This window comes from Streptomyces sp. NPDC047061 (genome assembly GCF_040643955.1).
Classification (GTDB): domain Bacteria; phylum Actinomycetota; class Actinomycetes; order Streptomycetales; family Streptomycetaceae; genus Streptomyces.
This window is the reverse complement of the sequence record NZ_JBEYVI010000040.1, coordinates 1-57,671: the sequence shown is the minus strand read 5'-3', so window position 1 is coordinate 57,671 and position 57,671 is coordinate 1. Positions and strand designations below refer to the sequence as shown.

Here is a 57,671-nt window from a genome sequence, read left to right as displayed (position 1 = left end):
GACCGCGCACACGGCGTCCCGGGTGGCCTCGACCTCCATGCCGGGCTCGGGTTCGCTGCCGGCCTCGTGGAGGTTGGCGTGGATGATGCCCGGGGTCGGCGCGACGAAGATCCGGTCGCGGGCGGCCCGGAGGAGGTCGAGGGCCTCCTCGTCGGCGAAGGTGCAGTGGTAGACGGCGCGGATGCCGTGCCGGACCGCCATCTTGACCGACTCGGCGGCGTGGGCGTGGGCGGTGAGCCAGACGCCGTGCTTCTCGGCGGTGTGCGCGGCGGCGGCCACCTCCTCGTCGGTGAACTGCACGACCCGGGAGGTGCCCTGTACGACGGCGCTCTCGCCGGAGAGGGACAACTTGACGATGTCGACGCCGAGTTCGGCCATGTCGGCGACGAACCGGGCGACCGAGCCGGGGTCGGAGGCGCGGCCGTCGACGCCGGGGAAGTCGTAGACGCCCGGCTCGACCATGCCCGCGCTGCCCTCCCAGGACGCGGCCTTGAGGCGCGGTCCTGGCATCCAGCCCTCGGCGAAGGCCTTGCGGGCGGCGACCTCCGTGCCGGGGAGCCGGTTGCCGCCGGAGTAGGCGCTGGTGATGCCGTGGTCGAGGAGGACCCGGCCGGCGTGCGCGACCAACAGGGCCTTCTCCTCGGCGGGTTCGTCGCGGCGCCGGGAGAGGTGCTCGACGGTGGAGCCGAAGCCGAGGTGGGTGTGGGCGTCGACGAGTCCGGGGAGCAGGGTGCCGCCGCCTCCGTCGATCACCCGGGCCCCGGCGGTCCGGTCGCGTGGGATGCGCTCGGCGACCGCGGTGACGCGGTTGCCCTCGACCAGGACCTGCGCGGGGAACGGGTCGCGGCCGGTGCCGTCGAAGACGTGGACGTCGGTGAAGAGCGTGCTGGTCATGGGGTCCTGGGCCTCCAGAAGCGGTGGCGCATCTCGCCGACTCCCCCGATCCTGCTGACCAGTTCGTCCTCGGGGGTGAGGAAGCGCTGCGGGACCCGGCGGTTGCCGACGCCGGCCGGGGTGCCGGTGAAGACGAGGTCGCCGGGGAGCAGGGTGCAGAACCGGCTGAGGTGGGCGATCAGCCGGGGGATCGGGAAGATCATGTTGGCGGTGCGGTCGTGCTGGACGGTCTCGCCGTTGAGCTCGCAGGTCAGTTCCAGGTCGTCCGGGTCGTCGATCTCGTCGAGGCTGACGAGCGCGGGGCCGATCGGGCCGAAGCCCGGGTAGGACTTGCCGAGCGAGAACTGGGCCGGGCGGCCCGCGAGTTGGCTGATCCGCTCGGAGAGGTCCTGGCCGACGGTGAGCGCGACGACCGGGTCCCAGCCCTTCTCCTCCGGCACCTGGTGGGCCTCCCGGCCGATGACGGCGACCAGTTCCAGCTCCCAGTCGACATGGCCGGGCGGGAGGGTGACCGTGGTGTGCGGGCCGGTGAGGCAGGTGGCGAACTTGGTGAAGACAAGAGGGGCTTCGGGCTCCTCGTAGCCCGCCTCGGCGGTGTGCGGGCGGTAGTTGAGGGCGACGGCGAAGATCTGGCGGGGGGCCGGTACCGGGGGCTCCAGGTCGGCCTCGTCGTAAGGGCGGGCGCCGGTCGCGGCCGTGGACCACAGGCGCAGGTCGTCCCAGCGGGCGAAGGGGTCGGCGGCGAGGGCGGCCGGTACGTCGACGGCGCCGTCCGGGGTCAGCAGGACGGTACGGCCGGCGAGGCGTGCGAGGCGCATCCGGCGATCACACCCACTGCCCGGCGGGGGGCTCGTCCTCGCCGTACGCCTCTCTCCAGGAGACCACCGGGTTGCGCAGCACGCCCAGGCCCTCGATCTCGGCCTCGACGACGTCGCCGGGCTTGAGGTAGTTGGCGAACGGGTCCTCGGTGCTCGCGGCCACGCCCGCGACGGTGCCGGTGGTGACGAGGTCGCCGGCGCTGTAGGTCTGCGGGGAGTGGTAGGCGACCAGCTGCGGGAGGGAGACCGACATCCGGCCGGTGTTGGACTTCTGGCGCACGTCGCCGTTGACCCTGAGTTCCATGTCCAGGGCGTGCGGGTCGTCGATCTCGTCGGCGGTGACGATGTACGGCCCGACCGGGCAGAAGGTCTCGATCGCCTTGGAGAAGGAGAAGACTCCCGACTCCATCTCCCTGCGCTGGATGTCCCGCGCGGTGATGTCGTTGAAGACCACGTAGCCGGCGATGTGCTCGACGGCCTGTTCCGCGGAGAAGAAGCGGCCCGGCTTGCCGATGACGACGGCGAGTTCGAGTTCGTAGTCGAGTTCCCGGGTGAGGTTCGCCGGGTACACGATCGGCTCGTCCGGGCCGATGATCGCGTCGACGTTCTGGAAGAAGACGATCCCCTTGTTGACCGGGTGGGACCAGTCCACGCGGGCCAGGTCCTCGTGGTGCTCCCGGAAGTTGCCGGCGGTGTGGAAGAACTTCTTCGGCACGATCGGCGCGCGCAGCCGGACGTCGGCGAGCGCGAACGTCCGCCCCGTCTCGGCGACTTGGCCCTCCCGCTCGAACCAGGCGCGGGTGCAGGGCACCTCCAGCTCCACGACGGTGTCTCCGTCGAGCCGGCCCACCAGTCCGTCGTCCGGCCCGTCGCAGAACGTCACCAGTTTCATCAGACCTCCCTCAACTGTCGACAGACAGCCTGTCCTGAGCCCGTCTGATCGTCAATAGGTGCGCAAAGTGTGGACACCAATCGGTGCGGTGACCTACCGTCCGAAGCATGCGGACGACGTGGGACTTCACGGGGACCCGGGCGCTGGTCGCCGGGGCCGGCGGGATCGGTGCGGTGGTCGCGGGGGAACTCGCGCGGGCGGGAGCGGCGGTGGTCGTCCTGGACGTGGACGAGGGCAGGTTGGACCAGCTGGCGGGGCCCGGCCCCGTCAAGGGGCTGTCCGCCGACCTGACGTCGGCGGACGCCTGCCGGGCCGCTGTCGACAGTGCGGTGCAACTGCTCGACGGCGTCGACGTGTTCGTGCACGCGGTGGGGGTCAACGACCGGCGGCCGGTGCTCGACACCCCGGACGAGGTCTGGGAGCGGATCACCGCGGTCAACCTCGACAGTGCGTTCTGGCTGGGGCGGGCCGTGGGCGCGGTGATGGTGCGCGCCGGACACGGAAGGATCGTGTTCCTGTCGTCGGTGTCCGGGCTGCTCGCCCACGCCAACCACGGGCCGTACGCCGCGACCAAGGGCGGCGTCGACCAGTTGATGCGGGTCATGGCCCGGGAGTGGGCGGCCTGCGGGGTCACCGTCAACGCGGTCGCGCCCGGCTACACCGAGACCGACCTCACGCGCGAGTACCTCGCCGGGCCGGGGGTCCGGGCGTCCCTGGAGTCCCTCGTCCCCGCGGGCCGGCTGGGCCGGCCCGCGGACCTGACCGGGCCGGTCCTCTTCCTCGCGTCCGACGCCGCGGCGTTCGTCACCGGGCAGGTGCTGTACGTCGACGGCGGGCGGACGCTCGTCTGAACTCCCCTCAACGATCGCTTTGGAGGCCTTATGACCGCCGTGTTCGAACGTTTCGCCGGGAAGACCGTGCTCGTCACCGGTGCCGGCACCGGGTTCGGTGCGGAGATCGCCGTGCGGGCGGCGCGGGAGGGGGCCGATGTCGCCGTCCACTACCGCGGTTCCCGCGCGGGGGCCGAGGCCACGGCCGAGCGCGTGACCGCGCTCGGCCGCAAGGCGCTCGTCGTCCAGGCCGACATCTCCGAGCACGCCCAGATCACCCGGCTCGCGGAGGAGGTGTGGGCGCACTTCGGGCGGCTGGACGTGGCGGTCAACAACGTGGGGGACGTCGCGCGTGAGCAGATGTCCTGGCGGGACGTCACGGAGGAGTCGATCGACCATGTGCTCGCCGTGGACATCAAGGGCACGCTGCTGTGCACGCACGAGTTCGGGGGGCGGATGCTGGAGCAGGAGGGGGGCGGGGCGGTCGTGAACATCGGGTCGACGGTGGTGGTGCGGGGCAGCGCCAGGGCGCCGCAGTACGCGGCTGCGAAGTACGGGATCATCGGCCTGACCAAGTCCTATGCGCACGCGTTCGCGCCGCGGGTGCGGGTGAACGTCTTCGCGCCGGGGTTCATCGAGACCGCGGCGACGCTGGGGCGCGAGGACTGGAAGAGCGGGCGGGGGGATGCGCTCAGGGCGGCCACGCCGCTCGGCCGGATACCTGGGCCTGAGGAACTGGCGGGAGCTGCGCTCTTCTTGGCGACCGAGGATGCCGGGCATATCACCGGGGGCTTCTTGGTGGCTGACGGGGGATACAACATGATCGGGGCGTAGGGGGTTGTGTTGCGGGTGCGGGTGAGTGGGGGCTGGTCGCGCCCACGCGGCGGAGCCGCAAATTGACACAGCCCCGCGCCCCTAAAGGCAAAAAGCAGGTAGGGACGCTTCTCCCTCTTTGAGAAGATCTGAAAGCTCCGGCCCCCGGGATTCGGTTCGCATCCATCCCCGGGGGCCGGCTCTCTTCTCCTGGTCTTCTTACGACACCGTCAGGGTGAGGGCGCCCGTGTAGCTCTGGCCGGGCGTGATAGTGGTCTCCGTGCCGTCGACCGTCAGGGTCACCGTCCTGTCGCTCGGCGCCGTTATCGACGCGGTCGAGGCCAGGGTGAGGGCGCTGAGGTACGACGTGCCCGTCACCGTCCAGGTCGACGACTCGCCCAGGGTCACCAGGACGCCGTTGTTGACCACCGCGCTCGGGGTGTTGGTGACCTCGCTGATCTCGCGGTACTCCGTCTTGGTGATGGTGGAGACGCTGTGCTTGGCCGTGCTCGCCGAGATCACGCCCTCGACCGTGGTACGGGTGAAGGAGAGGGTGAGGTTCTGGCCCTGGAGGCTCGCGTTGCCGCCGCCCCAGACCGAGTTGTAGAAGTCGCCGGTCAGGGCGATGTCGGTGAAGGTGCCCTTCGCGTCGGTGGACTGGGAGGTGGTCGGGGACCAGCTGGACGACTTGGTCGGGGAGCCGGTCGGCTCGGTGTAGGTGCCGGTCGTCTCGCTGGACCAGGGCTTGCCGGAGACCGTGACGCTGCTCGGGCGGTCGGTGTCCATCAGCTGGAAGAGGACGCCGTTGCCGGTGGTGATCGTGGCGCCGTCGGAGCCGTCCACGGTGACGGTGCCCGCGACCGCCTTGCACATGAAGGCGGTCTCACCGGTGCTGACCTGGGTGCCGCCGTCGATGGCGACCGACCCCGCCGCGTACCACATGACCATGAAGCGGCCGGCGTCGATGGTGGTCGACTGGACGGGGAGGTCGTCCAGTTCGGCCGAGGTGAGGCCGAGGGAGAGGGAGTCGTTGAGGTCCGAGACCGCGTCCTTGGTGCTGTCGCCGTAGTGCGCCGAGGCACCCCAGTGGATGAGGGCGTAGTCGCCGACGTCGAAGGTGCAGCCGAGGAAGTGCTCGGTGACGTTGCCGATGGCGTAGCTGCCGTAGCCCTGGCCGCCGGTGTTGGCGATGGTGCTGTTGATGGCGGTGAGGGTGCAGTAGCTGCCGCCGTCGACCGAGAGGGCGCCCCACTTCTCGGAGGAGACCGAGGAGTTGATGTACGTCGCCTTGGTGCTCGCGCCGAGCAGGTTGGTGGCGCGGACGTTGCCGGAGATGCCCAGCATCCACGGCACGGTGATCATGTACTTGGTGTCGCCGGTGCCGGCGGCGGGGTACTCGGCGGGGACGACGCCGTCGGCGCACGTGATGGTGGAGTTCTTGACGATCACGTTGGCGGTGGCGTCGGCGATGACGGCCGTACGGACCACGCCCACGTTGCTGATGTTCGCGCCGTCGAGGACGAGGGTGGTGCCCGAGCCGGTGCCGACCACGGCGGCGCCGTAGCCGACGAAGTCGCAGCGGCCGTTGCCGTCGAAGGCGATGGTCGGGTCGGTGAGGGTGTAGCTGCCGCCGGCGACGTAGACGCCGTTGAAGGCCTCGCCGTTGGAGAGCAGGGTGATGTCCGAGGCCTCTGAGTCGGTGACGGTGCCGTCGAGGACGCCGGAGGGGACGGACTTGTCCTCGTCCACGCCGTCGGCGTCGACGTAGATGGCCTGGCGGAAGGGGAAGGTGAGGGTGGAGTAGGCGACGTCGGTGGCCTCGGCGACGTTCAGGACGATGGTGCCGGTGTAGGTGCCGGCCGCGATGGCGGTGGCGACGCCGCCGTATCCGTCGGTGAGCGCGGCGAGTTCGCTGCCGGTCTCCACGCCGTTGACGGTGAGGGTGAGGCTGTAGCCGTCGTCGACGGTGATGACACCGCCCTCCTCGATCGCCAGCTCGGTCGCGGTGGTGGTCTCGGTGAGGGTGAGGGTCTCGTCGGAGCCGACGGTGATCGTGGTCGCCTTGGCCTTCTTGGGCTTCTTGGCACTGGCGGCCTGTGCGGTGGCGGGGGCGAGCAGGGTGGGGGCGAAGGCGGCGGCCACCGCGACGATCAGGGCGCGGGGGCGGGCCCGGTTGGCGACGGGCCGGTCGAGCAGGTCGCTGACGGACGAAGTCTGCTCGTTGTCGGCCTTGTTGGCGGGCCTGTTGGTGGACAGCACTGTGAACTCCTTTGTTCTCCGGTGTTTTCGGGCAGGGGGTATCGCGAGGTGTGGGGGGTGAGGGGGTGCGGGCAGGGGTCAGCCACGCGTGGCGCCGTGGCGCCCGCGCCCCCCTGTTCCCTGCCGCGGTGGGTCAGTTGTGGGCCGGCTCGGCGTCCTGGTCCAGACGCTCGCCCCGGATCCGGGCCAGCACTCTCGTGCGCAGTTCCGCGAAGCGCGGATCGGCACGGGTGGTGAGCTGGTCGCGGTCGGTGCCGAAGGGCACGGTCAGGGTCTCGAGCACGGCCGTGGGGCGGCCGCCGAGGACGATGACGCGGTCGCCGAGGTAGACGGACTCGTCGATGTCGTGGGTGACCACGACGACGGTGATGCCGAGGCGGCGGCGCAGCTGGAGGGTGAGGTCCTCCAGGTCGAAGCGGGACTGGGCGTCGACCGAGCCGAACGGCTCGTCCATGAGCAGTACGGGCGCGTCGTAGGCGAGGCCGCGCGCGATGGCGACGCGCTGCTGCATGCCGCCGGAGAGCTGCCAGGGGTACTTGTCGCCGACGTCCGCGAGGCCGACGGCGTCCAGGCACTCCAGGGCCGTCGCCTTGCGCGGGGCCTTCTTCACGCCCCGCCCCTGGAGCGGGAAGGCCACGTTGTCCCACACCCGCATCCAGGGCAGCAGGGAGCCGCGGTAGTCCTGGGAGACCACGGCGATGTCGGCGTGCGGCCCGGTCAGGTGCTGGTCGCCGTAGCGGACGGTGCCCGAGGTGGGCGGGGTGAGTCCGGCCAGGCAGCGCAGCAGGGTGGTCTTGCCGGCGCCGGAGGGGCCGACGACGCACACGGACTCCCCCGGGTCCACCCGCAGGCTCAGCCCGGCGAGCACCCGGTGCTCCTGCGGGCCGCCCCGGCCGAAGGTCATGCAGAGGTCCTCGACGTGGAGGGCGGATCCGCGGGTCATACGACCACTCCGTTGCTGTTCTCGTCGGCGGGCTCGGGGGACGCGGCGGTCACGGCGGACCGGGGACGGCGCGCCCGGGGCGCCCGCTGGTGGTACCAGCCCAGCAGGGCGTGCTCGCAGAGCAGGAGCAGCACGCTCAGTCCGTAGCCGAGGACGCCGATGAGGAGCGTGCCGGCCCAGGTCTCGGCGACGTGGAAGCTGGATCCGCTCTGCAGGATGAAGTTACCGAGGCCGATCGGCGAGCCGTAGATCTCGCTGACGACCATGAGGACGACGGCGATGGACAGGGCGACCCGGATGCCCGCGAAGATCTGCGGCAGGGCTCCCGGCAGGACCACCCGGCGGAGCTGGAGGTGCCAGGGGACGCGGTAGCCGCGGGCGGTCTCGTGCACGGCGGGGTTGATCTGGCCCACTCCGGCGATGGTGTTGAGCAGGATCGGCCAGAGCGAGCCGAGGAAGATCAGGAACACCTTGGGGCCCGAGCCGATGCCCAGGGTCAGGATGATGACCGGCACGAAGCCGACGGTCGGGGTGGCCCGGGCGAAGTCGAGGAGGGGTCCGAGCGCCAGGCGCAGGGTGCGGACCTCGCCGATCACCAGGCCCGCCGCGACGCCCACGACGGTGGCGAGGGCCAGGCCGAGGACGATGTTGCGGAGGCTGAACCAGAGGTCGTCGAGGAGGCCGCCGCCCGCGAGCTGGTCCCACAGGGTGTGCAGGACCGTGGTCAGGGGCGGGAAGTAGAAGCTGGTGCTGCCCGCGGTCGAGAGCAGCAGGATCACGAACACCAGGGCGGGCAGCCAGAGTTGGCGTATCGCCGCACGGACGGTCATGCCGCCTCACCCGCCCTCGCCGGGGGCCGCCAGCGCAGCAGCCGGCGCTCGGCGTACTGGGCGAGCAGGGTGATCGAGTAGCCGATCGTGCCGGCCGTGAGGATGTAGGCGTAGGCCCGGTCCGAGGCGCCGGCCTGCTGCGACTCCATGATCATGTGGCCGATGCCGGGGAGGGTGGTGAGCACCTCCACGCCGATCGCGACCAGCACGGAGGTGGTCGCGGCGAGCCGCAGTCCGGTCATCACGGAGGGCACGGCGCCGGGCAGGATCACCCGGCGGAAGCGCAGCAGGCGCGGGATGCGGTAGGTCCGTACGGTCTCGTGGACGGACGGGGTCACGCTGCGGGCGCCGTACTGGGACTGGAGGAGGATCGGGAAGACGCAGGCGATGAAGACGACCGTGGCCTTCATGCCCGGGGTCGAGCCGAGGACCAGCAGGAACACCGGGAGCAGGGCGATGACCGGGAAGGAGCGCAGGATCTCCACCAGCAGCCGGGAGGACTCCTCGGCCGCCGCGTACACCCCGGTGACCAGGCCGACCGGGATGCCGACGGCGACGGCCGCCGCGAGGCCGAGGACCGCGCCGTCCAGGGTGTCGCCGACGGCCTGCCAGTAGGTGCCGCTGCCCAGCAGGTCGCCGAGGGCACCGGCGACCGCGGCGGGTCCCGGCAACGCCGTCGCGCTCACCGCGCCGACCGCCGCGACGAGCGCCCACAGCGCCAGCACGCCGAGCAGCGCGCCGAGTTGGAGGAGCCGGACCTTCACGAGGTCCTTCACGAGGTCACCACGGGGGCCTGGTCCCAGTACACGTCGTCGTCCTTGGGCTCGTTGTCGAGCAGGCCGAACTCGTGCATCTTCGTGATCACCGTGCGCATCATCGTCCTGTTCAGGTTCTTGTCGTAGTAGTTGGTGTCGTGCGCGTCGATGAAACTGGCGTCGACCTGCGTGTACTTCTTGTCGATCGCCTTCACGGCGTCGGGGTGCGCATCGGCGTAGGTGATGGCCTTGGCGACGGCGTCGATGAACTTCCTGGCGGTGTCGCCGTTGGCCGACAGGTACTTCTGGCTGGAGAAGAGCAGGCCCTGGACCATGCCGGGCAGGTCGTTCATGCCGTTGCCGATGGCGCGCAGTCCGCTGTCCTTGCCGGCGAAGTAGAACGGGCCGAAGGAGTACACCGCGTCCGTCTTCCCGGACTTGGCGGCATCCGTGAGCGACGTCGTCGGCAGGGCGACGAACTTGATCTTCGAGGGGTCGCCGCCGGCCTGCTGGGTCAGGTACTCGCAGATGAACTGGAGGGTGCCGCCGAGCGCGGAGAGGCCGACGGTCCTGTCCTCCAGGTCCTTGAAGGACGTGATCCCGCTGCCCTTCTTCACCAGCAGTCCGTCGGTGGGGTCGGTCCTCGTCGTCGCGGACTGGAGGCCGGTGACGATCCGGATGCCCATGCCCGAGGCCACGCCCTTGAGGAAGCCGGAGCTGTCCGTCATCGCGAACTGGGCCTCGCCGTTGAGGACGGAGGGCGCGTTCTGCGAGGTGTCCTGGGCGCCGGCCTTGATGGTGACGTCCAGGCCCGCGTCCTTGAAGTAGCCCTGCTGCTCGGCTATGTAGAGCGGCTCGAAGATGGCGCCGTTGGAGCGCAGCACGGTGATCTTCGCCTTGCCGTCGGCGGTCCGGGTGCCGGCCGCCGAGTCGCCGCCGCAGGCGGTGGCCGTCAGGGACGCGGTGGCGGCCAGGGCGGTGAGCAGGACGAGGGCACGGCGCCGCGGGAATCTCGAAGTGTGCATGGAACGGCTCTCCTTGGGATGAAGGTCAATGCGTCCGCGCGGGGCCCGCGGCGGCGTAGGCGGTGGTCGACTCGGCGGGGGTCATGTAGGTGCGGAACAGGCCGTCGGGGTCGTACACGGCGCGGATCTCCTCCAGGCGGGCCGCGTGGGCGGGGCTCAGCCCGTGGTCGAAGCGGTCCGCGACGTTGTTGTCGGAGAACTGCAGCCCCTTCGACAGGTGCTGGAGCGCGGCGAGTTCACCGTGCGCCCACCGCTCGTGGCGGAGGTCCTCGGCGGGGTCCGTCCAGCCCGCGTTGGGCGAGAGGTAGAGCTTGGCCTGGCTGGACCAGCAGGCGTCGGGGCGCTCCGGGAAGCCGCCCCACAGCATCCACAGGACGTGGCTGGTGGTGTCCGGGATCGAGTCGAACAGCGGCCGGGCCGCGTCCAGGACCTTGTCGACCGGCTCGTCGGTCCAGATCCCGTCGAGGGCCCAGCGCATCCCGGCCGGGGTCATCCGGTCGGCGTGCCCGTACAGCTCGGCCATGCTCGTCCCGGCGCCCACGACCGCGCGCAGCGCTTCGGCCCGGAAGGGCGCGGTCTCCAGCAGCGCGAGCGGGTCGGAGTCGTCGTCCTGGGCGAAGGCGGTCGCGGTGACCGACACGGTGTGCCGGTCGAGGCCCTCCACGAAGCCGACCTTGGCCGAGAACTCCACCTCCTTCGGGAGCAGTTCGAGCATGTCGTACGCCCAGGCCAGTACCTCGTCGCGGAGGCGGAGGGGGTAGCTGTGCAGGGTGCGCAGCAGCCGCTTCGGGGCCGGGTGCAGGTCGAGGTGGAAGCGGGTGACGACGCCGAAGAAGCCGGGGCCGCTGCCGCGCGCCGCCCACAGCAGGGCGGGGTGGTTCGCGTCGGTGGCGTGCACCAGGGTGCCGTCGGCGAGGACGACGTCCACGGCCCGGATGCCCAGGCAGGCCGGGCCGAGGTGGCGGGAGTCCCAGCCGTAGCCGCCGCCGAGCAGGAAGCCGCCGAGGCCGACGGTCGGGGCGTGGCCCGTGGGGAAGAACAGGCCGTGCGGGGCGGCGGCTTCGAGCAGGGCGGGGCCGGTGGCCGCCGGCTGTGCGGTCGCCGTGCGGGTGGCCGGGTCGACGGTCACCTCCGTCAGGCGCGAGAGGTCGAGCAGCATCCCGCCGTCGCGGACGCCGTTGCCGACCCAGCTGTGGCCGCCGGAACGGATGCCGATGGGGCGGCCCTCGGCGCGGGCCAGCCGGACGGCCGCGACGACGTCCCGCTCGGTCTCGGCCAGCACGATGACGTCGGGGTGGCGGTCGGGCTTGCGGTCGTTCCAGACGGCGTCGAGACGGGCCCGTTCGTAGGCCGCGTCGCCGCGCCGGATGAGGGTGCCCTGGGGCAGCTGGTGCATGGCCGTCTCCTCACGCGTTTCATCCGGGACCATACTGTCGACACTTTCGGCCTTCAAGACATCTGCAATCGAAATATCTGGCATCTCTGGCGACACTAGGCGCTTCGCTGGGGAGGCCGAAAAGACGGGTTGTCGGGTGGGTGCGGCGCCGTTGGGGCTGGTCGCGCCCACGCGGCGGTAGCCGCACATCAGACACCGCCCCGCGCCCCTTTGGGGCGCGTCACCTGCGGGCGCTTTCATCAGATCGCCTCGAAATCGAAGACCTCAGCGGGGTTGTCCACCAGGAGTCGTTGCAGGTGGGCCGGGTCGGGGGCGATGTGTTCGAGGAGGTCGACCAGGAGGCCGTCGTCCGGGGTGTCGCCCGTGATGTTGACGTGCGGGTAGTCGGTGCCCCACACCACCCGCTCGGGGGCGTACGCGACCAGTTCCGCGGCGAGTTCGACGGCGTCGGTGTACGGCGGCCCCTGGACGGAGACGCGGTCGACCCCGCTGACCTTGACCCACACCTCCCCCGTGTCGAGCAGCCCGCGCAGGCTTCGCACCGCCGGACCGTTCCGGCCCGCCGCGAGGTCGACCCGGCCCATGTGGTCGATCACCACCCGGCCGGGCAGGGCGCGTACGAGGTCCTCCAGGCCCGGCAGGTCCTCGCCCCGCACATGGAGCTGGGCGGCCCAGCCGAGGCCGTCCACGCGTTCCAGCACGGCGTCGATCTCCGCGTTCGTGGGCCGGCTCCGCAGATGCGGCAGGAAGTTGAGCCGGAACGCCCGCACCCCCGCCCGGTGCAGTTCCTCGGCCGCGGCCCGGCCGGTCGCCTCGCCGATCAGGGCCACCCCCCGGACCCTCCCCTCCCCGGCCGCGAGGGCGTCCAGCAGCACCCGGTGGTCGTGGCCGTGACACGACGACTGCACGACCACCGCCCGCGTCAGGCCCAGGTGGGCGTGCAGGGCCCGGAGTTGTTCCTTGGGCGCGTCCGGCGGGGTGAAGGTGCGCTCCGGCGCGTACGGGAAGACGTCGGCGGGCCCGAAGACATGGCAGTGGGCGTCGCAACTGCCCGGCGGCAGGCGGAGCTTCGGCACCCGGGGCGCGGGATGCGGCGGCGGGCAGCCCGGCGAAGGGGTGTGGGCCGAAGGGGGGTGGGGCGAAGGCGTGCGGGGCGGGGCGGTCGCGGCGGGTTCAGTCACAGCGCGCCGTCATTCCGCCGTCGACGACGATCTCGGTGCCGGTGACGAACCGCGCCTCGTCCGAGGCCAGGAACAGCGCCGCGTACGCCGTGTCCCGCCCGTCCCCCATGAAGCCGAGCGGGATCCGGGCCCGGCGCTGGGCGAGCAGCTTCGCCACGTCCCCGCCCGCGCGCTGCCCGGCCAGCCGCGCCTCCACCATCGGGGTGTGCAGCTGGCCCGGGACGACGGTGTTGACGCGGATGCCGTCCGGCGCGTACTGGACGGCCGTCACCCGGGACAGCTGGATCACCGCCGCCTTGGCCGCCGCGTACCCGACCTGCGCGGCCCCGGTCCAGCGCAGCCCGGAGCAGGAGGCGGTGTTGACGATCGCCCCTCCCCCGCCCCGCCGCATGACCGGGATGACGTGCTTGCAGGCGAGGAAGGCACTGGTGAGGTTGGTCCGCAGCTGGCTCTCCCAGTCGGCGGGGCTCAGCTCGGCGGCCCCGCCCGGCCGGGAGCCGCCCACGTTGTTGACGAGGATGTCGATGCGGCCGGCCCGGGCGGCCGTCTCGGCGAAGTAGGCCTGGACGGCGTCGGGTTCGGTGACGTCCAGGAGGTCGGTGCGGACGCTGCCGCCCTCGGCGCGGACCTGGTCCGCGGTCACCTCCAGCGCGTCCTTGTCCCGGTCGGTCAGCAGGACGGTGGCGCCCTCGCGGGCGAAGAGCACGGCGGCGGCACGGCCGTTGCCCCAGCCGGGGCCGACACTTCCGGCGCCGCCGATGACGGCGACCTTGCCGGCGAGCCGCCCGGAACGGGCACTGAGCGGGTGTTCTGGCGTGTCCTGAAGCACAGGAGCCTCCCTGCGTGGGGGTTCGGAGCCTGCCGACAGTCATAGCCAAGTGTCGACACAAAGTAAACATGAGACCTTTGCTACACGGATCCTCGGCATCTTCTTGCCAAGGGTGTCGACAGAGGGCTTGTATGGGGCGTACGCGAGGAACCTGGAGGACCCCTGTGCGGAAACCCCCCGTCTTCACCCCGGAGGAGATCGCCCGCTTCCGCGCCGAGCTCGCCGCCCGGCGCGCGCCCGGTGCCCACGAGCCCGGCCGCTGGTCGGTGAGTCCGCTCAACCGCCGTACGGACGTGGTGGGTTCGCTGCCCGGGACGGTCCGGCTGCGGGACGCGACCCTGCGCTCCCTGGAGACCCTGCCGGGCGTCACGGCCACGGCCGGGGCGAAGCGGGAGTTCCTGCGGCGGGTGGTGGCGACCGGGGTGCCGGAGGTCGTCACCGCGGGACCCGGCGGGCGTGCCGAGGACGTGCTGAAGGCGGAGGTGGACCTGGTCAAGGGCGAGAACCCGGAGTGCCGGGTGATCTGCCCGCTGATGCGTTCGACGGACGACGTCGACCGTGCCGCGCGGGCCGGTTACGACGCCGTGCAGGTGTGGGTGCAGGGCTTCGGCGAGACGGCGCTGCTCTACCGGCCCGACGTGTACGCGGCCGCGTGGCGGGGCGAACAGTGGCGGACGCCGGATCTCCCGCGCGACCGGGCCGCCGTACTGGAGCGGGCGGCCCGCCTCGTCGAGTACGCCCGTGCGGCGGGCCTCGACGTGATCGCGCCGATGCTGATGGTGTCGTACCTGACCGAGGAGGACCACGCCACCACCGTCGCGGCGCTCACCGCGGCCGGGGCCGGCGAGCTGACCCTCTTCGACGGGCCGGGCGCGCTGGGCCCCGAGGCGTACGGCCATCTCGTGCGCCGGACCCGGGAGTTGGCTCCGGAGGTGACGGTGGGCCTGCACCCGCACAACACGTTCGGACTGGCCGTCGGCTGCGCGGTCGCCGCCGTCCGGGCCGGCGCCGGCGCCGTCGAACTGTCGGTCAACGGATACTGCGGCGGCCCCGGCAACGCCGATCTCGCCGCCACCGCGCTGGCCTTCGAGGCCGTCTACGGCGTCCGCACCGGCATCCGCACCGAGACCCTCACCGAACTCGCCCGGCTCGGAGCGGAGCTGACGGGTTACCGCCCTGCCTGGAACCACCCGGTCACCGGCCCGGACGCGTTCTGCTGGGGCGGACTGGACTTCATCACCCAGGAGACGGCCGTCGACCCGCTGCTCCACAACTGCCTGGAGCCGTCCCTGGTCGGCAACGAGCGCCGGATCCCGTTCACCCCGGACAGCGGCCCCTACACCCTGGCCGACCGGACGGCAGCCCTCGGCATCGAGCTGCCGCCCGCCGCCCTGGACCAACTGCTCGATCAGATGCGTCGGTTGATGTCCCGGGAGAACCGCCTCGCCACCGACGAGGACCTCCGGACGCTGGCCCGCGCGCTGGGCTGAGCGGCCGGCCCGGTGGCCGTGACGGGGCGGCCACCGGGCCTGCGGTGCCAGGTGCTCCGGGCCCGTCGGCCTCAGGAGGAGCTGACACCCACGGTGAGCGTCGCCGCATACCCGTCGGAGACGCTGTCACCCAGCGCGGTCAGGGTCAGCAGGCCGGAGGAGGCCCCGCCGCCGTCGTAGATGCCGTCGTCGTCGAGCTGGGTCTCCGTGGTGGTGTTGTCGGAGTACGGCGACAGCGCCTGGACCTCGGAGTTGATGTCCGCGTCGAAGAACAGCTGACCGGTGTGGATGATCGAGCCGCCGGTGTACGAGTCGTCGGTCAGCGTCACGTCGGTGTGCACCCGCATGTGCACGTGGACGCAGCGGCCGGTGTAGTGCCCCGGCCAGATCGAGGTGATGCTCACCAGGCCGTCGGAGTCGGTCATCTGACCGCCCCGCAGGAAGGTGCCGTCGTCGTCCTCGGTGTGGTGGTTGCCGCCGACGTAGCCGGAGTACTCGCCGAGGGCGTCGGCGTGCCAGATCTCGACCAGGGCGTTCTCCAGCGGCGCGCAGTCGTTCGCCTGGTCGACGACGGTGAAGGTGAACTGGACCTCGAAGCCGTCCTTGTCCTCCCGGATGTCCTCGCGGACGAGCGCGCCGGCCAGCCAGTAGGGGCCCTCGGTGACCTCCTCGGTGAGGGTGCAGACGTCGGCCGCGGCCGCGGCGACGGCGGAGGCACCGGTCTTCGTCTCGGCGGTGGCCGTGCCGGCGGAGGCGAGGCCCGCGGCCGCCAGTCCGCCGGCCGCGGCGACGGCGGCGCCGCCGATCAGCACACGCCGCCGCTTCACGGAGTTGTCGACGGAGTCGACGTCGTGGGAGGCGGGTTCAGGAGTCTGCGCGGAGGCAGAAGTGTTGTCTGTCATGTCAGCAGAAGCTAGACACCGACCTGAGGTGACCCATGGCCACGCACTGTGAGGTCTCTGGAGGCAAACCCCTCAACTCCGCCTCTTCAGAGCCGAGTCGGGGCGAATTCCGCGTGTCGCCGAGGCGCTCCGGAACGGCCGGTCCGGTCAGCTGAGCCCGGCGGCCCGCGCCCGCTCCACCACCGGGCCGATCGCCTTCGCGACCGCCTCGACGTCGGCCTGGGTGGAGGTGTGGCCGAGCGAGAAGCGCAGGGTGCCGCGGGCCAGGTCGGGGTCGGTCCCGGTGGCCAGCAGGACATGGCTCGGCTGGGCGACCCCGGCGGTACACGCGGAGCCCGTCGAGCACTCGATGCCCTGGGCGTCGAGCAGCAGGAGCAGCGAGTCGCCCTCGCAGCCGGGGAAGGTGAAGTGCGCGTTGGCCGGGAGCCGGTCCACCGGGTCGCCGCCGAGGATCGCGTCCGGTACGGCCGTACGGACGGCGTCGATCAGCGCGTCGCGCAGGGTGCCGATCTCGTGGGCGAACCACTCGCGGCGCTCGGCGGCGAGGCGGGCGGCGACCGCGAAGGAGGCGATCGCCGGGACGTCGAGGGTGCCGGAGCGGACGTGCCGCTCCTGGCCGCCGCCGTGCAGGACCGGTACGGGGGTGTACGCACGGCCGAGGAGCAGGGCGCCGATGCCGTACGGGCCGCCGACCTTGTGGCCGGAGACGGTCATCGCGGCGAGGCCGGAGGAGCCGAAGTCCACCGGGACCTGGCCGAAGGCCTGGACCGCGTCGGAGTGCAGCGGGATGCCGAACTCGTTGGCGACGGCGGCGAGTTCGCGGATCGGCAGGACCGTGCCGATCTCGTTGTTGGCCCACATGACGGTGGCGAGGGCCACGTCGTCGGGGTTGCGCTCGATCGCCTCGCGCAGCGTCTCGGGGTGGACCCGGCCGTACGTGTCGACGGGGAGGTACTCCACCGTGGCGCCCTCGTGTTCGCCGAGCCAGTGGACGGCGTCCAGGACCGCGTGGTGTTCGACGGGGCTGGAGAGGATCCGGGTGCGGGCCGGGTCGGCGTCGCGGCGGGACCAGTAGAGGCCCTTGACCGCGAGGTTGTCGGCCTCGGTGCCGCCGGAGGTGAGGACGACCTCGCTGGGGCGGGCGCCGAGCGCTTCCGCGAGGGTCTCCCTTGATTCCTCGACCGTGCGGCGGGCCTTGCGGCCGGAGGCGTGCAGGGAGGACGCGTTGCCGGTGACACCGAGCTGCGCGGCGAGGGCAGCGGCTGCCTCCGGGAGCATCGGGGTGGTGGCGGCGTGGTCGAGGTAGGCCATGGTGGGGTCGATTCTACGGGGGGCGGGGTGAGGGTCGCCCAGCGCCGTAGGGGTCGATCGCCGTTTGCGGGTGCCGGTCGGCGGTGGCTGGTCGCGCCCACGCGGCGGAGCCGCAAATTCAAAACAGCCCCGCGCCCCTGACGGGGCGCGCCTGTGGACGGCGCTTCAAAGATCAGGTCTACAGGCTCCAGGAGACCGTGTTCGAGAGCTCCATGGCGACGGCCAGGACCGCGAGGTCGGCGACGCCCAGGGTCAGGCCCAGGTATGCGCGGCCCTTGCGGGCGGTGCCGCGCCACAGGGAGACCAGGGACAGGATGATCGCGATCGGGCCCAGGAACAGGTTCAGGACCAGCAGGCCGAGGAGGCCCAGGATGAAGGACGCCACGGCCATGCCGTCGGCGTCGCGGGTGCCGGTCTGCGGACGGGGCGTGGCGGGGGCGGTGAGTTGCATCATGCTCGGCTCCTCAAGTGAGCGGGGGCGGAAGGTCAGTTGGCCGAGGTGTGACGGCGGCGGGCGAGGCGCTCGCGGAGCGCGAAGACGGCCAGCCAGACGACGATCACAGCGGCCAGTCCTGCGGTGACGTCGAGCGGTGCGTGGGCCACGGTGCCCAGCACCACGCCGAGCAGCATGAGTGCGGCGACGAGGAACAGCATGGGGTCGATCCCCCTCCGTTACATTTGGGTGAACGGTTGTAGTAACAGTTGTTCACTGACTTTGAGTCTAGCAACTCGCCCGGCTTTTCAATTCCGGAGAACAGTTGTTAACTGGATGACATGAGTCACACCCTCGGCATCCGACAGGCCCAGAAGCAGAAGACCCGCCAGGCCTTCCTGGACGCGGCGCTCGCCCTGCTGCAGGAGCAGAGCCTGAGCAGCCTGGGACTGCGCGAGGTCACCCGGGCCGTCGGTGTCGCCCCGACCGCCTTCTACCGGCACTTCCGCTCCACCGCCGACCTCGGCGTGGCCCTGGTCGACGAGGCGCTCGGCAGCCTGCACCCCATGGTCCGCACCACGGTCGCCACCTCCGGCGAGGAGCGCATCACCCGCGCCGTGCAGCTGATCGCCGACTACGTGGCCGCGCATCCGGCGCACATCCGGTTCATCGCCCGGGAGCGGCACGGCGGGGTGCAGCCGGTGCGGGAGGCGATCCGGGACCAGCTCGCCCGGTTCGCCGAGGAGGTCAGGGCCGAGCTGGCCAAGGACCCCGAGGCCGAGGGGTGGAACGAGGAGGACCTGCTGATGCTGGCCCACCTCTACGTGGACCAGATGCTCATCACCGCCTCCCTGTTCCTGGAGACCCTGGAGTCCCCGGAGCCCTCGGAGGCGGAGCGGCAGCGCGTCGCCCAGGTCGCCACCCGGCAGATGCGCCTGATCAGCCTGGGCCGCCAGCACTGGCTGGACTAGGCGCTCCGCTGGAAGTGCCGCGACAGGCCGTGAGTCGGCTGCGGCACGGTTGTGGCTGGTCGCGCAGTTCCCCGCGCCCCTTCGGGGGCGCTGCCGAACCGCAGCGGCAACGCGCAGGGGCGGCACATCCGTTCGCCGGACGCGCCGCCCCTGTCGTAAGGCCCCTGCAATCGTCAGCTCTTCGTCGACTGCGCGGTCGGCGCTCCGCTCGGCGCCGCGCCGCCGGCGCCGGGACCGCCCTGGCCGCCGCCGCAACCACCCATGCCGCCGCCGGGGCCGCCCTGACCGCCGGCGCCCGGGCCGCCGCTGGGCATGCCCGAGGCGCTGCCGGTCGGGGCACCCGTCGGGGCACCGCTCGGAGCGCCCGAGGCGTTGCCGGTCGGGGCGCCGCTCGGCCGGCCCGAGGCGTTGCCGGTGGGCTGCTGACAGCTCTGCTGGCCGGAGTTGCCGCTGCCGGACGACGACGAGTCGCCCGAGCCGCCGCACGCGGTCAGCAGCAGCGGGGACAGCGCGAGCAGAGCCACGGCGGGGACGAGACGTACACGCTTCATGAGAGACAACTCCATTGAGGATGAGGGAGTCCTGAGGAGTGGCACTCAATCAACGTCGCTTAAGGCGTTCTTGGGCCCGGACTGTTCGCCGCCTGTCAAAGAGGTAAAGCGATTCCCAAGAGGCGCCACTGACCTGGCAGTTCACTCAGGAGCGGCGCCTACTCGCTGGTACACGCCCGTGACAGAACGGGGTTCCGGCCGTCGAAACCGGGACGCACCGGTCGGGTTCAGCCGAGGCGGACCCGGGCCAGCTGGCGGGACTGGGCCACCAGACGGTCCGCGCTGTCCCAGACCTCGGCGTCCTCCTCCAGGAAACCGCCGGCCAGGTTGCGGGTGGTGATGGAGACGCGCAGCGGGCCCGGGGCGGGGCGGTGGCGGACGTGGACGGTGAGTTCGACCGTGGGGACCCAGCCCTTGAGGCCGATCTCGAACGCGGTGGGCGGCAGCGCGTCCACCGCCAGGAGGAGGGAGAGCGGGTCGGCGGGTCGGCCGTCCGCGAGGCCGAACCAGGAACGCATCTCGCCCTTGCCGGAGGGGGCGCCGAGGGCCCAGCCGAGGGTGGCCGGGTCCAGCTTGAGCATCAGGCGCTCGGTGATGGCGGAGCTGCCGTCGACCGGGGCCGGGCCGTCTTCCGGGCCGAAGCAGTGCTCCATGGGCGGGAAGGCGGGCGGGGTCGCCGTCGTGCGGACGTCGTCGGGGAGGGCGGTGAGGTCGCCGTAGGAGGCGAGGACGCGGATGCGTTCGACCTCGTTACCCTCGTCGTCGTACTGGAAGAGGGAGGCCTGGCCGGTGGAGAGGGTGCGGCCGGTGCGGACGGTGTCCGTGCGGATCACGGCCGGGCCCGGCTGGGAGGCGGTCAGGTAGTGCGCGGAGACGGTGAACGGGTCCGGGTGCGGCAGCGTGTCCGCGAGCGCCCGGCCGAGCACGGCAAGGAGATAGCCGCCGTTCACGGCGCTGATGATGGTCCAGCCGGCCGAGAGGCCGATGTCGTAGACGCCGGGAGCGCGCCGGGTGACCGCGGTGTCGCGGTCGAACTCGCTGTCGCCGATCACGGCCCGCATGGATGCTGCTTCAGGCATGTCTGAACAGTACAAGAGTCGATTACTAAGCGGTAGCTTTTGTGATCCACGCACCAACTGTCCGGTCGGCGTCCCACCGGTAAGGGATCCCTCCGCCGAGTGAGGTTCCGGCAATTTCTAGGTAAGTGTCCGGACACGTCCGTAACCCGGGGCCCGCGATTCCCCTCTATGGGGACATGAGCCTCACCGGGACTCCGTTCCTCTACACGACCGTCGTGCTGTCCGTGGTCGCCCTCATACTGCCGCTCGTCCTGTGGTCGAGGATGCGCGGGCCCAAGGCCGTGCGTGCCGCGGCCCGGGTCCTGATGCTGCTGTTCGCGCAGGCCACCGCGGTGACGCTGATCTTCGTGCTGGTCAACAACGAGAACAACCTGTACGACAACTGGGCCGACCTCCTCGGTACCGGCGACCACGTCCAGCAGGCCGCCAACCTCGGCCAGGACGGCACCGGCGGCATAGCGCTGAAACGGTTGCCCAAGGTGAAGCAGACCTTCGCGGCGGCCGACGGGCCGGGCATGCGCGCGGCCGGCGGGGTCGAGGTCACCCAGCTCAAGGGCCGGGTCTCGGGCGTCAACGCCGAGGTCTACGTCTGGCTGCCGCCCCAGTACCACGAGGCGAAGTACCGCAACCACCGGTTCCCGGTCGTGGAGCTGCTGCCCGGCTACCCCGGCTCGGCCAAGGCCTGGTTCGGCTCGCTGAAGGTGACCGAGCAGCTGGAGCCGCTGATGAGGAGCGGCAGGGTCGCGCCCTTCATCCTGGTGGCGCCGCGCACCAACCTGCTGGCCGGCGTGGACACCGGCTGCGCCAACATCCCGGGCACGGTCAACGCGGACAGCTGGCTCAGCATCGACGTGCCGAAGATGGTCACCGACAACTTCCGTGCCGCGGCCGTCCCCGCGAACTGGGCGGTGGCCGGCTACTCGGCGGGCGCGCACTGCGCGGTCAAACTGGCGGTCGCCCACCCGGACCGCTACCGGGCCGCGGTGAGCCTGTCCGGCTACAACGACCCGATCGGCGAACGCAACTCGCTCGCCGCGCAGAGCGTGGCCCTGCGCGAGCAGAACAACCCCTACCTGCTGCTGCGGAAGGCGGCCGCCCCGCCCCGGATCGCCCTCTACATGTCCGGCGAGTCCGGTGACGGCTACCAGGCCGGGGTGGCGCTGGAACAGATCGCCAAGGCGCCGACCACCGTGCACGTGGTGTTCCTGCCGCGCAGTGCCGGCGGCCACAACATGGCGCTGTGGCGGCCCCAGGTGCCCACCGTCTTCGAGTGGCTCACGGTCAACATGGGCCAGAGCCACGTCAGGGCCGGGACTACTCCTCCCGAACCGTCGAGCGCCGGTTCCACGCACGCGGCGCTCGCCAGTGGTAGCGCATCGCGAGCAGGCGCAGTACGAAAGCGGTGACGACCGCGAGCCCGGTGGTGAAGGGGTTGAGCGCGTCGTAACGGATGCACAGCACCACCGTCGTCGCCCCGACGATCGCCGGGACCGCGTACAGGTCGCGGTCCCAGCGCAGCAGCGAGGGAACCTCGTTGGCGAGCACGTCCCGGAGCACGCCACCGCCGACCGCGGTGGCGAGCCCGAGGGTGGCGGAGGCGGTGAGGTTGAGGCCGTAGGAGTACGCCTTCGTGGTGCCGCTGACGGCGAACAGGCCGAGGCCGGCCGCGTCGAAGACCAGGACCGCCGACTGGATCCGCTCGACGTGCGGATGCAGGAAGAACACCACCAGGGCGGCGATCAGCGGGGTGATGAAGTACCCCAGGTCCGTGAAGGCGGCCGGGGGGACGGCCCCGATGATCACGTCCCGGAAGATCCCCCCGCCCAGCGCGGTGACCTCGGCCATCACTGCGATGCCGAAGACGTCGAAGTTCTTGCGGACGGCCAGCAGGGCGCCGGAGATGGCGAACACGAAGATGCCGATGACATCGAGGGTGTGCTGGACGGAGGGGGAGAAGAGTTGCTGGAGCTGCACCCTGACATTGTGTCCTGTCAGGGTGCATGAACCTTACAAACACAGGCCTACAGGGCAGGTTTCCCTGTGGTGAACAGCCAGGTCTGGAACAGGTCGTCCAGCTGCTGCCCGCTGGTCTTCTCCGCGAGGCGGATGAAGTCGGCGGTGTCGGCGTTGCCGTAGCGGTGCAGCTTCGTCCAGGCCGGGAGCAGCTTGAAGAAGGCCGTGTCGCCGATGCGTTCGCGCAGCATCTGCAGGGTCATCGCGCCGCGCTGGTAGACGGCGGAGGCGAACATGGTGTCGCGCTGCGGGTCGGCGACGGTGATCTGCCAGAAGGGGTTGTCGGCGGCGCGGGCGTTGTAGCCGGCCAGGAAGGAGTCGTGCGCGGAGCGGGTCCCCTGGTGCTCCGCCCACAGCCACTGGGCGTAGGTGGCGAAGCCCTCGTTGAGCCAGATGTCCTTCCACTGCGCCACGCTCACCGAGTCGCCGAACCACTGGTGGGCGAGCTCGTGCACGATCGTCGTCTCGCTGCGCACCGCCGAGTAGGCCGGCTTGCTCTGCACCTCCAGCGAGAACCCGGCCTCCGGCATGTCGTCGACGATGGCCCCGGTCTCCTCGAAGGGGTACGGCCCGAAGACCTGCGACCAGTAGTCGGTGGCCGCGGCGGTGACGGCGTACACGTCGACGTTGTTGCTGTTCGCGAGGACCGGGTCGATGGCGACGTAGATGGGGATCCCGGAGGGGGTCTTCCCGGTCTGCACGTCGAACTTCCCGATGGTGGCGGTGGCGAGGTAGGTCGCCATCGGCTTCGACTCGCGCCAGTGCGTGTACGTCGAGCCGCCCTTGTCGTACGTCGAGACCAGCCGGCCGTTGGAGACGCCGGTCAGGCCCTCGGGCGCCTTGATCCGGATGTCGTAGGTGGCCTTGTCGGCGGGGTGGTCGCTGGACGGGAACCAGGTGGAGGCGGCGTTGGGCTCGCAGGCGACGAAGACGCCGTCGGCGGTCTTCATCCAGCCGTAGTCGGAGCCGAACACGATGGGGCCGTTGAGCGGCTCGGGTATTCCGCCGTAGGTGACGGCGACGGTGAAGTCGCGGCCCTTGCGCAGCGCGTCCATCGGGGTGACGGTGATCTCGTCTCCGGTGCGGGTGAACTGGGCACGTCTGCCGTTCACTTCGACCTTCGTGACCTCCAGCTTCTGCAGGTCGAGGTCGAAGGCGGAGAGGTTCTGGGTGGCCCGGGCGGTCAGGGTGGTACGGCCGTCCAGGCGGCCGGTGTCCGGGGCGTAGGCCACGTCGAGGTCGTAGTGGCGGGCGTCGAAGCCGCCGTTGCCGAGCTGGGGGAAGTAGGGGTCGCCGATGCCGTCGGCGCCCGGGGTGGGGGCGGGGGCGGCCGCGATGACGAAGGAGGCGGCCGCCGCGGTTGCGACGGCCGCCAGACGTGCCGAACGGGAGAGGCGCATGAGTCGTCCCTTTCGAGCGTGCCGGTCAGTAGACGGACACGGTCGACTCTGCGCCCTCCCGTTAAGACATGTACATGACTTTGCAAAGTCGTGTCATGGGCTACTTGTCGGTTGGCTCCTGTGACTTCTGTGCCTCAGCTGTGGCGTCACCCGCCGCCGGCTCCTCGGAAGCCTCGGTCTCGGAGTCCTGGGCCTCGGAGTCCTGGGCCTCGGAGTCCTCGGTCTCGGGCTCGGTGTCCTGGGCCTCGGGAGCCGCGACTTCGGCAGCCTCGGCTTCCGCCTCGACCTCCGCGACCTCCGCGGCCACCGCCGCCGACGTCTCCGCCGACTCCTCCAGGACCGCCTCGCCCACCAGCTCCGAGGCCTCCTTCGCCGCGGTCAGCAGAACCGTGTCCTGCGGGGCCTGGTCGGCGAAGTTCTCCGGGTGGTGGCACGCGACCCGCTGGCCCGGGCGGAGTTCGAGGAGCGGCGGCTCGGTCGTCCTGCAGATCTCCGTCGCCTTCCAGCACCGCGTGTGGAAGCGGCAGCCGGACGGCGGCGCGATCGGCGACGGGACATCGCCACGGAGCAGGATGCGCTCGCTCTTCTGGCCCCGGCGCTTCGGGTCCGGCACCGGCACGGCCGACATCAGGGCCTTGGTGTACGGGTGCATCGGCGACTCGTACAGCTTGGTGCTGTCGGCGAGTTCGACGATCTTGCCCAGGTACATCACCGCGACCCGGTCCGAGACGTGCCGGACGACGGAGAGGTCGTGGGCGATGATGACGTAGGTCAGGCCCAGCTCCTCCTGGAGGTCGTCCATGAGGTTGACGACCTGCGCCTGGATCGAGACGTCCAGGGCGGAGACGGGCTCGTCGGCCACCACCAGCTTCGGCTTCAGGGCGAGCGCGCGGGCGATGCCGATGCGCTGGCGCTGACCGCCGGAGAACTCGTGCGGGTAGCGGTTGTAGTGCTCGGGGCTCAGGCCCACCAGCTCCAGGAGGCGCTGGACCTCCTTCTTGACCCCGCCCTCGGGCTCGACGCCCTGCAGCCGGAACGGCGCCGAGACGATCGAGCCGATGGTGTGCCGGGGGTTCAGGGAGCCGTACGGGTCCTGGAAGATCATCTGGATGTCGCGGCGCAGCGGACGCATCTTCGCGGTGGACAGGTGCGTGATGTCCTGCCCCTCGAAGGTGACCTTGCCGCCGGTCGGGTCCTGGAGGCGGGTGATGACCCGGCCCATGGTCGACTTGCCGCAGCCCGACTCGCCGACCACGCCCAGGGTCTCGCCCTTGCGCACCTCGAAGTCGATGCCGTCGACGGCCTTCACCGCGCCGACCTGCCGCTGCAGGATGCCCTTCTTGATCGGGAAGTGCTTCTCCAGGCCCTCGACCTTCAGCAGCACTTCACGATCCGACGAGGGCGACGCCTGCTGCGGGATGACGGCGTCATCGGTTTTGTTCGTCTCACTCACAGCTTCGGCGCAATCTCTTCGGTCCAGATCCGCGTCCGGTCCTCGGCCGAGAGGTGGCAGGCGGACCAGTGGCCGCCGTCGACCTGCTGCAGCTCCGGGCGGACCGTGCGGGTGACATTCCCCTTGGGAAGGTCCGCGTACGGGCAGCGCGGGTGGAAGGCGCAGCCCGAGGGGACGTTGATGAGGCTCGGCGGCTGGCCCTTGACCGGGATGAGCCGGTCGGAGGTCTCCCGGTCGATGCGCGGCATCGAACCCAGCAGACCCCAGGTGTAGGGGTGCTGCGGCTTCTCGAAGATCTCGTCGACCGGGCCGCGCTCCACGCACCGGCCGCCGTACATCACCAGCACGTCGTCGGCGATCTCGGCCACCACACCCAGGTCGTGGGTGATGAGGACGACCGCGGAGCCGAACTCCTTCTGCAGGTCCCGGATCAGGTCGAGGATCTGCGCCTGGACGGTGACGTCGAGGGCGGTGGTCGGCTCGTCCGCGATGAGCAGCTCGGGGTTGTTGACCAGGGCCATGGCGATCATGGCGCGCTGGCGCATACCGCCGGAGAACTCGTGCGGGTAGCCGTCGACGCGCTTGGCGGGCTCGGGGATGCCGACCCGGTCCAGCATCTCGATGGCGCGGGCGCGGGCCACCTTCTTGCTGACCTTGTGGTGGACCCGGTACGCCTCGACGATCTGGTCGCCGACCTTGTAGTACGGGTGCATCGCGGACAGCGGGTCCTGGAAGATCATCGCCATCTCGCGGCCGCGCAGCCGGCGCACCTCGTCCGGGGACGCGTTCACCAGCTCCTTGCCGCCGAGCCAGATCTCGCCGGACATCTGCACGTTCTTGCCGCGCGCGCCCAGCCGGTGCAGGCCCATGATGGCCAGCGAGGTGACGGACTTGCCGGAGCCGGACTCGCCGACGATGGAGAGGGTCTTGCCCTTCTCCAGCGAGAAGCTGAGGCCGTCGACCGACTTGACGATGCCGTCGTCCGTCGGGAAGTGCACCTTGAGGTCGCGGACTTCGAGGAAGACGTCGGACGGGGCGGCCGACGTGGGCTCGCCCACGGCGGCGCCGGTCTTGGAGAGTTCGGTCACGAGAGCCTCACCCGCGGGTCGGCGGCCGCGTAGAGCAGGTCCACCAGGAGATTTGCGATCACGACGAAGAAGGCGGCGAGCAGGGTCACGCCGAGGATCGGGGGCAGGTCGTTGTCGTCGATGGCCTGCACCGCGTACTGGCCGATGCCGTGCAGCGAGAACACGGTCTCGGTGATCACCGCGCCGCCGAGCAGCAGACCGAGGTCCATGCCGAAGACGGTGATGATCGGGGTGAGCGCGGCGCGCAGTCCGTGCCGGACGACGACCTTGCGCTCACGCAGGCCCTTGGCGCGGGCCGTGCGGATGTAGTCCTCGTTCATCGTCTCCAGCATGCCCGAGCGGGTGAGCCGCGCGTAGATGGCCGAATAGAGGAGGGCTAGCGAGCACCAGGCGGGGATGAGGGTGTTGGCCCACTGCGCCGGGTTCTGCGTCAACGGGACGTACGTTCTGCCGAAGATCGGCCATTGGTAGGTGAAGAGCAGGATCGCCAGGTTGCCCGTGAAGAACATGGGCAGCGAGACACCGGCGAGGGCCACACCCATGAAGGTGCGGTCGAAGAAGGAGCGCGGCTTCAGCGCGGAGACCACGCCGATCGCCACACCCGAGACCAGCCACAGGACGGCCGCGCCGATGGCCAGCGACAGGGTCACCGGCATGCGGTTGGTCAGCTGCGGCCAGACGGCCTGGTGGGTCTTGAAGGAGTAGCCGAAGCACGGCGCGTCGCAGTGCACCGTGGTGGGGCCCAGATCATAGGTGGCGCCGGAGACGATCCCCTTGATGAAGTGCCAGTACTGGACGTAGACGGGCTGGTCCAGACCGAGGTTCTGCTTGACCGCGGCGATGTCCGCCTTCGACGGGCTCTTGCCGATGTACTGCTGTGCCAACTGGTCGGCGGTCTGCCCGGCCAGCCGTGGCAGCACGAAGAAGATGGCGAAGGTGACCGCGGAGACGACCAGCAGCAGGATCACCGCTGCGAGCGTCCGACGGAGGATGTACGAGATCACGGGGATCGGCGCTGGTGCCCGCGAGCCTCTCGGCCCGCGGGCACCAATGCCTTCACCTGCCTTCCGGGGCTGCTACTTCGACGCGACGCCGATGTTGAGGTAGTCGTACTGACCGCTCCAGGCCGCCGAGGACACCAGGTTGGTGTAGCCCGTCGGGCGGGCCAGCAGGACCTTGAAGTAGGTCAGCGGCACGAGAACGGCGTCGTCCATGGTCTGCTTGTCGATCTGCGTGTAGATGCTGTTGCGCTCGGTGGTGTCATCCGTACCGATCGCCTTCGCCAGCAGGTCGTTGACCGTCTTGTTGTTGTACTGCGACAGGTTGGTGTTACCCGACTGGCTGATCGCCTGGCCGTTCAGGATCTGCTGCAGGAAGCCGTAGCCGGACGGCCAGTCGGCGCCCCACTGCATCATGATCAGGCCGATGTTCTGCTTCTCGGTGAACTTCGGGACACCGGCGAAGTCGCCGAAGTACTTGCCCTGCGGGTACGACTTGAGGGTCGCGTTGATGCCGACGGCCTTCAGCGAGTTGATGATCGCCGTGGCGGCGTCCATCTCCTGCGGACGGTCCGAGCGGGCCGAGATGTTGGTGCTGATGGAGGTCTTGCCACAGGCCTTCAGCTGCGCCTTGGCCTTGGTCACGTCACCCTTGTTGCCCGTGGTGGCGTAGACGTCCGCCTTCGAGTAGCCCGGGATGTCCGGCGGCAGCACCGTGGTGGCGACGTCACCGCGGATCGGGCCGCCCTCGGCGGTCTGCACCGAGACCTTGTTGATCGCGTACTCGACGGCCTTGCGGCAGGCGACGTTGTTGAAGGGCGCGACCTTGGTGTTGATCGCCATGTAGACCAGACGGCCACCGTAGGTGTTGTCCGTGTTGGCCTTCTTGGCGGAGTCGGTCAGCACCTGGGCCTGCGTGGCGGCCTGGACACCCGTGCCGCCGAGGTCGATCGCGTCGCCGGCCAGCACGTCCTTGTCGATCGTGTCGGCGTTGACCTTCAGGTTGACGACGATCTTGTCCGGCAGCTGCTTGCGCAGCGGGTCGGTCTTCGCGTCCCAGTTCTTGTTGCGGACGAGCACGGCCTGCTTGCCGTCCTCGTAGCTCTGGAACTGGTACGAGCCCGAGGACACGATGTTCTTGACGTAGTCGACGCCGTTGTCCTTGGCCTGCGGGACCGGAGCCGTCTGCGGGGCGGCGACCAGGTAGTCGAACTCCTGGAAGGCCTGCTTCAGGTGGAAGACGATCGTGGTGTCGTCCGGGGTCTCGATGGACGAGAGGCCCTTGGCGCTCTTGTCCTTGTAGGGGCCCTTGTACTTGTCGCCGCCGACCAGGAACTGCTGGAAGTAGTTCGGGCCGAGGGAGAGCACGTCACGCGCGAAGTTGGAGCGCTCGACGGCGTACTTGACGTCCTTGGACGTGATCGCCGTGCCGTCCTGGTACTTCAGGCCCGAACGCAGCTTGTACGTCCAGGTCTTGCCGCCGTCGCTGGAGACACCCTTGCTCGCGGCGAGGTCCGGGACCAGGGTGTTGCCCTTGGAACCGGCGGCGGGCTCGAAAGTCATCAGCGGGCGGGCGTACAGCCGGCTGAAGTTGTACATGTACGCGTAGTACGTGTTACCGGGGTCGAACGAGTCCGGGACGTCGGACAGTTCGTAGGTGACCGTCCCGCCCTTCTTGTCGGACGCGTTGACGACACCCTTGGTAGCCGCGTTGGCCGCGGCGGAGCTGCCGCCACCGTTGCCGTCCTTGTTGTCATCGGCCTTGCTGCACCCTGCAACCAGCAGGGTGGCGGAGCCGATGGCCGCGATCGCGGCCAGCGCTGACCTTCGCATGATGGGTGGGTTCCCCTCCATTGTCGGAAACTTTTCGGGCTCTCGGTGACAGCAGGCGTCAGCGGCTGCGCGGGTCGAGAGCGTCGCGGAGACCGTCACCGAGCAGGTTGAACGCCAGCACGGTCACGAAGATGGCAAGGCCGGGCACGATCATGTACTCGGGATCGACCTGGTAGTACGTCACCGCTTCGCGGAGCATGCCGCCCCAGGAAGCCTGCGGGGGCTGGATGCCGACGCCGAGGAAGCTCAGCGACGCCTCGAAGAGGATGTTGGTCGGGATCAGCAGCGTCGAGTAGACGATGATCGGGCCGACCAGGTTGGGCATCAGCTCGCGGAACAGGATGTACGGGCCCCTGGCGCCCATGCCGCGGGAGGCGTCGACGAACTCGCGCTCCCGCAGGGCCAGGGTCTGGCCGCGCACGATCCGGCCCAGGTAGGGCCAGTTGAAGAAGCCGATGACGAAGATGAGCACGCTCAGGTGCAGCGGCAGTCCGTTCAGGCCGAACGCGCCGCCCTGCAGGGTGGCGGAGATGGCGATGGCGAACAGCAGGAGGGGGAAGGCGAGGAAGGTGTCCATCAGCCGGCTGATGATCGAGTCGACACGGCCGCCGTAGTAGCCCGCGACGACGCCCATGATCGCGCCGATCACGTTGGACAGGATGGTCGAGCCGAAGGCCACCACCAGCGACACCCAGGAGCCCTCGAGGATGCGGGTGGCGATGTCACGGCCGAACTTCGGGTCCACGCCCAGCGGGTGGCTCAGGCTCATGCCGCCCCAGCCGCCGTTGGGCAGCGAGGTGTTGGCGTCGATGAGGTCCTGGTGGAAGGCGTTGGGGTCGAGACCGAACAGGGCCTGGATGGGACGTGCGAGGACCGCGACGAGGATCAGCAGCACGACAACGATGCCGCCCGCGACGGCGACCCGGTCCTTCTTGAACCGGGACCAGGCGATCTGCCCGAGGGAGCGACCCTCGATCTGCCGCTTACCGGCACCCTCCGGCGCAGCCTCCGGCTGTGCCTCGGTGGTCTCGATCGGTGCGGTCACGGTGAGCGACCCCTCTCGCCGGCGGTGACCGGCCTACGCCAGCCGCGGATTGCGGCTTTGTCGACTTGCTCAATCACGAGGTTTAAACCTCGTGCCTGACTGGCGAGTCTTCAGCGTCGTCGCGATCACCCGCCAGATCTCGCGGAGAAAGTATGCGCAACCGTGATGCAGTCCGAGGGATTCCGTTATCCGAACAGTGGGTAACGCCCCCCGGACGCGGGCCAGTTGGGACATAACGCCGAATCCGGTCGGAACGGAACGTTCCACCGTCATCTACGCGCGGAGAAATGCGTTCGTTACGTAAAACCTGTGAATCCTCCCGACCGGTCCGGCGGGGGCGCCGCGTCGCGTCAGTAGGCGCCCTGGACCGGCGGGTACCCGTACCCCGTCGCGGGCGCCGGCGGCAGCGCCGCGTGGGCCTCGCGGTCGTAGAACGGCCGTGCCGTCGCCCGCATCCACATCACGACCGGGTCGTACTCGTCGGTCATCGCCACCGTCGACACCGGCAGCCCGTCCGGCACCGCTCCGATCGACTGCTGCATCATCGCCCGCACCGAGTCCACGGCCGGCGGCGAGGTGTCGTACACGTCCAGGCCGATGGCGAGATACGGCGCCCCGAGGGCCGGCTGCACCCAGGCGCGGCGCAGCGAGCGGACCGCGCGGGTGCGGTGGGCGTTCTGCGTGAGCAGGGCGTAGAACTGCGGGATCTCGATGGCCGGTTCGGCGAGCCGCAGCGGGCCGGCCGGCTGGCGGTCCAGGCCGGTGGCGATGCGGCGCAGGTCCAGCCAGGGGATGCCGACACCGCCGCCCGGGGCGTGCGGGTTGAGCCAGAGGCCGAAGTGGTCGGGGTAGAGGGTGCGGGCCACGTCGACGCCGTCGACCACTTCGTACGAGCGGTTCCAGCCGCTCGCGGAGAGCTCCTGGGCCGAGGTCACGCAGGGGGCGTAGCCGTGGCCGTCGACCTCCATGTTCCCGTACTGGGCGTCGGGGGAGCCGGCCTGGCCGTGCCAGAGCAGCATCCAGATCTGGCCGGAGGAGGGCGTGGCGAGGGCGCGGAGGAGTGCCTCGTAGGCGTCGTAGCGCCCGGGGGTTACCTGGCGCAGCATGTGCTCGACCTGTCCGGTCGCCGCGGTGCCGCTGGCGCTCACGTGTTACCGCCCCTTCATCTGGTGCCCCGCGTATGGAGGGCCGCCCCGCGTTTGGAGACAGCTTATGCGCCAAGGGGAGTGGCGCCGATTGTCCGTCGGCGAGTGCGGGTCGTCGGTGGCTTGTCGCGCAGTTCCCCGCGCCCCTGGGTTGGCTGCCCCTGGGTCGGCTGCGCAGGCAGGGGGCTTCAGTGGCCGTACTGGTAGAAGGGCCGGACGTTCTCCCGCATCCAGTGGCCCACCGGGTCGTCCGCCACGTCGAGGAGTATCAGGTTCACCGGCCACTTCACCGGGACCTGGCCCAGCGCCTTGCCCAGTGCCTCCAGGGGCGCGGCCCGCAGGTCGCCCTCCCACTGGGAGAGTTCGACCCCCACGAACATCACCGGTTCCGCCGTCTCGACCGCGGCCAGGCAGCGGCGGGCCGCGGCGACCACGCCGATCGCCGCGAACTCCGCCGACGCCGCGGCCAGGAAGTCCATCGGGTCGTCCTGCCAGTCCGGTTCGAAGAGGCGGACCCGGCCGCCCGAGGCGGGGCCGTCCAGTTCGGAGCGGCCGGAGCGGCAGAGCTGGGCGACCGCCTCCGGCGGCAGCGGGACGCCGACCACTCCCCCGGGGTTCACGGCGATGCCGACCTGCGGGGGCAGGCCGCGGGCGAACTCGACGGCCGGGGCGATCGTGTACGACAGATGGGATCCGGCCACCAGGCGGAACTGCTCCTCCGAGCTGAAGACCGGCACGTACACCTGGCCCTCGATCTGCGTGGTGGGCAGGTCCAGCGGGCCGCTGTGCGGGCCGCCGCCCTCCGGCAGCGGGATCCAGAGGAAACTCCGGCCCAGTACCTCGATGAGCCGGCCCGCCGCCGCGGGCACGCCGAGGGAGGCCGACAGCACCTCCTCCAGTTCGTTGCCGGGCCACCCGCCGTGCGGGTGGGGGTGCGCCTGTGCCGGGAAGTCCGCGGGAATGTCCGCCGGGAAGTCCATCTGCCTACCGCCTGCTGGAAACCACTGCTGAGGCTGGAAAGGCTAGCGGGTGACACCGACAAAGCCACCCGTCGATGCGGAGTCCGCGGGCGATCCCGGCGCGCGCGGGCGGCCTCGGCGCGCGCGGGCGGTCTCAGCGCGCGAAGGCGATCCGGCGCAGGACGTCCGCCGCGTCCCGGTCGAGCAGCACGGCCGAGCCGACCCCTTCGGGCAGTTTGCCCTTCTCCGCCGCGCGCAGCAGCCGGCCGGCCGCCCTGCGGTGGCGCAGGAAGGCGTACCGGGAGACGCCCCGGCCGCGCTCGCGCTGGCCGTCCAGTGCCGTGCCGGCCGTGACGTCCAGGAGGACCAGGTGCAGGGTGCCGCCGCGGCGGCGGGCCTCCCGGGCCAGCCAGTCGCGCACCCAGGCCTGCGTACCGCAGTCGTGCACGACCACGCCCTCGCCGGTGCCGAGGGCCCTGCGCAGCCCGGCGTAGTGGGCGAGGCGGACCACCGGGCGGTAGAGGGCGTAGGGCAGGAGGCGGGCCAGGCGCGCGTCCCAGCGGTCGCGGGTGTCCTGGGAGTCGATGCGGATGCCCTGGACGGTGCGGTGCATCAGGGTGGACTTGCCGCTGCCGGGCAGCCCGGTCACCACCACCAGGTCACGGGGGCCGAAGAGCAGGCCGTGCGGGCTGTGCCCGGCGCGGTCGCGCAGGTCGCGGACGACCGGTGCGGGGAGCTCGCCGACCCGCTCGCGGGCCGGGGCCGTCGGCTGCTGGGGCAGGGCGATGCCCGTCGTCGTCGCGTATGCCGTGGTCCTTGTCACCGTGACCGTCCTCCCGGGGGGTTCAGGAAAGGTTCTCCCCGCTTAATGTAAAGAGAAGGTAATGCACGGCGTCTCGCGGTTCCGTGCGCGTCCGGCAACAGCCCGGCTACAAAGAGAGAGGACGCAGGCCGGGGCAGGTCCGGTCTGCCATGCGGCCGGGCGGCGTGCAATGATGTCCGCGCCAACTGCATACCGGCCGCTTGAATCCGCGCGGGAGAGTCCCCAGCCGTCGTCGCTGGGGCGCCGAAGGAGCAAGTCCCTCCCTTGAATCTCTCAGGCCCCCGTTACCGCGCGGGCGAGGCACATCTGAAAAGCGGGCCGCTGTGTCAGTGGCTCCACCCAAGGTGCAAGCCGTGATCACGTCCGTGGTCAGGGCGAACCTCTCAGGTTCCGATGACAGATGGGGAGGACAGCCCTCGCCTGTCATGCCCTCGGGACCTCTGGGAGACGACCGACCGATGAGCAGTACCGATTCCGCCGCACCCCGCCGCACCGCGCTCGACGCCCTGCACCGCTCGCTCGGCGCGACCATGACCGACTTCGCCGGCTGGGACATGCCCCTGCGCTACGGCTCCGAGCGCGACGAGCACGTCGCGGTCCGGACCAGGGCCGGGCTCTTCGACCTCTCCCACATGGGCGAGATCACCGTGACCGGCCCGGACGCGGCCGCCCTGCTGAACCACGCCCTGGTGGGCAACATCGCCTCCGTCGGCGTGGGCCGCGCCCGCTACACCATGATCTGCCGGGCCGACGGCGGCATCCTGGACGACCTGATCGTCTACCGGCTGGCGGAGACCGAGTACCTCGTGGTCGCCAACGCCTCCAACGCCCAGGTCGTCCTCGACGCCCTGCAGGAGCGTTCCGCCGGGTTCGACGCCGAGGTCCGCGACGACCGCGACGCGTACGCGCTGATCGCCGTGCAGGGCCCGGAGTCGCCCGGGATCCTCAAGTCGCTCACCGACGCGGACCTGGACGGCCTGAAGTACTACGCCGGCCTGCCCGGCACCGTCGCCGGCGTCCCGGCGCTGATCGCCCGCACCGGCTACACCGGCGAGGACGGCTTCGAGCTGTTCGTGAAGCCGGAGCACGCGGTGGAGCTGTGGCAGGCGCTGACCGAGGCGGGTGCCCCGGTGGGCCTGGTGCCCTGCGGGCTGTCCTGCCGGGACACCCTCCGCCTGGAGGCGGGCATGCCGCTCTACGGACATGAGCTGACCACGGAGCTCACCCCCTTCGACGCCGGGCTCGGCCGGGTGGTGAAGTTCGAGAAGGAGGGCGACTTCGTGGGGCGCGCGGCGCTCCAGGAGGCCGCCGACCGCGCCGCCTCCCGGCCGCCGCGGGTGCTCGTCGGCCTGGTCGCCGAGGGCCGCCGGGTACCGCGCGCCGGATACCCGGTCGTCGCCGCCGGCGAGGTGATCGGCGAGGTCACATCGGGCGCCCCCTCCCCGACCCTGGGCAGGCCGATCGCCATGGCGTACGTCGACGCGGCGCACGCGGCGCCGGGCACGGCGGGCGTCGGCGTGGACATCCGGGGCAGCCACGAGCCGTACGAGGTCGTGGCGCTGCCGTTCTACAAGCGCCAGAAGTAGCCACTGGACGTGACCCCGCGCACATCCCCGCAGGTCACGTACGTCTCCAGCCTTCCCCCCTTCACCAGCACTTCCTCGCGTACAGGAGAATTCAAGCCATGAGCAACCCCCAGCAGCTGCGTTACAGCAAGGAGCACGAGTGGCTGACGGCCGCCGAGGACGGCGTGGCGACGGTCGGCATCACGGAGCACGCGGCCAACGCGCTCGGTGACGTCGTCTTCGTCCAGCTCCCGGCGGTCGGCGACACGGTGACCGCGGGCGAGTCCTGTGGCGAGCTGGAGTCCACCAAGTCGGTGTCCGACCTGTACGCGCCGGTCACCGGTGAGATCACCGCGGTCAACGAGGACGTCGTCGACGACCCGTCCCTGGTGAACTCGGCCCCCTTCGAGGGCGGCTGGCTGTTCAGGGTGCGCGTCACGGACGAGCCGGGCGACCTGCTCTCCGCCGACGAGTACACCGCCTTCACCGCCGGCTGAGAGCCGCCGCAGACCCCGGCCTAGGAGTCGTAGAAACAGATGTCCGTTCTGAACACGCCCCTGTACGAGCTCGACCCCGAGGTAGCCGCCGCGGTCGACGCCGAGCTGGTGCGCCAGCAGTCCACCCTGGAGATGATCGCCTCGGAGAACTTCGCTCCGCTGGCGGTCATGGAGGCGCAGGGTTCGGTCCTCACCAACAAGTACGCCGAGGGCTACCCGGGCCGCCGCTACTACGGCGGCTGCGAGCACGTCGACGTCACCGAGCAGATCGCCATCGACCGGGTGAAGGAGCTGTTCGGCGCCGAGTACGCCAACGTGCAGCCGCACTCCGGTGCCTCCGCCAACCAGGCGGCCCTGTTCGCGCTGGCCCAGCCCGGGGACACCATCCTGGGCCTGGACCTCGCCCACGGCGGCCACCTGACCCACGGCATGCGCCTGAACTTCTCCGGCAAGCAGTTCGACGTGGTGGCCTACCACGTGGACGACTCCGGCCTGGTCGACATGGCCGAGGTGGAGCGGCTCGCCAAGGAGCACCGGCCGAAGGTGATCATCGCGGGCTGGTCGGCGTACCCGCGCCAGCTGGACTTCGCGGAGTTCCGCCGGATCGCCGACGAGGTCGAGGCGTACCTGTGGGTCGACATGGCCCACTTCGCCGGCCTGGTCGCCGCCGGTCTGCACGAGAACCCGGTGCCGTACGCCGACGTGGTCACCTCCACGACCCACAAGACGCTGGGCGGCCCGCGCGGTGGCATCATCCTGGCCCGCAAGGACTTCGCGAAGAAGCTGAACTCGTCCGTCTTCCCGGGCTTCCAGGGCGGTCCCCTGGAGCACGTGATCGCGGCGAAGGCGGTCTCGTTCAAGGTCGCCGCCTCGGCGGACTTCAAGGAGCGGCAGCGTCGTACGGTGGAGGGCGCGCGCATCCTGGCGGAGCGGCTCACCGCCGCCGACGCCCGCGAGGCCGGCGTGAACGTCCTCTCCGGTGGTACGGACGTCCACCTGATCCTCGTGGACCTGCGCGAGTCCGAGCTGGACGGGCAGCAGGCCGAGGACCGCCTCCACGAGGTCGGCATCACGGTCAACCGCAACGCCGTCCCCAACGACCCGCGGCCGCCGATGGTCACCTCGGGTCTGCGGATCGGCACCCCGGCGCTGGCCACCCGCGGCTTCACGGCCGAGGACTTCGCCGAGGTCGCGGACGTGATCGCCGAGACGCTGAAGCCGTCCCACGACGCGGCGGCCCTCAGGGCCCGGGTCGAGGCACTGACCGCGAAGCACCCGCTTTACCCCGGTCTGAACAAGTAGTTCCCTGGTGGGGGCACCCGACGACGTGTGCCCCCACCCTCTCTGGAGGAGTTCCCGTGGCCATCTCGGTCTTCGACCTGTTCTCGATCGGCATCGGCCCGTCGAGCTCCCACACCGTCGGCCCGATGCGCGCGGCCCGTATGTTCGCCCGTCGGCTGCGCAACGAGGCGCTGCTGGAGTCCGTCGCCTCGATACGCTGCGAGCTGTACGGCTCCCTCGGCGCGACCGGCCACGGCCACGGCACCCCGAAGGCGGTGCTGCTCGGCCTGGAGGGCGCCTCGCCGCGCACGGTGGACGTGGAGACGGCGGACGACCACATCGAGGCGATCAAGGCCACGGGGCGCCTGTCCCTCCTCGGCGAGCACGAGATCGCGTTCTCCTTCGACAACGACCTGAAGCTCCACCGCCGCAAGACGCTCCCCTACCACGCGAACGGCATGACCGTGTGGGCGTACGACGCGTCCGGCGCGGAGCTCCTCTCCAAGACGTACTACTCGGTGGGCGGCGGGTTCGTCGTCGACGAGGACGCGGTCGGCGCGGACCGCATCGTGCTGGACGACACGGTCCTGAAGTACCCCTTCCGCACGGGCGACGAGCTGCTGCGCCTGACGAAGGACACGGGTCTGTCGATCTCCGCGCTGATGCTGGAGAACGAGCGGGCCTGGCGCACCGAGGCGGAGATCCGCGAGGGCCTGCTGGACATCTGGGGGGTGATGCGGGCGTGCGTGTCCCGCGGCATGTCCCGGGAGGGCATCCTGCCGGGCGGGCTCCGGGTGAAGCGCCGGGCGGCCGTGACCGCCCGCCAGCTGCGCGCCGAGGGCGACCCGCTGGCGCACGCGATGGAGTGGATCACGCTCTACGCGATGGCCGTGAACGAGGAGAACGCGGCGGGCGGCCGCGTGGTCACCGCCCCCACGAACGGCGCGGCCGGCATCATCCCCGCCGTCCTGCACTACTACATCAACTTCGTGCCGGGCGCCGACGAGGACGGGGTGGTCCGCTTCCTCCTCGCCGCCGGCGCGATCGGCATGCTCTTCAAGGAGAACGCGTCCATCTCGGGCGCCGAGGTCGGCTGCCAGGGCGAGGTCGGCTCGGCCTGCTCGATGGCGGCGGGCGCCCTCGCCGAGGTCCTCGGCGGCTCCCCGGAACAGGTCGAGAACGCGGCCGAGATCGGCATGGAGCACAACCTCGGCCTCACCTGCGACCCGGTCGGCGGCCTGGTCCAGATCCCGTGCATCGAGCGCAACGGCATGGCCGCGGTCAAGGCGGTCACCGCGGCCCGCATGGCCATGCGCGGCGACGGCTCCCACAAGGTGTCCCTGGACAAGGTCATCAAGACCATGAAGGACACGGGCGCCGACATGAGCGTCAAGTACAAGGAGACGGCCCGCGGGGGGCTCGCGGTGAACATCATCGAGTGCTAGGGAAACGGGCCCTGACCAGCGCGTTCGTGTCTTTCGGCGCTGTCGGGGCCTTGCCTGCTTACGCGGTCGAAAGTCCCCGGAAAGTCCCTGGGACAGGCTTGAAAGTCCCCGGAAAGTCCCCAGGATGTCCCCATGAAAGGGGCTCTTGACCTGCGGGTTCGCGGCACGCGATCAACGCCGGATACGCCGCTCGCGCACCATGGATGCAGGGTGTGTTTGCCGTTGAGTGAGCAGCCGTGGAGTGGTCGCGCGCCGACGACGAAGTTCTGCTGGTAGCGGGCGGTGTGCTGCGGTTCGTGTTCGAGTCGACCGTGATTTTCCCGGTACGCGTCGAAGTCGCCGTTGTCGATCACGGCGGGCGAGAGAGGTCCGTGCTCCGCGACGCCGGATCCGCCTACCTGTCGTTCCGCCCAGTTGTGCGGTGCTCACCGCCGTATCATGACGGCACACGGGAAGGAGCCCTCCATGAGCGTCGACTCGATCATGCACACCGAGTTCCCCAAGGGGTACACGGTCCTGTTCGGGGCCGATGGAAAGGTGATCATGACCCCGCAGAGCTTCGAGCACTCCAGCACGATCAAGTCGATGCAGTACGACACGATCCTGTCGCTCGGACGACACGCGAAGACACCCTCGGACGTCTACATCGACTTCCCCGCCGACGAGAACTCCGCCCCCGACCTGGCCATCCTGCGCGAGGACGCGCGCAAAGAAGGCAAGCGCTACAGCTTCGAGGACGTCCTGCTGATCTCGGAGGTCGTCTCCACGTCCTCCGCCCGCAAGGACTACGACGACTGCACCGCGAAGTACGGCCGCTACGGCATCCCTGTCTACCTCGTCGTGGACCCCTACGCCCGGGAAGTCGTCCTGCACACCGAGCCCACCGCGAGCGGCTACAGCACCGCACACACCCGCGCGTACGGCACAGGCAAGCTCCCCATCCCCCTGGCCGACGGCCGCACCTTCACCCTCGACCTCGACGAACTCCCCGTACCGGAACCGGAAGCCGACGCTCGCTGAGAAGACGCGCCGTTCCAGTCGGTCCCGAGGGCTCGGGAACCGCCACCGACTCACCGGTGGATGCCGGACGACACACCGTGGTGGACAGATCCGATCCGACCACCACCGGACGCCGGGTCAGGTGCGGGTGAGGTCGGACAGGAGCGCGGCCAGGAGACGTTCCTCCATGACCGCGCTGCCCGACGCCTCCATCGCGAGGGCCAGTCCAGGATCCCAGGGGCTGGCCGCGGGTGGTCCCGCGAGCGGTGTGGACTCGCCCTCCCCGAGTGCCGCCGTGTAGTCGGCGGCGGTCATACGCCAGGGGCGGGCATCGTGGCGAGCCACGGCGCCCGCGGTGATGCGCAGGCCGGCCCAGTCGAAGTCGGCGCGCCAGTGCAGCCGGGCTCCCGCTCGTACCGCGTCGCCCAGCAGCTTGTGGCAGGCGGCGGACGGGACACCCTCGGTGCACACGAGGGCCGCGGCGGTGTCCTGGAGCTCTCCGGCGGCCGCGCGCAGCACGGCCGGGTTCTCGCAGACGAAGACGGTGCGGGCGGCGGGGACGACGGGGTCGGAGGCGAGCTGGTGGAGGGTGAGCCGGAAGGGGATGCCGAAGTCGGCGGCGTCGCGCAGCCAGTCGCAGACCACGGTGTCGCCCTCGGCCCCGATGTTGAGGACGAGTACCTGGCTGGCGAGGTCGTCGGCGATGGCCCCGGCGCTCTCCCACAAGGCGCGCCGCCCGGCCCGATCACGCGGTACGGCCGCATTGTCGCCGGTACGCCGCGCGAGGGCGCGCAGGACGAGCTGTTCGAGCGGGGTGCCGGGGACGAGGGCCTTGGTGTCACCGGTGGCCCACTCTGCGAGGACCGGCAGCGGCAGGGCGCCGACCGCAGGTCCGGGGATCCGTTCCCCGTCATCGGCCAGCCTTTCGAGGACACGTACCGCCGCGTCGAGGAGCGGCGCGTCCCCGCGCCGTACGAGACGGGTGAGGGTGCCGTCGGCGGCGATCCGCTCCAGCCAGGCGGCGAACCATCCCTGCCCGGCGAGCCGACTGGAGTGGGCCGACGTCAGGGCCTGCTCCCGGCGGGCCTGCTCGTCGGCCCGTTCGGCCGGCCGGTCGTGCAGCGGGCCGTGGAGCCGACCGAGGGTCGTGAGGAGACCCGTGCCGTAGCGGTCGTACAGATACCCGTCCAGGTCACGCAGGGGTACGGCGAGACGCTTGACGGTCTCGGGCCGGTAGCGGCCGGTGATGCCGATGACGGTACGGCGTTCGGCCTCGCCGGGTGCCGTGAGCCCGATGTCGCCGTCGAGCGCGCCGCCGGTGCGCTCCAGTCTGCGGCGGGCGGCGGCGAGCAGCCGGGTCCATCCCTCGCCCCGCAGCTCGTCGTACCCGTGGCTTTCCCGCCGTTCAGCCGACAACCTCGGCCTCCTCGGTCGTCGGGACGCGCCGGGTGCCCGGCGAGCCGAGAGCCGCGGTCAGATCACCGGTGTCGTCGGCCAGGAGCCGGTCGCCGTCCCAGACGAGCAGCAGGGCGGAGACGGTGTGGTCGACGGCGGTGTGCGCGAGGTCGTAGTGGGCGGCGGCGGACACGGAGGCGTGGGCGGCCCACAGGTCGTAGCCGGTCATGAACAGGTCGAGGTCGAACTGGGCGGCCAGCGACATGAGTTCACCGCGCCCGGTGTCATCCACTCCGGCGAAGGCCTCGTCGAGGGCGAGCAGGCGCGGGGCGTGCGGGTCGGCGGAGTTGAGCATGGCGTGCGCGGCGGCGAACAGCGGCAGGTGCAGCGACACCGACTGCTCGCCGCCCGAAAGGCGACTGTGCCGGGCGCGGGTGAGCCGCTCCTCCGTCCGGTCAGGACGTACGAGCTGGAAGGCGAAGTGCCGCCAGCGCCGGTAGTCGAGGACCTCGGCGAGCAGTTCGCGGTAGGGCTGGTCGCGGTGGCGGGCGCGGGCGGTCTTGATCTGCGCGGCGAAGTGCGTGCGCACCCGGGCGAGACCCTCGGGGCCGAGGCGGGCGGCGTCGGCGTCGAGGAGGGCACAGACGGCGCGCTGTTCGTCGTCGAGGTGGTCGGCGAGCAGCCAGCTCACCCCGACCGTCGTCCCCGAGGACATCGTCCGCTTGCGCATGTCGGTGTTCATCCGCCGGATCAGGTCACGGGCGTCGACCGTACGGTCGTGGATCTGCTGGGCGAGCCGGGTGAGCAGGGCGTCCTCCAGGATGCGCTGCTCGGACTCGGAGAGCAGTTCGGCCTGGTCACGTCGGTGGGAGGAGATCTTCTGCGCGAAGGCCGCCACGGGCAGCGGCCCCTCTTCGTCGGCCACACGCACGAGGATGACCCCGTCGGAGCCGTCCCATTCGGGCCGGTAGTCCTGTCCGGCGGCGGCGAGCTGCGCCTGGAGGTCGTCGAGGGCCTTGGTGAGCCGGGTGACGGACTGCTTGAGGCTGGTCTCGGTGGGGGTGAGGTCGCGGGTCGCGGAGAGGACCGCCTCGTGTACGGCGACGACGGCCGACGGGAGTGCCGCACCGGTCCAGTCGGCCTCCTGGGCGGGCCAGGCGAGGCCGGGCGGGCAGCGCAGGATGTCGAGAAGTTCCCGGGCGGCGTACGGGCGCAGGGAGCGAGCGGTGTCCTTCTCCTCCCCCGCGGCGACCGCTCCGGCCTCGGCGGCGGCCGTACAACGGGCCTCGGCCGCGGCGGTGCCCGCGATGGCGGTGTGCTGGGCGGTGCGGGCCGCCTCGGCCCCCGTCACCAGGGCGTCGATCCCGTCCTCGGTCTCCTGCACCTGACGCATCACCTCCTGCGCCTCGGCCCCGACGGCCTCCTGGAGGGCCTCAAGGCCTGCGGCCTCCTCGGCGTGTCGGCGGCGCGCCGCGCGTTCGGTGTCCGCCGCCGCCTCCTCGTCCTCGGCCGCGACGCCGAGCCGGTCGGCGGCGGCCTCGGCCGCCTCGCGCTGGCGGCCGTGTTCGCGACGGCGGGCGGCGAGTTCGCGGACCGCCGCCTCGAAGGCGCGGGTGGCGGTCTCGACGGCGTCGACACGCTCGGTCCCGATGGCGTGCTCGGCCGCGGTACGGCGCAGGACTCGCTCGGCGACCGAGCAGGCGGCCACCGACTCGTCGTACGAGCCCTGGGCGGCGTCGGCGGCGTCACGGGTGGCGCGCAGCCTCGCCGCGGCCCGGTCGAGCTCGCGCAGCGCCTGCGTGATGCCGACGGTGCGCGGCAGGGCGGCGCGGGCGGCGGCGTACGCGTCGAGGGCGGCGTCCGTACGGGCCTCGGCGCGTGCCGACTCGTCCAGTTGAGCGGAGAGTTCGGCCAGCAGCGCCTCGCAGGACGCGATCCGGGCGGCACGCCTGCGGGCGCGGGCGGTGGCGCCGACGTACTCGGCGTGCTCCTTGGTGTGGGCCCCGACCAGGACACCGGCCGCGTACCGGCCGTCGGGGCTGATCTGCGGGGTCCCGGTGTCGAGGTCGCCGGTGACGGCGACGGAACTCAGCACGGCGGTGATCCGGGTGGCCGGGATCGCTGCGACGCCCTCCGGGTTCTCGGGGTCGTCGGGCCTCAGGAGATCGGCCAGACTCGGGCCGCTCACCGGAGTACCGGCGCGGAGGTAACCCTCGCTGTGACCGGCCGCGACGGGGTTGTCGTCGGCGGTGACGAGTGCGTCGAGGAGGCCCGATGCCTCCAGGGCGGCCTCCAGGTCAGCTCGTTGACGATCGGTCAGCTCGTCATCGAAGTCGACGAGTTGCCACAGCGGAGCGCCGTCACCGGACGACCTCCCCCAGCCTTCGGCCGGGGGGACCCCCATCTCGCTTCGCTCGGCGGCGCGACCCCGAGCCGGGGGCGGAGCGTCGTCGTGTTCGGCTGCGATCCGGTCGCGTTCGGCCTCCGTCTCGGCGCGGCGGCGCTCGACGTCGGTGCGCCGGGCGCGCAGGGAGGCGAGGGTGTCCCGCAGTTCCTGAACCGCGGGAGCGGCGGCCTCGGTGAAGGCGTCGGCGAGCGTGGCCGCCTCGGCCTCACCGGTGAGTTCGAGGGCATGGGCCAGCAGGCCGGGCCCCTCCTCCGGCAGCAGCCCGCCGTGCGTCTCCGCCCACTGGCCGAGCGCGGTACGGGCCTGTTCGCGGGCGGATTCGAGATCCGACTCGGCGGCGGTCTCCGCGGTCTCGGCCGCGGTGACGGCCTCCTGCGCGCGGTCCAGGGAGATCCGGGCGAGGTCACGGGTCTGTTCGGCGCCGCGTGCCGCCTGCTGGGCGGCGCGCACCGCCCGGACGCCCTCGTGGCGGGCGGCGGCGAGCGCGGCGGAGCGGTCGGCGAGACGGGCGGGCTCGGCGTCGGCCGGGGTCCAGGGGAGGCCGGCGGTGTGGGCGTGGTCGGCGACGGCGGCGGCGTCCCGGGAGACGGCGGCGTCGAGTTCGGCGGCGAGGCGGGCGGCGTGTTCGGCCTCGGCGCGGGCGCGGCCGGTGGCGGCCGTACGGCGTTCGCGTTCGGCTGTGGCCTGTCGGGCGGTCTGCTCGCAGGTGCGCACCAGGCGTTCCAGGTCGGCCAGTTGCTCGACGGCCTGGTAGGCGGCGGAGGAGCGCAGCTGTTCGAGACGGGCGCGCTGGGCGGCGAGCGAGGCGTCGGCCGACTCGGCGCGCGTCTCGGCGGAGGCCTGCTGCTCACGGGCCGCCGTCAGGTCCGCGATGGCGGCGCGCAGCGCGGCGGCGCGCTCGGCGGTCTCGGTACGGCGGGCGGTGAGCCGGTCCGCGGCGCTGCGGGCGTGGACGCGCAGATAGGTGGAGTAGCTCGCGAGGAAGGCGCGGGTGGCGTCGTCGGCGGCGGCCAGCCCCTCCAGGGTGCGCTGCACGGACTCCATGTCGTCGAAGGAGCGCGCCGCCTCGGCGATCAGGTCGTCGTCGAGGGGGCGCAGACCGGCGGTGAGGGTGTCGGAGAGCTTGGCAGGGTCGAGGTTCTTGGCGAGCTGCGGGCGGCGCAACGTGAGGATCAGGGTGAGCAGTTGCTCGTACCGCTCGGGCCCGAGGCCGAACAGGCGCCGGTCGACGGCGGCGCGGTAGTCGGCCGTGGAGGTGATCAGCTCGCGTCCGAGTTCGGCGGCGAGCTGCTTCCTCGTCATCGGCCGGTCGTCGTGGGTGAGGAGCGAGAAGTCCTCGCCGACACGGCCGTCGGCGACGAAGTGCCAGCGGGCGGGCGTGTCGCGGTGCCGCTGGGCGTGCAGCCCGATGCCGCAGGTGACGGCCTCGCCGGTCTCCCGGTGGGTGAACTCGATCCAGACGTAGCCGAGCGCGCTGTCCTGCCCGCGGAAGAGCAGGTTGGACTTCATCGTGCGGTCCTCGGCGGCGAACGGGTTCAGCCGCTTGGGGTCGATACGGCCGTCGAGGACGAAGGGGAAGAGGACTTCCAGGGCCTTGGTCTTCCCCGACCCGTTGGGCCCGCGCAGCACCAGCCAGCCGCCCGCGAAGGAGAACTCCTCGTCCCGGTAGTCCCACAGGTTGACGATCCCGGCACGGGTGGGGACGAACCGGGCGGAGGGGGTGGGGGCCTGGGTGGGAGCGGGGGTGCTCACGGAGTCGGGTCCTCGGCGGTCTCGTTGGCGGTGTCGGCGGCGAACAGGGCGGCTTGGGACGGCGGCCCGGCTGCCGTACGGGTCTTCACGCGGGCCGTGACCCCCCGGTAGCGGGCGAGCAGCGGAAGGGCGAGGGCCCCGCCGTCGCCCCGGGCGATCAGCGACATGGCGGCCAGCAGGTCGAGGACCTGGCCGAGCAGCCGGTCCGGGTCGCCGCGCAGATCGGCGGCGAAGCCCGCGCCGTACTCGGCGGTGATCTCCTTGAGTCTGCCCCGGAGCCAGGAGTCCGTGACGAAGGGATACCGGGTCTCCCCGGGTACCCGCCCCTCGTCACCGGACACCTCGTACACCGACGCCTCGTACACCGGTTCCTGGTCCGGCTCGGCGAGTTCGGCGACCAGCCCGCGCGACGGCAGGGCCGCGTCGATGCGCCGGGCGCGCGCCGCGAGGCGTTCGGCCGCGGTGGGCGCGGGCAGTGGTTCGAGGGCGTGCCGTCCCGAGCGCTGGGCGGCGGCGCTGATCCGGGCGGCCAGGAGCAGCGCGGCCTGCGCGACCGTCCCGCCGCCGGGGAAGCGGATGTCGGACAGCCTGCCGGAGGTGTCGACGAGCGCCACGCCCTCGGCCCGCCGCTCCACCGTCAGCCCGGTCAGCCGCTCCAGGTCCTCGGCGAGGGCGGGGGCCCGCAGCTGGCCCAGGAGTTCGCTGTCCGCGTCGGCGTAGTACGCGACCGGGTTCTCCAGCACCAGCCGACGGGCCCGGCGGGCCTGGTCACTGCGCTGCGCGGCCCGCCCCGCGGACAGGCCCAGCGCGCTGCCGGAGTCGAGGAGCGCGGTGACCGAGGTCAGGTGCTGCAGGACGCGGGTCGGGTGGTGGACGGCGAGGAGGATCTCCCGGTCGATGTCGTACAGGGCCTCGGCCCGCTCGGGGTCACCGGCCCAGGCGGTGGCGGAGCCGTCGGCGAGGGTGAGCGCGCCGCGTTCGGTGAGCCAGGTGACGGCGTCGACGAAGGCGTCCCGGTCGGGCTTGCGCGCGGTGTCGAGCCCGAGCCCGTCGATGCGTACGGCGTCGGCGGCGACCGCGTCGGCCAGCTCGCCGAGCGCCACCTGGGCCCCGTGGCGGCCGAGCGCGGCGAGGGTGAGGACGAGGTAGGCGTAGCGGCGGCGGTCGAAGGGGCGGCCCGCGCGGGTGAGGGCCGGGCGGGTGGCGTCCAGGCCGTCCTGTGCGCGCTGGAGCCGGGCGGTGTCGGCGGTGGTCACAAGCCGGTGGCCGAGCGCCTCCATCAGGTCGGTGCGCAGCTGCTCGGCCCAGCGCCGCACGGTCGCCAGCGCCCCCTTGTCCGGGTACCCCGGCGTGATCAGCGGGTGTCGCAGGACGAGCCGTACCGCCTTCTGGTAGTCGGCGAGTTCGAGCGGGGAGACGGCTTCGGCAACGCGGCTCATGCGGTGACCTCCAGGCGCAGCCCGTCGAGATGGAGACGCCCGCGCACAGTGTCGACGGTGGTGGAGCCCTCGGCGGGGGTGAGGGTGAGCCGCACCCCGTGGGCGGAGCCGGAGGCGGCGGTGACCCGGCGGCTGGCGGGGACGCGGGCGGCGAGGGCCACGTCCAGCAGGGCCAGCAGGGCCCGTGTCTCGGGCTCGTCGAGCGTCCGGCCGTACACCCCGTCCGAGGCGAGGGAGTGCGCGGCGCCTCGCCGCTCGGCCTGCTCCCTGAGCTGCTGGGCGCGCAGCAGCGCCCGCCGGTCGTCGTCGCGTTCGATGCGGCCAGGGCCGTGCAGGGCGGGGGTGCGGCCGGACTGGACCAGGGTGCGGGCGAGTTCGACCGGTTCGGCCTCCCACCAGGACGTGCGGGACGGGATCTGCTCGGGGTCGGCGTACGGGACGGCGATGTGGCGGGGTCCGCCGAGCCCGAAGACCGCCTGGAACAGGGCGTGCGCGTCCTCGTCGCTCTCGCAGGAGGTGAACCACTGGGCGAGATGGCGCAGTTGACTCTCCCGGCTCACCCCGCCACGGCGCGCCTCGGTGACCCGGCGCAGCAGGGCGAGGACGGAACGGATCGCGGTGACGGTGGCGTCCTGCAGCCGCTCGGTCTCGCTGTGCTCGCGCTCCGCGAACCAGTGGACGATGCCGTCCCACCGGTGCCGCCAGTCCGCCATACGCTCGGCGGGGCTGCGGAAGAGCCGCTCGTCCGCCTCGGCCGCGTACTCGATCATCCGCTCCACACCGGTGGCCGCCGCCTTCTCGACCGCCTCGGCGAGCAGCGGTGCGTAGCGCCCGAGTTCGGCGGTGAACTCCCGCATGTGTGCGAGGAGCGTGTCCTTGTGGGCGAGGAACACCTCGGGCCGGGTGTCGTTGGTGCGCGCCAAATCGCCCAGCATGAGGTAGAAACGGGCGGCGCGCTGCGCCATCTCGTTCAGCACGGAGTCGAGACGGCCGAGCTTGCGGTACACCTCCTCGCCGTCGCCCGCGGTGTTGGCCTCGGCCAGGGCGCGCAGGTCACCGAGGATGTCGGGAAAGACGAGGCGGGAGAGCTGGGCGTCCTCCAGGCTCGCCCCGAGCACGTCCTCCACCGCCCGGTACGCCCGGTATCCGGCCTGGGTGAACTGGTACACGTAGTGCCGGTTGCGGTACTCGGCGAGGTTCGCGGCGCGCGTCCCGTCGTACGACCGGTCCAGGACCTGCCACTCCGCGAGCGCGTCGAGCAGCGGCTGCACACCGGCCGCCCCGCCGACGATGCCCGCCGCAGGATGATCGACGGCGAGCCGCTCCAGCAGCCCCACCGCGTCCGACGCGTGCAGCAGCACCTGGTAGTTGGCGCGTCCGCGGTCGAAGGCCCGCAGCAGCCAGAGATACTCGTGCCGCTTCTCGGCGGCGGCGAAGTGGAACAGCCGCAGCCGGTCGTCGACGGAGAACGCGTCGATACCGAACGCGCCCTCGTCGACAGGCTCCGGGGCTGAGGACTCCGGGGCGTCGAACTCGTCACTCACGAATCTGGGTGCTTTCCTTCTCGCCTGTCCCACCTGCTGCGGCCGGCGCCGGTCGGGCCGGACCTCACCGGATCCGCACCAGTCTGCCGCAACCCGGCCGGCGCGTGTAACCCGCTCCCCGGCTCACGCTACCGGTGCTACCGTGCGCCGATCTCACACCGACCGCCGTTGGAATCCATCTGCCGGTCGGCTCAAGTGCGGATCGCCGCGTACACCCCGAGCCACCCCGCCCCCACCCGGTCCCCGCGTGTGAAGACCACCGTCCCGCTGCGCCCCGCCGACAGGTCGGACGGATCGTCCGGCGGCAGGAGCAGGGTGGTCTCCTCGCCATCGCCGATGTGCAGCGTGGTGGTCGCACCGTTCCACAGCCGGATCATCGCGCCGGGCGGAGCCGTCACCCGGACCGCGTCACCCTGAAGGTCGAGGCGGACTCCGGTGGCGCGCTCCGCGAGCAGCGCGCGGTAGCGGTCCGGGGTCAGGGCGCAGTCGCCCGGCGGGGTCGTGCCGCTCCAGTCGGGGGCGTCGACGCCCCGGGCGCGGGCCGCGCGCCACATGCGGGGAACGAGGTCGGATGCGAGCGGGGCGGTGGCCATCCGCTCGCACATCCACAGCAGCCGTCCGGCCCCTCGGCCGGGCCCCAGGATGCGCCACCGGATGCGCTGGGCCAGGTCACCGGCGACGACGGCAGCCCAGGGGTGGACCGTGCCGAGGCGGCCCTGTGCGCCGAGCCAGGCCAGGTAGCGCTGGGCCTCGTCCAGGATGCCGGTCATGGAGTCGACCGGGACGCCGACGACGTAGCCGGGCCGGCCGCGGAAGAGAGCCGGGCGGTCGGCAACCAGGTGGAGTACCGCGCGAGCGAGGTCGCCGGCCTCCGGCCTCGGTTCGTCCTCGGCCGGCTCGTCGCTTTCCTCGGGCTCCTCGTGATCCGTCTCGCGCAGGACGCGACGCAGCGCCGTACGGGCCCGGTCGGTGAACGGCGCCTGTGCGAGCGCCGGAAGGCGGGTGCTGAGGAGAGCGACCAGCAGCCGTTCGGCGGTGAAGGCGTCCTCGGGCACCGGGGACTCCTTCACCGCCGTGGCCAGTTCGTCGGCGAGCGCGGCGTCGACCATGAAACGGCTGGTCAGTCTGCCCAGCGGGCTCGTCTCCCAGCGGCCTTCGTCGACGGTGGCGCGCAGACAGCCCGACGCGGTGAGGAACCGGACCGCCTCGCGCAGGGGCTCGGCGCCGGCCGTGCCCTGATGCGCGGCCAGTGTCCCCGACCACCAGCGCTCCGCCTCCTCGACGGTGGACACCCGTTCCTGGACGGCCTCGGCCAGCAGGTGGTCGGACAGGTGGTCGCCCAGCCGCGACCGCACCGTGTATCCGGCGGCCAACCGGGCCTGCCAGTGCGCCCGTTCCGCCGGGTCGGCGAGCAGGAAGGCCCAGCCCTCGCGTTCCCCGGCGCCGATCCGTCCGGCCCGTCCGAACATCTGCTGGACCATGGACACCTCGATGCGGTCCAGGCCGATGGTGGTGTCGCTGACGATCACGGCGCGGGCGGGAAGGTTGACGCCCGCGGCCACGGTGGAGGTGGCGACCAGGACGTCCGCCTCCCGGGCGCGGAAGGCCCGCTCGGCCTCCCGCCTGTACGGCCAGTCCCGGTAGTGCAGCCGTACACCCGCCTTGGTGCACAGCCGCTCGACGAGTTCGGTGTCGTCCGCGTCCACCCCGGCGGTCGCCGCACCCCGGTCGGCGGCCAGCGCCAGCGCGGTGGCCCGCACCCTGCGCTTGCTGCCGCAGAACACCAGCACACTGCCGCCGTCCGCGGTGACCTCGCGGGCGATCCGGACGGCGGCCTCGGTACGGACCGCGGCCCGCGCCGCCCAGTCCCCCTCGTCCGCCGGCGGCAGGACGGGCAGCTGCCAGGTCAGCCGGGTGGGCCGCCACGCGGTACGGACCAGGCGGGCGCCCAGCCAGTCGGCGACCTCGTCCGCGTTGGCGACCGTCGCCGACAGCCCGACGATCCGTGTCCCCGTGCCGTCCTCCCGTACCCGGGCCAGCAGCGCCTCCAGTACGGCGCCACGGACCGGATCGCCGAGGAGATGGATCTCGTCGACGACCAGGCAGCCCACCTCGGCCAGCGCGTCGCGCAGCGATCCCGCACGGCAGATCGCCTCGAACTTCTCCGTGGTCGCCACCCACACGTCGGCCGCCCGGATCAACTCGGTGTCCACGGCGGCCTCACCGGTCAGGCGCACCACCCGCAGGCCGCGGCTCCGCCACAGCTGAAGCTCGCGGTCGAGTTCGTCGGTGAGCGAACGCTGCGGCACCAGCCAGGCCGCCTTGCGGCCCCTCGCGTGCGCGTCCAGCGCCGCGACCATCCCGATCGGCGTCTTGCCCGCGCCCGTCGGTGCCACCGTCATCAGATGCCCGGCCGCCTCCCGTACGACCGGAACGGCCGCCGCCTGCGCGGGATTGAACGCCGGATGCGGCAGCAGCGCGGCCCACTCGGCCGGCGCCAACTCCTCGACCGGCACGTACGCGTCGCCGTCGTTGTCCGGCAACTCCTCCAGCGCGTCCCACTGCGCGGCGAACGCGTCCCTGGCTGCCACCGCCCAGAGCCCCGCCGCAGGGGCGGCCCCGTCCGGACCGACCGCGACCAGATCCGTACGACCGCCCAACTCGTTCACGGTGCCGACCTGTTCGGCCTCCTTCCAATAGCGGCTGACGCGGTACGGGACGTCGTGCTCCCAGAGCCAGGTCCGCAGCGTGTCGTACTCCGGCCCCTCGGGCAGGATCACCCGCACATCGTCGGCCGCCGCGACCGCAGCATCCGCCGGGCACCATGCCGGATCGGTCACCTTGCACCACAACAGGGCCCGCTTCTCATCCTGTTCGTGCACTGCCATGTCCTCCGGCCACGCCGGACGACGTCCTTCGCGCACCGCCACCGGGAACCGCCCGGAGACGCCGATCGCGGTCGCCGTGCCCCCGGATCCGCTCGGGCACGGCCCCGTCGGCACCGGAGCGGATGCCGAGGCCACGGCCGTGAGCTGGTCGTACGTCTTCACCCCCAGGTCAGCGAGACTGAACGCGGTGGGGCAGGCGGGGCAGACCAGCGCGGTGTACCGGTACACCCGCCCCTGCGACTCGTACGGCCTGCGCAGGGCAGCCAGCTCCCCCTCGCAGACAGGACAACGATGCCCCACCCGCTCCTCGTAGCTCCATCCCGGCTCCGCGAAGCGCGCCGGGAACGGCCCGCCCAGAGCCACCCCCCACCGCCGCCGTGCCACCTCGGCCACGGATCCCTCCGCGTCCGTCCCGCACTGTGTCGGGGCATCCTCGTCCGTCACTCCGTCCGCGCTGCGCATGCCGCGACTGTGGCATGTCGTGATCTACGTCCGCAGGCCGTTCATGCGTCTTCCACCGCTACGGGTTCCGCTGCTGAGCGACTCCATGGGAGTCGCTCGGACTGCCGGCCACGTCTACCGGTCCGAGCCGGGTTGCGACGGCCGGTGGCGAGCGGACGCCGAACCAGCAGCGCGGCCTTGCCCCTCCAGCCCGTCGGCCTACGGCCTGTGCTCTGGTAGCGGGACACCATGCGGGTCGACATCCACGAGGGGGCGCTCTGCCTCGCCGCCCTTCCGGACCTGTTCTCCCGCCGGAGCGCTTCGGACGCTGTTCGTTCCCGACAACGACAGCACGGGCGCACTCACCGGGCAATCCGACGCCGTGTCCCACGGACCACCGCACACCTTCTGCACCGATGCGCTCCCCCTGACGCACCCCGGCACCGGTCAACAGCTGACCGCGCTGCAAGGCGACACGCACCATCGGATACCCTGTAGGCAACCCTCGACAAGAAGTCCCCGCGAAGTCCCCGGCGTGACTCAAGCCAAGCCTTGACATGCCAAAACCCCAGGTCAACATCATGATCAATAGTCGTCCACTTGTCCGTCAAGTACAAGGAGACGGCCCGGGGCGGGCTGGCGGTGAACATCATCGAGTGCTGAGGGGTGGGCCCTGACGCGCGAGTTCGTGCGTTTCGGTGCTGTCGGTTCCCCCGCGCCCGTGGAAGTGTCCGGAGGCGGCCGCCCGGTTCCCCGGTCCGTGGCCCGCCCGCACCGGTCGGCCGCGGGCCCTCGACCCGAGCCCGGTCAACCGGCGTCGAGCATGATCACTCTCCTCGGTGGCCGTATTCCTGGCGGACATAGAGGCGGCCGGAGAGCGCCCACGTGATCGTGCCCGGTCCGATCGGTCCCCGATGGGTGCCGTGCTCATGGTCGAACGCGGCCAGCCGGTCCGCCAGGTGCGCGGCCTCGATCACGAATTTCTCGTCGTCCGGGTACACGAGCGCCAGCCGGTCGGACAGGACCGCCCGTCGAAGCAGGTAGAGACGCTCCTGGACGTCGCCGACCTCGTACGGCTCACCTCTGAGGGCGGCGGCACAGGCCTCGACCCGCCAGCGCTCGGCGAGTCGGGTGAGAGCGGTGGCCTCCTGAAGCAGGTCCGGAGCGCCCGCGTAGACCCCTTCGGCCGGCGTCCCGTCACACCCTTCTGCGGCACCCCGGTCAGCCATCGGCGCTCGCATCATGGACGTCTCCTTCCAGTCGCGCGCGCAGCCCGGCCACCGTATGGCTGCTCATGTGCGCCAGTTCGCCGAGGTCGCTGTCACTGACGGCGGGTTTGCCGCTGTGCCGGTCGTCCCAGGCGAACGCGCGGTACAGGCGGGCGTAGACGGCGGAGCGGTACGACTTCGCGGCGACCTCGACTGCCACCCGGGCCCCGGCGTACATCGCCAGTTCGTCGAGGACCTCCTTGCGCAGTTCCTCACGCCGGGTGTGCGCCTCGTAGGCCGTGTTGCCGAGCAGCACGATCTCCTCGGCCTCGGCGGCCGAGAATGCCGCCTCCGGCACGGCCCCCAACTCGGCCGCCGTGGTGTCCGCGGTGACGAGTCCCGGGTGCGCGGCGAGGAAAGCCGCGGCGCTCTGCATCGGCCGGCCCGCGGCGGCCTTGAGCCGGTATTCGTAGAGCCATGCCCTGGTCCCGACGAGCGACGTGCCATGGACGCGGGAGTCGATTCCCAGGCCTTCGGCTATCGCCGGGTACTGGTGCAGGCCCTGCCGGTTGAGGCGCTCGGCCTCCTGGTCAAGCTGTCTGTCGTCGAGGCCGGCCCATCGGTCCTGAACGAGGCGGGGGTGGACGGACACGGCATCGGCCATGTCCACGAGTTCCGGGCGGCGTCCCAGCGGCCGATGACGATGACGGCTGCAGGCGCCCTGGATGTCCATGCCCGCACCGGCCGACTCGGCGCTCCAGTCATAGGTGTCGGTGCCCGGGACGGCCCGCAGGTTCAGCAGCAGCTTCTCGGCGAGCGGAGCGACTTCGCGCGCGAAGGCGTTGCCCTCCTCCAGCGTGAGGAACGGGCGCTCTTCGACTCTGTGGTGCGAATCGATCGTCCAGAACAGGACGTCGGCGACGCGAAGCCAGTGGAACGGGGCCCAGATACCAGCTGAAGGCGGGAAGCGGTCATCCCCGTTCGGGCTCCGGCGCACCCGCCAGTCGTCACAGTGGAAGGAGAACTCCCGGCGCCTGACATCCAGTACGAGCTTCTGGTAGTGCCCGGCGTCGAAGTGGATCTGACCACCGGCGTACTCACCCCTACTGTCGAGGTACCTACGGGCCTTCTCCGCGTCGGGAAGCGGCGGAACCTGGTCCGCCGCGGTCTCACGGACGATGAGCCCGGAGGCGGTGCCCACCGCCTCTTCGCCGGTGACCTCGGCGGGTGCGTAGAGAGCGGAGCCGGATCCGGAACGGTCCGCGGTGATCGAGGTCAAGTCCTCCTCCGGGTCGGAGTGCTCGGGACCGGTGCGGCGGTGCTCTTCCCCGTACTGCATGTTCAGCCCTTCTTCCCGGACACCGTCCTGGCCTTCCGGCCCGGTGATGAGGGCCGTAGGGGACACAACGGCATTCGCCGGGTAACGGTTCAACCCGTGTCAGCGGCCAAGGGGACGGTGGGTTCCAGCCGATGACGGTCCGCGTCGGCCGACGGCGAGTCCGGGGTGGGCTCCTGGGCGCGGATCAGAGTGGCACGGCCGGTGACAGGTGTTCGTGTACGGCGAGCCAGCGGCGGTCCGCGCCGCGGCGGAAGACGATGGTCTCCCGTTCGTGCAGCGTCTCGGTACCGCCGAGAGTCGAGATCTGTGTCTCCACGGTGTGGGTGAAGACCGCGGTGCCGTCCCAGAGTTGGACCTTACGGTCGGAGGAGCGGCAGTCCAGCACCTTGAAGCCGGTCTCGGCCACCCACCCGGCCCAGAGGCGCCGGTACTCGGCGACCGACTCGACGCGCCGCTCGGTGGTGTGGAAGACGAAGGTCGCGTCCGGGGTGAACGACTCGAAGTATGCGTCCAACTGCCCCGTGGCGAAGGCGGCCACGAGGGCGTCGGCGGCTTGGAGCACCTGTTCTCGGTCATCGCGCATTTCGTGTCACTCCCAGGGAAAGTTGCGTCTGCGTGAAAGGTGTCCACGTGCCTAAAGAGCGACCATGAGCAGCGCTCCGGCCCCCAGACAGAGCCCGAACGCCTGCGTCGGCGAGACACGCTCGCCGTCGAGGATCAGCGCGAGCACGACGGTGACCGCCGGGTACAGCGACACGACCGGTCCGACCACGCTGAGCAGCCCCTCGTCCATCGCGAAGAGGTAGAAGGCGAAGCCGGCTGTGTCCAGCGTCCCGGCCAGCGCCACGGGCAGCCATGGCACGGGTGCGCCGCCCGTCTTCGGCCGGCCGCGCAGCGCGCCCGGGGCCACGCACAGGATGGAGACGGCACGGGCGCCCACCAGGGGCCACAGGCCGGCGTCCGGTCCCGGATGGGAGATGAACACCAGCTGGAGTCCGAGTGCTCCGCCGGTCGCCAGGGCCAGCAGCAGCGTGCGCGTCGCGACGGTGGCCCGCCGGATCCGCCCGGCCTGGCTCACCAGCACCACCGACACCAGTGCGCACACAACACCGCACAACGCGAGCGGGCCGGGCGCCGTCTGAAGGGCCAGTCCGACCACCAGGGGAACAACCGCCGCCGTCACCGCCGTGACGGGTGCCACCAGCACGATTCCCTCGGCCGCCAGCGTCCGGTAGAGCAGCACCAGCCCCAGCAGGCCAAGAGCGCCCGCCCCGAACCCCCAGACGAGAGCGGCCGGTTCGGGTCCGTGCCCGGCGGTCGCCGCCAGCCACACGGCGACCACCGGGAGGGACACCACCTGGGAGAGGAAGACGACCCGAGCGGCCGGTACGTCCCGCGACGCCCTGGCACCGCAGTAGTCCGCCGCGCCCCAGCCCAGCGCCGCCACCGCGGCCAGCAGCGTGGTGATCACCGGGCACCCGTGCGGCTCAGCAGCACATCCCGCCTGGCATCAGCCAGGTAACGGGCCGCCTCACGAGGCGTGCACACCGCGTCCTCGGCGAGCTTCAACGTCTCCGTCACCAGACCGCGCAGGGCCCCACGCACCTTGGCCAGAGAGGAGTCGGCGGTCGGGGCGACATCGCCGTAGAGCACCCACCACCACCAGGCATTGGTCCCCGAGTTGGCGACGACGTCGGGGACGACGACACAGCCGCGCCCGCGCAGCCGCTCCTCCGCACCCGCCGTCACGGGCAGGTTCGCCGCCTCCACGACGTAACGGGCGGCGACCCGGTCCTGGTTGGCCTCGTGGACGGAGTACGAGGTCGCGGCCGGGACCAGTACGTCGGCCGCGAGCGACAGACAGGCGTCCCGCTCCAGGAGGACGTCGGCCGGGCCGAGCCGGCCGCGGTCGATGACCCCGTACGCCCGGCGATGGCGCAGCATGTCCTCGACGGCCAGGCCGCGCGGGTTGGCGACGGTGCCGTGGACGTCCGCGATCCCCACCACCCGGATCCCCGCCTCGTGCAGAAAGCGGGCCGTCGACCCTCCCATGGCACCGAACCCCTGGACGACGGCGGTGGCGGACGAGCGCGGGATGCCGTCCCGGTCCAGGACCGTGAGGGCGGCCTCCGCGACCCCGCAGCCGCCGACGAGTTCGGCGAGCCCGATGCCGTCGACCTCGACGGCGAACGCGTCGGCGAACCGTTTCCGCGCCGCCCGCGGGTCGTCCAGGGTGCGCACGACCGGGGCGATGCAGCCGGCCACCCCCAGCTCGCCGAGCACCTCGTCGATGAGTTCCGTGGTGGTGCCGAGGTCGTCTCCGGTCGCCCAGTGGTTCTCCACGTACGGCCGGATGAAGGTCAGGAAGCGGGACAGCACGCCGCGCGCCTCGCCGCTGAGTGGGTCGCAGTCGATCCCTCCCTTCGCACCGCCCATCGGGAGGTAACGGCCCGCGGGGTCGTAGTGCAGGGCCTCCTTCACACTCATCGCCGCCGCCAACTCCCTGACCTCCTCGTAACGGCAGCCCTCGCGCATCCGCAGGCCACCGCTGGCCAGGCCCCGGACGAGCCGGTCGATGACGAGAAAGCCCTGACGGCCCGTGACGGGATCGGTCCAGGTGAGTGACGCCTCCGGGGCGCGGCGCGGCGCGGCGTCGACGCGCGGGGAGAACGGGGCGAGAACGCGGTTGTTCACTGTGATGGACTCCTGGCGAAACCAACAGGCGGACAGGCTGCGGATCGCCTGCGCGGTCGATGACGACCTGGTGCAGCCGTGTTTCTGAGCGCACCGACGCTATGGGGAGACACGCGGTGTCGAGCAGTCCCCGTTCCTGGGTATGCCGGGCCCCTCTTCAGGGGACGGGGCGGGAGACCGACGGAATCGAACGTCGGCATGGCGGACTATGGGGCGAGGCCCGAGGGGCAGCCCCGGATCTCTGGTCGGACCGCCGGGAGGGGACGTCCGGTCCGCAGCCGGCGGGGTCATATGCGGCGCTGTACTGAACCCTTTGCCGCCCAGGACCGTCGTGTGCGGCGGGAAGTCGGAGAACAGTCCGGTGAACACCCTGGAAGAGAGGACGATTGATGCCTTCTGGTGGCGACGGGGACGGGACACGCAGGCGCGTGCACCCCACGCGGTATCCGCAGCCCGAGGAAAGCCCTGAAGCTTACAGAAGACGCATGGAAGGGATAGACAGAGCAACAGAGCGAAAAAGCGAACAGTTACAAGATCCCGAGAAGCGCAAAGGGCGCGAAGGGAGAAGAAGAGGCTCGCAGAGTTGGATAATTCCGGCGAAGCGGCCATGCAACCAGGCACCGCCGAAGCTTCTGGGATGAACGGATCCCCTCTGACGGGGGAGGAGTTGGAGAAGGCGACTTTTGCAGCTCGGGGGATCTACGAGGACCATCGGAACGCTGCTCTGAACAGGCCGCTGACGAATCAGCTCTCGTGGCCCGATCTTCCCCCGCCGGGCCTGCAGGTCCTACTGGGGGGAATCCGCGGATCTGCCTGCGGAACGAGGTCTGATACTGGTCACGCTCTTGCCCAAGGACCGAGAAGAGACTGACCGTGCTCAGCCCGTGCCACGTTTCCTGATCGCTCCGTTTCTCGACCTCGATGACCCGGCCACCAGGGCCCTCGACGCTGCGGGCATCGGTGAGGATCTCCGCCAGGAGGCCAAGAACTCACAGGAAAATCTCGAATCATTCGCCCTCGACGCGATACTCCCTGAACAGTTCGACGATCGCGATTCCGGCCCCGCATGGGAGAGGGAGAGTCCCGCCTTCGCGGGGACCTCCTCCGTCCCACCCGGCCGACCCCCACACCCGCTGGGCGCGACCAGCGCCATCGACCTTCTGCCCACCTCCGGCCCGCAGCAGCCCGCGTCGCAGCAGTTCGGCACGGCGGCGACCCCGCCGCCCCCGCTTCTCCCCCGCCGACCGTCCACTCCACCCCCGGGTCCGGGTCGCTGAACCACATGGCCGACGGCGTCACCCAACCCGTCTCAAGACCCCTGACCGGCAGACCCGGTGGTCGCCGAAGTGAGCGAAGGTCCGGCAGGAGCCGTCGGGCAGCAAGCCCACCGCGCCTGGCAGGCGCAGGCCGACCGCGGCATCGAGGCGCCCGGACGGCCCGGCAGACTGCGGGCGCGGCAGTTCTCCCGGGCCGGTCGGGGCCGAGGACCACGTCGCGGAAGGCGCGGGGGCCGCAGGCGCCGAGGGCCACCGGGCGAGCGACCGGGTGGCCGAATTCGCACAGGCGCCCGATGTGCTCGGGGCATCGCCGGGCCACCGCCGTCTCGCCGGGAGTGCGCGGCGCGCGGTCACCCTCGGCGGCCGCGCGCCGAACGCGACGGCGGACGCGGGACCGGACGGCGGTGGCCGTGGCCCCCTCGTGCCACTCAGCGGTGCGTCGACGCACCGCCGGGTTGGGAGAGAGGGGGTTGGCGCCGCTTATAACCCCCGGGGGGAGCGCTGCAGGGGGGGGGGGGGGTGGGGACGGACGGCGGGGCCC

The 57,671-nt window shown here is 71.4% G+C and carries 47 protein-coding genes and 1 riboswitch (1 of these 48 running past the window's edge); of the genes, 10 read left to right on the top strand and 37 right to left on the bottom strand.

The window, feature by feature from the left end:
- The 3 genes in view from ABZ887_RS39990 to ABZ887_RS39980 are tightly spaced (at most 7 nt apart) and all read right to left on the bottom strand, a layout consistent with a single transcriptional unit that may run on beyond the window.
- Positions 1–894, bottom strand: the 5' portion of a protein-coding gene (locus ABZ887_RS39990; RefSeq protein ID WP_361301350.1) for an amidohydrolase family protein. The gene continues 327 nt to the left of window position 1, outside the view; only the first 894 of its 1,221 coding nucleotides appear in the window; the start codon lies at positions 892–894; its stop codon lies off the left edge, out of view.
- Positions 891–1,712 (bottom strand): fumarylacetoacetate hydrolase family protein, encoded by an 822-nt coding sequence (locus tag ABZ887_RS39985; protein ID WP_361301347.1) that lies wholly within the window; start codon positions 1,710–1,712, stop codon positions 891–893. Before ABZ887_RS39985 ends, ABZ887_RS39990 begins: the two co-directional genes overlap by 4 nt.
- Positions 1,713–1,719: 7 nt before the next feature.
- Positions 1,720–2,604 carry a fumarylacetoacetate hydrolase family protein gene (locus tag ABZ887_RS39980; RefSeq protein ID WP_361301344.1) on the bottom strand — a complete coding sequence of 295 codons (885 nt, stop codon included), beginning with the start codon at positions 2,602–2,604 and terminating at the stop codon, positions 1,720–1,722.
- A 107-nt stretch (positions 2,605–2,711) separates the two neighbouring features.
- Between ABZ887_RS39980 and ABZ887_RS39975 the strand changes: the two genes are divergently transcribed.
- Positions 2,712–3,455, top strand: a complete 744-nt coding sequence (locus ABZ887_RS39975; RefSeq protein ID WP_361301342.1) for an SDR family oxidoreductase — start codon at positions 2,712–2,714, stop codon at positions 3,453–3,455.
- 30 nt (positions 3,456–3,485) lie between these two features.
- Entirely contained in the window at positions 3,486–4,268 is a 783-nt protein-coding gene (locus ABZ887_RS39970) for an SDR family oxidoreductase (RefSeq protein ID WP_361301340.1), read from the top strand.
- Between the two features lie 198 nt (positions 4,269–4,466).
- Here the strand turns inward: ABZ887_RS39970 and ABZ887_RS39965 are convergent, their stop codons facing one another.
- The 8 genes from ABZ887_RS39965 to ABZ887_RS39930 form a co-directional block, all read right to left on the bottom strand.
- Complete coding sequence (locus ABZ887_RS39965; protein ID WP_361301337.1) at positions 4,467–6,506, bottom strand: hypothetical protein; 2,040 nt, start codon at positions 6,504–6,506, stop codon at positions 4,467–4,469.
- 133 nt (positions 6,507–6,639) lie between these two features.
- Positions 6,640–7,449, bottom strand: coding sequence for an ABC transporter ATP-binding protein (locus tag ABZ887_RS39960; RefSeq protein WP_361301334.1), 810 nt, complete (start codon positions 7,447–7,449; stop codon positions 6,640–6,642).
- Positions 7,446–8,279 (bottom strand): ABC transporter permease, encoded by an 834-nt coding sequence (locus ABZ887_RS39955; RefSeq protein ID WP_361301331.1) that lies wholly within the window; start codon positions 8,277–8,279, stop codon positions 7,446–7,448. The genes ABZ887_RS39960 and ABZ887_RS39955 overlap by 4 nt, the downstream gene beginning before the upstream one ends.
- Entirely contained in the window at positions 8,276–9,055 is a 780-nt protein-coding gene (locus ABZ887_RS39950) for an ABC transporter permease (RefSeq protein WP_361301328.1), read from the bottom strand. The genes ABZ887_RS39955 and ABZ887_RS39950 overlap by 4 nt, the downstream gene beginning before the upstream one ends.
- Complete coding sequence (locus ABZ887_RS39945) at positions 9,052–10,059, bottom strand: ABC transporter substrate-binding protein (RefSeq protein WP_361301325.1); 1,008 nt, start codon at positions 10,057–10,059, stop codon at positions 9,052–9,054. Before ABZ887_RS39945 ends, ABZ887_RS39950 begins: the two co-directional genes overlap by 4 nt.
- A gap of 25 nt (positions 10,060–10,084) precedes the next feature.
- Complete coding sequence (locus ABZ887_RS39940) at positions 10,085–11,455, bottom strand: FAD-binding oxidoreductase (protein WP_361301322.1); 1,371 nt, start codon at positions 11,453–11,455, stop codon at positions 10,085–10,087.
- Between the two features lie 239 nt (positions 11,456–11,694).
- Entirely contained in the window at positions 11,695–12,531 is an 837-nt protein-coding gene (locus ABZ887_RS39935) for an amidohydrolase family protein (RefSeq protein WP_361301319.1), read from the bottom strand.
- A 97-nt stretch (positions 12,532–12,628) separates the two neighbouring features.
- Positions 12,629–13,465 carry an SDR family NAD(P)-dependent oxidoreductase gene (locus ABZ887_RS39930; RefSeq protein WP_361301316.1) on the bottom strand — a complete coding sequence of 279 codons (837 nt, stop codon included), beginning with the start codon at positions 13,463–13,465 and terminating at the stop codon, positions 12,629–12,631.
- A 164-nt stretch (positions 13,466–13,629) separates the two neighbouring features.
- Between ABZ887_RS39930 and ABZ887_RS39925 the strand changes: the two genes are divergently transcribed.
- The gene (locus ABZ887_RS39925; RefSeq protein ID WP_361301313.1) at positions 13,630–14,955 is read left to right on the top strand and encodes a hypothetical protein; all 1,326 of its coding nucleotides are present in this window, start codon (positions 13,630–13,632) and stop codon (positions 14,953–14,955) included.
- A gap of 71 nt (positions 14,956–15,026) precedes the next feature.
- Here the strand turns inward: ABZ887_RS39925 and ABZ887_RS39920 are convergent, their stop codons facing one another.
- The 4 genes from ABZ887_RS39920 to ABZ887_RS39905 all read right to left on the bottom strand — a co-directional run bounded on the left by ABZ887_RS39920 (position 15,027) and on the right by ABZ887_RS39905 (position 17,822).
- The gene (locus ABZ887_RS39920; RefSeq protein WP_361301310.1) at positions 15,027–15,857 is read right to left on the bottom strand and encodes an intradiol ring-cleavage dioxygenase; all 831 of its coding nucleotides are present in this window, start codon (positions 15,855–15,857) and stop codon (positions 15,027–15,029) included.
- A 147-nt stretch (positions 15,858–16,004) separates the two neighbouring features.
- Positions 16,005–17,168 (bottom strand): cysteine desulfurase family protein, encoded by a 1,164-nt coding sequence (locus tag ABZ887_RS39915; protein ID WP_361301307.1) that lies wholly within the window; start codon positions 17,166–17,168, stop codon positions 16,005–16,007.
- A 178-nt stretch (positions 17,169–17,346) separates the two neighbouring features.
- Entirely contained in the window at positions 17,347–17,619 is a 273-nt protein-coding gene (locus ABZ887_RS39910; RefSeq protein WP_361301455.1) for a DUF4190 domain-containing protein, read from the bottom strand.
- Between the two features lie 35 nt (positions 17,620–17,654).
- On the bottom strand, positions 17,655–17,822 hold the full coding sequence (locus ABZ887_RS39905; RefSeq protein WP_089098627.1) for a hypothetical protein: 168 nt from the start codon (positions 17,820–17,822) through the stop codon (positions 17,655–17,657).
- Between the two features lie 120 nt (positions 17,823–17,942).
- Between ABZ887_RS39905 and ABZ887_RS39900 the strand changes: the two genes are divergently transcribed.
- The gene (locus ABZ887_RS39900) at positions 17,943–18,572 is read left to right on the top strand and encodes a TetR family transcriptional regulator (RefSeq protein ID WP_361301303.1); all 630 of its coding nucleotides are present in this window, start codon (positions 17,943–17,945) and stop codon (positions 18,570–18,572) included.
- A gap of 173 nt (positions 18,573–18,745) precedes the next feature.
- Here the strand turns inward: ABZ887_RS39900 and ABZ887_RS39895 are convergent, their stop codons facing one another.
- On the bottom strand, positions 18,746–19,123 hold the full coding sequence (locus tag ABZ887_RS39895; RefSeq protein WP_361301300.1) for a hypothetical protein: 378 nt from the start codon (positions 19,121–19,123) through the stop codon (positions 18,746–18,748).
- Between the two features lie 227 nt (positions 19,124–19,350).
- Positions 19,351–20,202 carry a thioesterase family protein gene (locus tag ABZ887_RS39890; RefSeq protein ID WP_361301297.1) on the bottom strand — a complete coding sequence of 284 codons (852 nt, stop codon included), beginning with the start codon at positions 20,200–20,202 and terminating at the stop codon, positions 19,351–19,353.
- Between the two features lie 176 nt (positions 20,203–20,378).
- Between ABZ887_RS39890 and ABZ887_RS39885 the strand changes: the two genes are divergently transcribed.
- On the top strand, positions 20,379–21,608 hold the full coding sequence (locus tag ABZ887_RS39885) for an alpha/beta hydrolase-fold protein (protein ID WP_361301294.1): 1,230 nt from the start codon (positions 20,379–20,381) through the stop codon (positions 21,606–21,608).
- On the opposite strand, the gene ABZ887_RS39880 is transcribed toward ABZ887_RS39885, so the two are convergent.
- The 10 genes from ABZ887_RS39880 to ABZ887_RS39835 all read right to left on the bottom strand — a co-directional run bounded on the left by ABZ887_RS39880 (position 21,517) and on the right by ABZ887_RS39835 (position 32,959).
- Positions 21,517–22,176 (bottom strand): trimeric intracellular cation channel family protein, encoded by a 660-nt coding sequence (locus ABZ887_RS39880; RefSeq protein ID WP_361301291.1) that lies wholly within the window; start codon positions 22,174–22,176, stop codon positions 21,517–21,519. The two genes, ABZ887_RS39885 and ABZ887_RS39880, sit on opposite strands and share 92 nt — an antisense overlap.
- A 47-nt stretch (positions 22,177–22,223) precedes the next feature.
- Positions 22,224–23,615, bottom strand: a complete 1,392-nt coding sequence (locus tag ABZ887_RS39875) for a M1 family metallopeptidase (RefSeq protein WP_361301288.1) — start codon at positions 23,613–23,615, stop codon at positions 22,224–22,226.
- 100 nt (positions 23,616–23,715) lie between these two features.
- Positions 23,716–25,068: a dipeptide ABC transporter ATP-binding protein gene (locus ABZ887_RS39870; RefSeq protein ID WP_361301284.1), complete on the bottom strand. Its 1,353-nt coding sequence runs from the start codon at positions 25,066–25,068 to the stop codon at positions 23,716–23,718.
- The gene (locus ABZ887_RS39865) at positions 25,065–26,156 is read right to left on the bottom strand and encodes an ABC transporter ATP-binding protein (protein ID WP_361301281.1); all 1,092 of its coding nucleotides are present in this window, start codon (positions 26,154–26,156) and stop codon (positions 25,065–25,067) included. The genes ABZ887_RS39870 and ABZ887_RS39865 overlap by 4 nt, the downstream gene beginning before the upstream one ends.
- Complete coding sequence (locus ABZ887_RS39860; RefSeq protein WP_361301279.1) at positions 26,153–27,160, bottom strand: ABC transporter permease; 1,008 nt, start codon at positions 27,158–27,160, stop codon at positions 26,153–26,155. Before ABZ887_RS39860 ends, ABZ887_RS39865 begins: the two co-directional genes overlap by 4 nt.
- A gap of 72 nt (positions 27,161–27,232) precedes the next feature.
- Positions 27,233–28,987 (bottom strand): ABC transporter substrate-binding protein, encoded by a 1,755-nt coding sequence (locus ABZ887_RS39855; RefSeq protein ID WP_361301276.1) that lies wholly within the window; start codon positions 28,985–28,987, stop codon positions 27,233–27,235.
- Between the two features lie 58 nt (positions 28,988–29,045).
- Positions 29,046–30,032 (bottom strand): ABC transporter permease, encoded by a 987-nt coding sequence (locus ABZ887_RS39850; protein WP_361301273.1) that lies wholly within the window; start codon positions 30,030–30,032, stop codon positions 29,046–29,048.
- A gap of 350 nt (positions 30,033–30,382) precedes the next feature.
- The gene (locus ABZ887_RS39845; protein ID WP_361301270.1) at positions 30,383–31,180 is read right to left on the bottom strand and encodes an enhanced serine sensitivity protein SseB C-terminal domain-containing protein; all 798 of its coding nucleotides are present in this window, start codon (positions 31,178–31,180) and stop codon (positions 30,383–30,385) included.
- 185 nt (positions 31,181–31,365) lie between these two features.
- Complete coding sequence (locus ABZ887_RS39840) at positions 31,366–32,157, bottom strand: enhanced serine sensitivity protein SseB (protein ID WP_361301267.1); 792 nt, start codon at positions 32,155–32,157, stop codon at positions 31,366–31,368.
- A gap of 133 nt (positions 32,158–32,290) precedes the next feature.
- Complete coding sequence (locus ABZ887_RS39835; protein WP_361301264.1) at positions 32,291–32,959, bottom strand: AAA family ATPase; 669 nt, start codon at positions 32,957–32,959, stop codon at positions 32,291–32,293.
- Positions 32,960–33,160: 201 nt separating this feature from the next.
- Positions 33,161–33,259: riboswitch (glycine riboswitch) on the top strand.
- Positions 33,260–33,417: 158 nt separating this feature from the next.
- On the opposite strand from ABZ887_RS39835, the gene gcvT reads away from it, so the two are divergent.
- The 5 genes from gcvT (at position 33,418) to ABZ887_RS39810 (ending at position 38,767) form a co-directional block, all read left to right on the top strand.
- A complete protein-coding gene (gcvT, locus tag ABZ887_RS39830; RefSeq protein ID WP_361301261.1) occupies positions 33,418–34,545 on the top strand; it encodes a glycine cleavage system aminomethyltransferase GcvT in 1,128 nt (375 codons plus the stop codon).
- Between the two features lie 98 nt (positions 34,546–34,643).
- The gene (gene gcvH, locus ABZ887_RS39825) at positions 34,644–35,021 is read left to right on the top strand and encodes a glycine cleavage system protein GcvH (protein ID WP_361301258.1); all 378 of its coding nucleotides are present in this window, start codon (positions 34,644–34,646) and stop codon (positions 35,019–35,021) included.
- 39 nt (positions 35,022–35,060) lie between these two features.
- On the top strand, positions 35,061–36,323 hold the full coding sequence (glyA, locus tag ABZ887_RS39820) for a serine hydroxymethyltransferase (RefSeq protein WP_361301255.1): 1,263 nt from the start codon (positions 35,061–35,063) through the stop codon (positions 36,321–36,323).
- A 56-nt stretch (positions 36,324–36,379) separates the two neighbouring features.
- Positions 36,380–37,747 (top strand): L-serine ammonia-lyase, encoded by a 1,368-nt coding sequence (locus tag ABZ887_RS39815; RefSeq protein ID WP_361301252.1) that lies wholly within the window; start codon positions 36,380–36,382, stop codon positions 37,745–37,747.
- Between the two features lie 465 nt (positions 37,748–38,212).
- Positions 38,213–38,767, top strand: a complete 555-nt coding sequence (locus ABZ887_RS39810; RefSeq protein ID WP_361301249.1) for a Uma2 family endonuclease — start codon at positions 38,213–38,215, stop codon at positions 38,765–38,767.
- Between the two features lie 117 nt (positions 38,768–38,884).
- Here ABZ887_RS39810 and ABZ887_RS39805 read toward each other — a convergent pair whose 3' ends face one another.
- The 10 genes from ABZ887_RS39805 to ABZ887_RS39760 form a co-directional block, all read right to left on the bottom strand.
- Positions 38,885–40,162, bottom strand: coding sequence for a TIGR02679 family protein (locus ABZ887_RS39805; RefSeq protein WP_361301246.1), 1,278 nt, complete (start codon positions 40,160–40,162; stop codon positions 38,885–38,887).
- The gene (locus ABZ887_RS39800; RefSeq protein WP_361301243.1) at positions 40,152–44,300 is read right to left on the bottom strand and encodes a TIGR02680 family protein; all 4,149 of its coding nucleotides are present in this window, start codon (positions 44,298–44,300) and stop codon (positions 40,152–40,154) included. Before ABZ887_RS39800 ends, ABZ887_RS39805 begins: the two co-directional genes overlap by 11 nt.
- Positions 44,297–45,739 (bottom strand): TIGR02678 family protein, encoded by a 1,443-nt coding sequence (locus ABZ887_RS39795; protein ID WP_361301241.1) that lies wholly within the window; start codon positions 45,737–45,739, stop codon positions 44,297–44,299. Before ABZ887_RS39795 ends, ABZ887_RS39800 begins: the two co-directional genes overlap by 4 nt.
- Positions 45,736–47,283 carry a TIGR02677 family protein gene (locus tag ABZ887_RS39790; RefSeq protein WP_361301238.1) on the bottom strand — a complete coding sequence of 516 codons (1,548 nt, stop codon included), beginning with the start codon at positions 47,281–47,283 and terminating at the stop codon, positions 45,736–45,738. Before ABZ887_RS39790 ends, ABZ887_RS39795 begins: the two co-directional genes overlap by 4 nt.
- Positions 47,284–47,474: 191 nt before the next feature.
- Positions 47,475–50,633, bottom strand: a complete 3,159-nt coding sequence (locus ABZ887_RS39785) for a DEAD/DEAH box helicase (protein WP_361301235.1) — start codon at positions 50,631–50,633, stop codon at positions 47,475–47,477.
- Positions 50,634–51,439: 806 nt separating this feature from the next.
- On the bottom strand, positions 51,440–51,856 hold the full coding sequence (locus ABZ887_RS39780) for a hypothetical protein (RefSeq protein ID WP_361301232.1): 417 nt from the start codon (positions 51,854–51,856) through the stop codon (positions 51,440–51,442).
- Positions 51,834–53,159 carry a hypothetical protein gene (locus tag ABZ887_RS39775; RefSeq protein WP_361301229.1) on the bottom strand — a complete coding sequence of 442 codons (1,326 nt, stop codon included), beginning with the start codon at positions 53,157–53,159 and terminating at the stop codon, positions 51,834–51,836. The genes ABZ887_RS39780 and ABZ887_RS39775 overlap by 23 nt, the downstream gene beginning before the upstream one ends.
- A 184-nt stretch (positions 53,160–53,343) precedes the next feature.
- Positions 53,344–53,742, bottom strand: a complete 399-nt coding sequence (locus ABZ887_RS39770; RefSeq protein ID WP_361301226.1) for a nuclear transport factor 2 family protein — start codon at positions 53,740–53,742, stop codon at positions 53,344–53,346.
- Positions 53,743–53,793: 51 nt separating this feature from the next.
- The gene (locus tag ABZ887_RS39765; protein WP_361301223.1) at positions 53,794–54,630 is read right to left on the bottom strand and encodes a DMT family transporter; all 837 of its coding nucleotides are present in this window, start codon (positions 54,628–54,630) and stop codon (positions 53,794–53,796) included.
- A complete protein-coding gene (locus ABZ887_RS39760; protein ID WP_361301220.1) occupies positions 54,627–55,853 on the bottom strand; it encodes a Glu/Leu/Phe/Val dehydrogenase dimerization domain-containing protein in 1,227 nt (408 codons plus the stop codon). Before ABZ887_RS39760 ends, ABZ887_RS39765 begins: the two co-directional genes overlap by 4 nt.
- Positions 55,854–57,671: the final 1,818 nt, after the last annotated feature.

Coding starts and splice junctions, on each gene's coding strand:
- ABZ887_RS39940 (WP_361301322.1), bottom strand. CDS start 11,455: ATGCACCAGCTGCCCCAGGGCACCCTCATCCGGCGCGGCGACGCGGCC.
- ABZ887_RS39855 (WP_361301276.1), bottom strand. CDS start 28,987: ATGCGAAGGTCAGCGCTGGCCGCGATCGCGGCCATCGGCTCCGCCACC.
- ABZ887_RS39795 (WP_361301241.1), bottom strand. CDS start 45,739: ATGAGCCGCGTTGCCGAAGCCGTCTCCCCGCTCGAACTCGCCGACTAC.
- ABZ887_RS39905 (WP_089098627.1), bottom strand. CDS start 17,822: ATGCTGTTCCTCGTCGCCGCACTCATGCTGCTCGGCGTGGTGCTGGGC.
- ABZ887_RS39945 (WP_361301325.1), bottom strand. CDS start 10,059: ATGCACACTTCGAGATTCCCGCGGCGCCGTGCCCTCGTCCTGCTCACC.
- glyA (WP_361301255.1), top strand. CDS start 35,061: ATGTCCGTTCTGAACACGCCCCTGTACGAGCTCGACCCCGAGGTAGCC.
- gcvT (WP_361301261.1), top strand. CDS start 33,418: ATGAGCAGTACCGATTCCGCCGCACCCCGCCGCACCGCGCTCGACGCC.
- ABZ887_RS39955 (WP_361301331.1), bottom strand. CDS start 8,279: ATGACCGTCCGTGCGGCGATACGCCAACTCTGGCTGCCCGCCCTGGTG.
- ABZ887_RS39785 (WP_361301235.1), bottom strand. CDS start 50,633: ATGCGCAGCGCGGACGGAGTGACGGACGAGGATGCCCCGACACAGTGC.
- ABZ887_RS39810 (WP_361301249.1), top strand. CDS start 38,213: ATGAGCGTCGACTCGATCATGCACACCGAGTTCCCCAAGGGGTACACG.
- ABZ887_RS39975 (WP_361301342.1), top strand. CDS start 2,712: ATGCGGACGACGTGGGACTTCACGGGGACCCGGGCGCTGGTCGCCGGG.
- ABZ887_RS39890 (WP_361301297.1), bottom strand. CDS start 20,202: ATGCCTGAAGCAGCATCCATGCGGGCCGTGATCGGCGACAGCGAGTTC.
- ABZ887_RS39915 (WP_361301307.1), bottom strand. CDS start 17,168: ATGGCCTACCTCGACCACGCCGCCACCACCCCGATGCTCCCGGAGGCA.
- ABZ887_RS39960 (WP_361301334.1), bottom strand. CDS start 7,449: ATGACCCGCGGATCCGCCCTCCACGTCGAGGACCTCTGCATGACCTTC.
- ABZ887_RS39900 (WP_361301303.1), top strand. CDS start 17,943: ATGAGTCACACCCTCGGCATCCGACAGGCCCAGAAGCAGAAGACCCGC.
- ABZ887_RS39920 (WP_361301310.1), bottom strand. CDS start 15,857: ATGACAGACAACACTTCTGCCTCCGCGCAGACTCCTGAACCCGCCTCC.
- ABZ887_RS39970 (WP_361301340.1), top strand. CDS start 3,486: ATGACCGCCGTGTTCGAACGTTTCGCCGGGAAGACCGTGCTCGTCACC.
- ABZ887_RS39780 (WP_361301232.1), bottom strand. CDS start 51,856: ATGATGCGAGCGCCGATGGCTGACCGGGGTGCCGCAGAAGGGTGTGAC.
- ABZ887_RS39840 (WP_361301267.1), bottom strand. CDS start 32,157: ATGGACTTCCCGGCGGACATTCCCGCGGACTTCCCGGCACAGGCGCAC.
- ABZ887_RS39980 (WP_361301344.1), bottom strand. CDS start 2,604: ATGAAACTGGTGACGTTCTGCGACGGGCCGGACGACGGACTGGTGGGC.
- ABZ887_RS39895 (WP_361301300.1), bottom strand. CDS start 19,123: ATGAAGCGTGTACGTCTCGTCCCCGCCGTGGCTCTGCTCGCGCTGTCC.
- ABZ887_RS39910 (WP_361301455.1), bottom strand. CDS start 17,619: ATGCAACTCACCGCCCCCGCCACGCCCCGTCCGCAGACCGGCACCCGC.
- ABZ887_RS39775 (WP_361301229.1), bottom strand. CDS start 53,159: ATGCAGTACGGGGAAGAGCACCGCCGCACCGGTCCCGAGCACTCCGAC.
- gcvH (WP_361301258.1), top strand. CDS start 34,644: ATGAGCAACCCCCAGCAGCTGCGTTACAGCAAGGAGCACGAGTGGCTG.
- ABZ887_RS39770 (WP_361301226.1), bottom strand. CDS start 53,742: ATGCGCGATGACCGAGAACAGGTGCTCCAAGCCGCCGACGCCCTCGTG.
- ABZ887_RS39885 (WP_361301294.1), top strand. CDS start 20,379: ATGAGCCTCACCGGGACTCCGTTCCTCTACACGACCGTCGTGCTGTCC.
- ABZ887_RS39985 (WP_361301347.1), bottom strand. CDS start 1,712: ATGCGCCTCGCACGCCTCGCCGGCCGTACCGTCCTGCTGACCCCGGAC.
- ABZ887_RS39875 (WP_361301288.1), bottom strand. CDS start 23,615: ATGCGCCTCTCCCGTTCGGCACGTCTGGCGGCCGTCGCAACCGCGGCG.